The sequence below is a fragment of the Burkholderia sp. Tr-20355 genome (genome assembly GCF_017104685.1).
GTDB lineage: Bacteria > Pseudomonadota > Gammaproteobacteria > Burkholderiales > Burkholderiaceae > Burkholderia > Burkholderia seminalis.
In genome coordinates this window covers 1-43,438 of sequence record NZ_JAAGPK010000064.1, presented here as the reverse complement: position 1 = coordinate 43,438, position 43,438 = coordinate 1, and the positions used below count along the sequence as shown (strand labels likewise).

At 68.0% G+C, this 43,438-nt stretch carries 50 protein-coding genes and 2 tRNA genes; 30 read left to right on the top strand and 22 right to left on the bottom strand.

The window, feature by feature from the left end; translation table 11 throughout:
* The 6 genes from G3N62_RS18215 to G3N62_RS18190 form a co-directional block, all read left to right on the top strand.
* A partial coding sequence (locus G3N62_RS18215) for a hypothetical protein (RefSeq protein WP_206141272.1) occupies positions 1-235 on the top strand: 235 nt, incomplete at its 5' end.
* Between the two features lie 129 nt (positions 236-364).
* Complete coding sequence (gene moaA, locus G3N62_RS18210) at positions 365-1,477, top strand: GTP 3',8-cyclase MoaA (protein WP_034186487.1); 1,113 nt, start codon at positions 365-367, stop codon at positions 1,475-1,477.
* 29 nt (positions 1,478-1,506) lie between these two features.
* Complete coding sequence (gene mobA, locus G3N62_RS18205; protein WP_124670464.1) at positions 1,507-2,124, top strand: molybdenum cofactor guanylyltransferase MobA; 618 nt, start codon at positions 1,507-1,509, stop codon at positions 2,122-2,124.
* Between the two features lie 114 nt (positions 2,125-2,238).
* Positions 2,239-3,537 carry a gephyrin-like molybdotransferase Glp gene (gene glp / locus G3N62_RS18200; protein ID WP_124670465.1) on the top strand — a complete coding sequence of 433 codons (1,299 nt, stop codon included), beginning with the start codon at positions 2,239-2,241 and terminating at the stop codon, positions 3,535-3,537.
* 39 nt (positions 3,538-3,576) lie between these two features.
* Positions 3,577-3,852: a hypothetical protein gene (locus tag G3N62_RS18195; protein WP_006476519.1), complete on the top strand. Its 276-nt coding sequence runs from the start codon at positions 3,577-3,579 to the stop codon at positions 3,850-3,852.
* Positions 3,849-4,334, top strand: coding sequence for a GNAT family N-acetyltransferase (locus tag G3N62_RS18190; RefSeq protein ID WP_034186484.1), 486 nt, complete (start codon positions 3,849-3,851; stop codon positions 4,332-4,334). The genes G3N62_RS18195 and G3N62_RS18190 overlap by 4 nt, the downstream gene beginning before the upstream one ends.
* A 102-nt stretch (positions 4,335-4,436) precedes the next feature.
* On the opposite strand, the gene rmuC is transcribed toward G3N62_RS18190, so the two are convergent.
* The 5 genes from rmuC to pncB form a co-directional block, all read right to left on the bottom strand.
* Positions 4,437-5,915 (bottom strand): DNA recombination protein RmuC, encoded by a 1,479-nt coding sequence (rmuC, locus tag G3N62_RS18185; RefSeq protein ID WP_124670466.1) that lies wholly within the window; start codon positions 5,913-5,915, stop codon positions 4,437-4,439.
* Positions 5,912-6,901, bottom strand: a complete 990-nt coding sequence (locus tag G3N62_RS18180) for a D-glycerate dehydrogenase (protein ID WP_124670467.1) — start codon at positions 6,899-6,901, stop codon at positions 5,912-5,914. Before G3N62_RS18180 ends, rmuC begins: the two co-directional genes overlap by 4 nt.
* 81 nt (positions 6,902-6,982) lie before the next feature.
* Positions 6,983-8,413: a sodium:proton antiporter gene (locus tag G3N62_RS18175; RefSeq protein ID WP_124670468.1), complete on the bottom strand. Its 1,431-nt coding sequence runs from the start codon at positions 8,411-8,413 to the stop codon at positions 6,983-6,985.
* A gap of 43 nt (positions 8,414-8,456) precedes the next feature.
* Entirely contained in the window at positions 8,457-9,119 is a 663-nt protein-coding gene (locus tag G3N62_RS18170) for a lactate utilization protein C (protein ID WP_059560724.1), read from the bottom strand.
* An 88-nt stretch (positions 9,120-9,207) separates the two neighbouring features.
* Positions 9,208-10,407, bottom strand: coding sequence for a nicotinate phosphoribosyltransferase (gene pncB, locus G3N62_RS18165; RefSeq protein ID WP_034186480.1), 1,200 nt, complete (start codon positions 10,405-10,407; stop codon positions 9,208-9,210).
* A 287-nt stretch (positions 10,408-10,694) separates the two neighbouring features.
* Here pncB and fdxA point away from each other — a divergent pair, with 287 nt between their 5' ends.
* The 8 genes from fdxA to G3N62_RS18125 all read left to right on the top strand — a co-directional run bounded on the left by fdxA (position 10,695) and on the right by G3N62_RS18125 (position 15,042).
* Positions 10,695-11,018: a ferredoxin FdxA gene (fdxA, locus tag G3N62_RS18160; RefSeq protein WP_006753067.1), complete on the top strand. Its 324-nt coding sequence runs from the start codon at positions 10,695-10,697 to the stop codon at positions 11,016-11,018.
* A gap of 103 nt (positions 11,019-11,121) precedes the next feature.
* A tRNA-Asn gene (locus G3N62_RS18155) sits at positions 11,122-11,197 on the top strand.
* A gap of 71 nt (positions 11,198-11,268) precedes the next feature.
* Positions 11,269-11,344: transfer RNA gene (locus tag G3N62_RS18150), tRNA-Asn, on the top strand.
* Positions 11,345-11,471: 127 nt separating this feature from the next.
* The gene (locus tag G3N62_RS18145; protein WP_034186479.1) at positions 11,472-11,957 is read left to right on the top strand and encodes a CreA family protein; all 486 of its coding nucleotides are present in this window, start codon (positions 11,472-11,474) and stop codon (positions 11,955-11,957) included.
* Between the two features lie 63 nt (positions 11,958-12,020).
* On the top strand, positions 12,021-12,920 hold the full coding sequence (locus tag G3N62_RS18140; RefSeq protein WP_124670470.1) for an AraC family transcriptional regulator: 900 nt from the start codon (positions 12,021-12,023) through the stop codon (positions 12,918-12,920).
* An 87-nt stretch (positions 12,921-13,007) separates the two neighbouring features.
* Complete coding sequence (locus tag G3N62_RS18135; protein ID WP_034186477.1) at positions 13,008-13,760, top strand: AzlC family ABC transporter permease; 753 nt, start codon at positions 13,008-13,010, stop codon at positions 13,758-13,760.
* Positions 13,757-14,095, top strand: a complete 339-nt coding sequence (locus G3N62_RS18130) for an AzlD domain-containing protein (protein ID WP_034186476.1) — start codon at positions 13,757-13,759, stop codon at positions 14,093-14,095. Before G3N62_RS18135 ends, G3N62_RS18130 begins: the two co-directional genes overlap by 4 nt.
* 161 nt (positions 14,096-14,256) lie before the next feature.
* Positions 14,257-15,042 carry a DUF4088 family protein gene (locus G3N62_RS18125; protein WP_034186475.1) on the top strand — a complete coding sequence of 262 codons (786 nt, stop codon included), beginning with the start codon at positions 14,257-14,259 and terminating at the stop codon, positions 15,040-15,042.
* A gap of 128 nt (positions 15,043-15,170) precedes the next feature.
* Here the strand turns inward: G3N62_RS18125 and G3N62_RS18120 are convergent, their stop codons facing one another.
* Positions 15,171-15,572 (bottom strand): hypothetical protein, encoded by a 402-nt coding sequence (locus G3N62_RS18120; protein ID WP_034186474.1) that lies wholly within the window; start codon positions 15,570-15,572, stop codon positions 15,171-15,173.
* A gap of 269 nt (positions 15,573-15,841) precedes the next feature.
* Here G3N62_RS18120 and G3N62_RS18115 point away from each other — a divergent pair, with 269 nt between their 5' ends.
* The 3 genes from G3N62_RS18115 to fumC all read left to right on the top strand — a co-directional run bounded on the left by G3N62_RS18115 (position 15,842) and on the right by fumC (position 19,126).
* Positions 15,842-16,060: an RNA-binding S4 domain-containing protein gene (locus tag G3N62_RS18115; protein WP_034186473.1), complete on the top strand. Its 219-nt coding sequence runs from the start codon at positions 15,842-15,844 to the stop codon at positions 16,058-16,060.
* Positions 16,061-16,197: 137 nt separating this feature from the next.
* Positions 16,198-17,586 (top strand): multidrug efflux MATE transporter NorM, encoded by a 1,389-nt coding sequence (gene norM / locus G3N62_RS18110; protein WP_034186472.1) that lies wholly within the window; start codon positions 16,198-16,200, stop codon positions 17,584-17,586.
* A gap of 145 nt (positions 17,587-17,731) precedes the next feature.
* Positions 17,732-19,126: a class II fumarate hydratase gene (gene fumC, locus G3N62_RS18105; RefSeq protein ID WP_034186471.1), complete on the top strand. Its 1,395-nt coding sequence runs from the start codon at positions 17,732-17,734 to the stop codon at positions 19,124-19,126.
* Positions 19,127-19,172: 46 nt separating this feature from the next.
* Here the strand turns inward: fumC and G3N62_RS18100 are convergent, their stop codons facing one another.
* Positions 19,173-19,685 (bottom strand): acyl-CoA thioesterase, encoded by a 513-nt coding sequence (locus G3N62_RS18100; protein ID WP_027811985.1) that lies wholly within the window; start codon positions 19,683-19,685, stop codon positions 19,173-19,175.
* Between the two features lie 131 nt (positions 19,686-19,816).
* Complete coding sequence (locus tag G3N62_RS18095) at positions 19,817-19,957, bottom strand: hypothetical protein (protein ID WP_167361865.1); 141 nt, start codon at positions 19,955-19,957, stop codon at positions 19,817-19,819.
* 186 nt (positions 19,958-20,143) lie between these two features.
* Between G3N62_RS18095 and G3N62_RS18090 the strand changes: the two genes are divergently transcribed.
* Positions 20,144-20,851 carry a helix-turn-helix transcriptional regulator gene (locus G3N62_RS18090; protein ID WP_124609140.1) on the top strand — a complete coding sequence of 236 codons (708 nt, stop codon included), beginning with the start codon at positions 20,144-20,146 and terminating at the stop codon, positions 20,849-20,851.
* A 150-nt stretch (positions 20,852-21,001) separates the two neighbouring features.
* A complete protein-coding gene (locus G3N62_RS18085; protein ID WP_241013137.1) occupies positions 21,002-23,593 on the top strand; it encodes a DUF6600 domain-containing protein in 2,592 nt (863 codons plus the stop codon).
* 88 nt (positions 23,594-23,681) lie between these two features.
* On the opposite strand, the gene G3N62_RS18080 is transcribed toward G3N62_RS18085, so the two are convergent.
* A complete protein-coding gene (locus tag G3N62_RS18080) occupies positions 23,682-24,653 on the bottom strand; it encodes a thymidylate synthase (RefSeq protein WP_034186750.1) in 972 nt (323 codons plus the stop codon).
* Between the two features lie 41 nt (positions 24,654-24,694).
* The gene (locus G3N62_RS18075) at positions 24,695-26,092 is read right to left on the bottom strand and encodes a sigma-54 dependent transcriptional regulator (protein WP_034186469.1); all 1,398 of its coding nucleotides are present in this window, start codon (positions 26,090-26,092) and stop codon (positions 24,695-24,697) included.
* On the opposite strand from G3N62_RS18075, the gene G3N62_RS18070 reads away from it, so the two are divergent.
* Together G3N62_RS18070 and G3N62_RS18065 are read left to right on the top strand one after the other, a co-directional pair.
* Positions 26,072-26,473 carry a hypothetical protein gene (locus tag G3N62_RS18070; protein WP_080287732.1) on the top strand — a complete coding sequence of 134 codons (402 nt, stop codon included), beginning with the start codon at positions 26,072-26,074 and terminating at the stop codon, positions 26,471-26,473. The two genes, G3N62_RS18075 and G3N62_RS18070, sit on opposite strands and share 21 nt — an antisense overlap.
* Positions 26,474-26,595: 122 nt before the next feature.
* The gene (locus G3N62_RS18065) at positions 26,596-26,922 is read left to right on the top strand and encodes a hypothetical protein (protein WP_059560737.1); all 327 of its coding nucleotides are present in this window, start codon (positions 26,596-26,598) and stop codon (positions 26,920-26,922) included.
* Here G3N62_RS18065 and G3N62_RS18060 read toward each other — a convergent pair.
* Entirely contained in the window at positions 26,916-27,182 is a 267-nt protein-coding gene (locus G3N62_RS18060; RefSeq protein WP_124670471.1) for a hypothetical protein, read from the bottom strand. The genes G3N62_RS18065 and G3N62_RS18060 overlap by 7 nt on opposite strands.
* On the opposite strand from G3N62_RS18060, the gene G3N62_RS18055 reads away from it, so the two are divergent.
* Positions 27,181-27,681 carry a dihydrofolate reductase gene (locus G3N62_RS18055; RefSeq protein ID WP_034186467.1) on the top strand — a complete coding sequence of 167 codons (501 nt, stop codon included), beginning with the start codon at positions 27,181-27,183 and terminating at the stop codon, positions 27,679-27,681. The genes G3N62_RS18060 and G3N62_RS18055 overlap by 2 nt on opposite strands.
* A gap of 96 nt (positions 27,682-27,777) precedes the next feature.
* Here the strand turns inward: G3N62_RS18055 and pmbA are convergent, their stop codons facing one another.
* A complete protein-coding gene (gene pmbA, locus G3N62_RS18050; protein ID WP_049028856.1) occupies positions 27,778-29,148 on the bottom strand; it encodes a metalloprotease PmbA in 1,371 nt (456 codons plus the stop codon).
* Between the two features lie 127 nt (positions 29,149-29,275).
* Here pmbA and yjgA point away from each other — a divergent pair, with 127 nt between their 5' ends.
* Both yjgA and mog read left to right on the top strand, forming a co-directional pair.
* The gene (gene yjgA, locus G3N62_RS18045; RefSeq protein ID WP_272481919.1) at positions 29,276-29,878 is read left to right on the top strand and encodes a ribosome biogenesis factor YjgA; all 603 of its coding nucleotides are present in this window, start codon (positions 29,276-29,278) and stop codon (positions 29,876-29,878) included.
* A complete protein-coding gene (gene mog, locus G3N62_RS18040; protein ID WP_124670472.1) occupies positions 29,862-30,479 on the top strand; it encodes a molybdopterin adenylyltransferase in 618 nt (205 codons plus the stop codon). The genes yjgA and mog overlap by 17 nt, the downstream gene beginning before the upstream one ends.
* Positions 30,480-30,495: 16 nt before the next feature.
* On the opposite strand, the gene orn is transcribed toward mog, so the two are convergent.
* Positions 30,496-31,116, bottom strand: a complete 621-nt coding sequence (gene orn, locus G3N62_RS18035) for an oligoribonuclease (RefSeq protein WP_049030222.1) — start codon at positions 31,114-31,116, stop codon at positions 30,496-30,498.
* Positions 31,117-31,233: 117 nt separating this feature from the next.
* Here orn and G3N62_RS18030 point away from each other — a divergent pair, with 117 nt between their 5' ends.
* The 3 genes from G3N62_RS18030 to G3N62_RS18020 all read left to right on the top strand — a co-directional run bounded on the left by G3N62_RS18030 (position 31,234) and on the right by G3N62_RS18020 (position 33,811).
* Complete coding sequence (locus G3N62_RS18030; protein WP_034186463.1) at positions 31,234-32,493, top strand: M48 family metallopeptidase; 1,260 nt, start codon at positions 31,234-31,236, stop codon at positions 32,491-32,493.
* Positions 32,490-33,431 carry a ribosome small subunit-dependent GTPase A gene (gene rsgA, locus G3N62_RS18025; protein WP_034186462.1) on the top strand — a complete coding sequence of 314 codons (942 nt, stop codon included), beginning with the start codon at positions 32,490-32,492 and terminating at the stop codon, positions 33,429-33,431. The genes G3N62_RS18030 and rsgA overlap by 4 nt, the downstream gene beginning before the upstream one ends.
* A gap of 62 nt (positions 33,432-33,493) precedes the next feature.
* Positions 33,494-33,811: a hypothetical protein gene (locus G3N62_RS18020; RefSeq protein ID WP_034186461.1), complete on the top strand. Its 318-nt coding sequence runs from the start codon at positions 33,494-33,496 to the stop codon at positions 33,809-33,811.
* A 63-nt stretch (positions 33,812-33,874) separates the two neighbouring features.
* On the opposite strand, the gene G3N62_RS18015 is transcribed toward G3N62_RS18020, so the two are convergent.
* The 6 genes from G3N62_RS18015 to rpsP form a co-directional block, all read right to left on the bottom strand.
* A complete protein-coding gene (locus tag G3N62_RS18015; protein WP_034186460.1) occupies positions 33,875-34,813 on the bottom strand; it encodes a CobD/CbiB family protein in 939 nt (312 codons plus the stop codon).
* Positions 34,814-34,933: 120 nt separating this feature from the next.
* The gene (locus tag G3N62_RS18010; protein ID WP_124670473.1) at positions 34,934-35,620 is read right to left on the bottom strand and encodes a CoA pyrophosphatase; all 687 of its coding nucleotides are present in this window, start codon (positions 35,618-35,620) and stop codon (positions 34,934-34,936) included.
* Between the two features lie 87 nt (positions 35,621-35,707).
* Positions 35,708-36,100, bottom strand: a complete 393-nt coding sequence (gene rplS, locus G3N62_RS18005) for a 50S ribosomal protein L19 (protein ID WP_006753174.1) — start codon at positions 36,098-36,100, stop codon at positions 35,708-35,710.
* A gap of 133 nt (positions 36,101-36,233) precedes the next feature.
* Positions 36,234-37,028 carry a tRNA (guanosine(37)-N1)-methyltransferase TrmD gene (gene trmD, locus G3N62_RS18000; RefSeq protein ID WP_034186458.1) on the bottom strand — a complete coding sequence of 265 codons (795 nt, stop codon included), beginning with the start codon at positions 37,026-37,028 and terminating at the stop codon, positions 36,234-36,236.
* Position 37,029: 1 nt separating this feature from the next.
* Positions 37,030-37,707, bottom strand: coding sequence for a ribosome maturation factor RimM (rimM, locus tag G3N62_RS17995; RefSeq protein WP_034186457.1), 678 nt, complete (start codon positions 37,705-37,707; stop codon positions 37,030-37,032).
* A gap of 42 nt (positions 37,708-37,749) precedes the next feature.
* Entirely contained in the window at positions 37,750-38,004 is a 255-nt protein-coding gene (rpsP, locus tag G3N62_RS17990; protein WP_006476550.1) for a 30S ribosomal protein S16, read from the bottom strand.
* A 151-nt stretch (positions 38,005-38,155) separates the two neighbouring features.
* Here rpsP and G3N62_RS17985 point away from each other — a divergent pair, with 151 nt between their 5' ends.
* Both G3N62_RS17985 and G3N62_RS17980 read left to right on the top strand, forming a co-directional pair.
* Entirely contained in the window at positions 38,156-39,295 is a 1,140-nt protein-coding gene (locus G3N62_RS17985) for a PQQ-dependent sugar dehydrogenase (protein WP_049028417.1), read from the top strand.
* 109 nt (positions 39,296-39,404) lie between these two features.
* A complete protein-coding gene (locus G3N62_RS17980; RefSeq protein ID WP_034186748.1) occupies positions 39,405-39,872 on the top strand; it encodes a TM2 domain-containing protein in 468 nt (155 codons plus the stop codon).
* 64 nt (positions 39,873-39,936) lie between these two features.
* Here G3N62_RS17980 and G3N62_RS17975 read toward each other — a convergent pair whose 3' ends face one another.
* The gene (locus G3N62_RS17975; protein WP_124670474.1) at positions 39,937-41,103 is read right to left on the bottom strand and encodes a PA0069 family radical SAM protein; all 1,167 of its coding nucleotides are present in this window, start codon (positions 41,101-41,103) and stop codon (positions 39,937-39,939) included.
* Between the two features lie 102 nt (positions 41,104-41,205).
* Positions 41,206-41,694, bottom strand: coding sequence for an Lrp/AsnC ligand binding domain-containing protein (locus G3N62_RS17970; RefSeq protein WP_012492860.1), 489 nt, complete (start codon positions 41,692-41,694; stop codon positions 41,206-41,208).
* A gap of 145 nt (positions 41,695-41,839) precedes the next feature.
* Here G3N62_RS17970 and G3N62_RS17965 point away from each other — a divergent pair, with 145 nt between their 5' ends.
* The gene (locus G3N62_RS17965) at positions 41,840-43,126 is read left to right on the top strand and encodes a D-amino acid dehydrogenase (protein ID WP_049034348.1); all 1,287 of its coding nucleotides are present in this window, start codon (positions 41,840-41,842) and stop codon (positions 43,124-43,126) included.
* A gap of 91 nt (positions 43,127-43,217) precedes the next feature.
* On the opposite strand, the gene G3N62_RS17960 is transcribed toward G3N62_RS17965, so the two are convergent.
* A partial coding sequence (locus G3N62_RS17960) for an acyl-CoA dehydrogenase C-terminal domain-containing protein (RefSeq protein WP_206141271.1) occupies positions 43,218-43,438 on the bottom strand: 221 nt, incomplete at its 5' end.

Here is a 43,438-nt window from a genome sequence, read left to right as displayed (position 1 = left end):
ACCGGCGCCGGCAGCCGCTCCCGCGCAACCGGCAGCCGCGCCCGCTTCGGCGAGCCTGGATGCCGTGCTGGAGCAAGCCGGCCTCGTCTGGGTGAACACGGACGCCGGCAAGCTCGCTGCCGCGCAGGAAGCCGCGTCGCAGCTCCCGCGCCCGGCCCGCGTGCCGCGCGAACGCAAGGTGCTGCCGCCGGCCGATACGGCCCCGATGCAGCAGGTCGAAACGACGCATCACTAAGTCGCATCGCCCGACCAGGAAAAGCCCGCCTCCGGCGGGCTTTTTCATGTCCGCGCTGCGGGTTTCCGCCCACCGGACCCGCTGGCCGCTTGCGGCTAAAATGGAGGTCTGATTCGCACTTCTTTCAACATGTCCCGACGCATCATTCCCCTCGCCGACGTCAGCGGGATGCCGGACGTCTCCGGCGTCGCGCATGCCCCCGACGGCACGCTGGCCGACACGCTCGCCAGGCCGCTGCGCGACCTGCGCATTTCGGTGACGGACCGCTGCAACTTCCGTTGCGTGTACTGCATGCCGCGCGCGGTCTTCGACAAGGACTACCCGTTCCTGCCGCACAGCGCCCTGCTCACGCACGAGGAGATCGAGCGCGTGGCGCGACTCTTTGTCGCACACGGCGTCGAGAAGATCCGCATCACGGGCGGCGAGCCGCTGCTGCGCAAGAATCTCGAATTCCTGATCGAGCGCCTCGCGCGCCTGACGACGCACGCCGGCCGCCCGCTCGACCTGACGCTGACCACCAACGGCTCGCTGCTCGCGCGCAAGGCGCGTGCGCTGAAGGACGCCGGGCTCACACGCGTGACGGTCAGCCTCGACGCGCTCGACGACGCGCTGTTCAAGCGCATGAACGATGCCGAGTTCGCGAGTGCCGACGTGCTCGACGGCATCTTCGCCGCGCAGGCGGCCGGCCTCGCGCCGGTCAAGGTCAACATGGTGGTGAAGCGCGGCACCAACGACAGCGAGATCCTGCCGATGGCCGAGCGTTTCCGTGGCACCGGCGTGGTCCTGCGCTTCATCGAATACATGGACGTCGGCACGTCGAACGGCTGGAACATGACCGAGGTGCTGCCGTCGGCCGACGTCGTCGCGCGGATCGCCGAACATTTCCCGCTGGTGCCGCTCGACGCGCACACGGCGGCCGAAACCGCGCAACGCTGGGGTTATGCGGACGGCAGCGGCGAGATCGGCGTGATCTCGAGCGTCACCCAGGCCTTTTGCGGCGACTGCACGCGCGCGCGGCTGTCGACCGAAGGCAAGCTGTACCTGTGCCTGTTCGCGTCGACGGGTCACGACCTGCGCGCGCTCGTGCGCGGCGGCGCGACCGACGCCGAGATCGCGACCGCGATCGCCCGCATCTGGCAGGCCCGCACCGATCGCTATTCGCAGCTGCGTGGCAGCGCATCGGCCGAGGCCATGCCCGACGGCACCGGCAAGCGTGTCGAAATGTCGTATATCGGCGGCTGACGCACGCCGCCCCGTTCCGCTTTCGCGCGATGCCCGCTTCCGCCTCCCCCTCGATCGCCGGCCTGCTGCTCGCAGGCGGGCGCGCCACGCGCATGGACGGCGTCGACAAGGGCCTGCAGTTGCTCGACGGCACGCCGCTCGCGCTGCACGTGCTGCGCCGGCTGTCGCCGCAGGTCGACGAGACGCTGATCAGCGCGAATCGCCACGCCGATCGCTATGCCGAGCTCGGCGCGCCGTTCGGCGCACGCATCGTCGCGGACGACACAACCGACTTCCCCGGCCCGCTCGCGGGCCTGCTCGTCGGCATGCGGGTGGCGCGCGCGCCGCTCGTCGCGTGCTCGCCGTGCGATACGCCCTACCTGCCCGCCGACCTCGTCGCGCGGCTGCACGCGGCGCTCGACGCGCAACAGGCCGACATCGCGATGGCCGTGACCGTCGATGCGCAGCAGGCGCGCTCGCCGCAGCCGACGTTCGCGCTGCTGCGCACGTCGCTGGCCGACGATCTGGCCGCCCGGCTCGCGGCCGGCGACCGCAAGGTGCGTGCGTGGTACGCACGCCACAAGACGGTCGAAGTCGAGTTTCGCGACGAGCGTGCGTTTTACAATGCCAATTCCTGGCAGGATCTCGCCGCGCTGGCCCGTCGCTGACGGCGCGTCCGTGCCGCTCCCGCCCGGTGCCCGCCGCACGCGACACTCGCGCCCAGGCACCCTCCTCGCGCCACCGGCCACGAACCCGATACGCCTTGCGGCGCAGTCCGACTGATGATCACGCAATCCTCGCCCGCCTCCCGAGCCGCACCCGATTCCGATGCCCCGCTGTCGCTCGCCGACGCACAGGCACTCGCGTGCCGTTTCGCGGCGCCGGTCGACGCGTGCGACACGGTGATGCTGCGTGATGCGCTCGACCGCGTGCTCGCGGCTGACGTGAACGCACCGTTCGACATTCCCGCGTACGACAACTCGGCGATGGACGGCTACGCATTCGACGGCAGCGCCGGCGCGCCCGCGACGCCGCAGGGCGACATCGCGATGACGGTCGCCGGCACCGCGTTCGCGGGTCATCCGTTCGATGGCGCCGTGGCAGCCGGCTCGTGCGTGCGCATCATGACGGGCGCGCCGATGCCGGCCGGATGCGACACGGTGATTCCGCAGGAACGCGTGCGCGTCGACGGCGACGCGATCCGTTTCGGCGCGCACGAAGTCTCGCGCGGCGCGAACTGCCGCAAGGCCGGCGAGGATCTCGCGCGCGGCGCCTGTGCGCTCGCCGCGGGCCGCATTCTGCGCCCGTCGGATCTCGGCCTGCTCGCCTCGTTCGGCGTCACCGACGTCACGGTGCGCCGCCGCGTGCGCGTCGCCGTGTTCTCGACCGGTGACGAGCTGCGCGAACCCGGTGAACCGCTCGCCCGCGGTGCGCTGTACGACAGCAATCGCGGCATGCTGATCGCGATGCTGGAAAGGCTGCATGTCGACGCGCTCGATCTCGGGATCGTCCGCGACGACCCGGCCGCGCTCGAAGCCGCGTTGCGCGACGCCATCGACGCGCAGGCCGACGCGGTGATCACGTCGGGCGGCGTCTCGGTCGGGGAAGCCGACTTCACGCGTGACGTGATGGCAAAACTCGGCGACGTGACGTTCGCGAGCCTCGCGCTGCGGCCCGGCCGGCCGCTCGCCTGCGGCACGCTCGCGCGTGCGGCCGGCGGCACCGGTCACGCGCTCTTCTTCGGGCTGCCCGGCAATCCGGTCGCGTCGGCCGTGACGTTCTACGCGATCGTGCGCCCGGCGCTGCTGACGCTGGCCGGCGCGCGGACGCCGCCGCCGGCGACGTACCCGGCGCTCAGCACGCAGCCATTGAAGAAGCGCCCCGGCCGCACCGAATACCTGCGCGGCATCGCGACACGCGCCGCCGACGGCCGCTGGCACGTCACGCCGGCCGACTCGCAGAGTTCCGCCTCGTTGAGCGGCCTCGCGGCCGCCAACTGTTTCATCGTCCTGGGCCACGATACCGCGGCAGTCGACGCGGGCACCCCGGTCGACATCCTGCCGCTCGACGGCCTGATCTGAATTCCACTATCGGTATATTTCTACGGGGGCAATCCGCACATGAAGAAACAAATCTCGTCGATCGCCGCGGGGCAGACCGCAAAGGCGCTGATCCTTGTGTATCTGACGTTCAGCGTGCCGATCGTGCTGCTCGGCATTCTCGTCGCGTACATCCGCTACGGGATGGTCGAACTGAGCACGATCCTGAGCGCACTGCTGCTGAACGCCATTCTCGGCTTCGTGCTGCTGTGGATCGCCTGCCACGCGTACAACTGGGTCGCGTCGCGCTTCGGCGGCATCGAGATCGTGCTGTCCGATCCGCCGGAGGAAGCGTGAGCGGCACGCCGCTGATCCGCGCGGCCGAAACACGCGACGTCGGCGCGATCCTCGCGCTGATGCGCGAACTGGCCGCGTTCGAAAAGCTCACGGATCTGTTCGTCGCGACCGAGGCCGATCTCGCCGATGCGTTGTTCGGCGAACACCCCGCCGCCGAAGCGCGGGTGGCCGAGCACGACGGTGCGATCGTCGCGTATGCACTGTTCTTCCACAACTATTCGACGTTCCTCGGCCGTCGCGGCCTCTACCTCGAGGATCTGTACGTGCAGCCGTCGCAGCGCGGCACGGGCCTCGGCACCGCGATGCTGCGTCATCTCGCGGCCCTGGCCGTCGAGCGCCGTTGCGCTCGCTTCGAATGGTCGGTCCTCGACTGGAACCAGCCCGCGATCGATTTCTACGAGAAGATGGGCGCGACCGTGCTGCCCGAATGGCGCATCGTCCGCGTCACGGGCGACGCGCTGGGTACACTCGCCGGACAATGAGCGCGGGCCGGCCGCGCCGGTGGTCGCTTCGGAAACTGCTTCAACGGAAAACGGACGCCTCGGCGCCCGTTTTTTCGTCCCGCTTGCTGTGGGCGACTCACGTCATGCGTCGTCCGCATCGGCGCCGTCAGCACCTTCCGCACCGAGCAGCCCGGCCGCCGTATCGCCCGGCAGCGCCTCGACCTGCTTCAGCTTGCGGCTCATCACGCGCGTACGCTGCTCGGCCGCCTCGATCGAGCGCGTGACCGTTTCGAGCTGCGACTTCGTGCGCGCGAGCACGTCGCCGAACTTGCCGAATTCCGTCTTGACCGCGCCGAGCACCTGCCACACCTCGCTCGAGCGCTGCTCGATCGCGAGCGTGCGGAACCCCATCTGCAGGCTGTTGAGCAGCGCGGTGAGCGTCGTCGGCCCGGCAATCGTCACGCGATAGTCGCGCTGCAGCAGGTCGGTCAGTCCGGGGCGGCGCAGAATCTCCGCGTAAAGCCCTTCCGTCGGCAAAAACAGGAGCGCGAAATCGGTCGTGTGCGGCGGCGCGACGTATTTCTCGGCGATCGTGCGCGCTTCCAGCCGCACGCGCGTCTCGAGCGCACGGGCCGCCTCCTCGACGGCCACCACGTCGGCGCGCTCCTGCGCATCGATCAGCCGCTCGTAGTCTTCGCGCGGGAATTTCGCATCGATCGGCAGCCACACGGGCGGCGCATCGCGCGTACCGGCGTCGCGCCCCGGCAACCGGATCGCGAATTCGACGCGCTCGGTGCTCTTCGGCACCGTTGCGACGTTCTTCGCGTACTGGTCGGGCGTCAGCATCTGTTCGAGCAACGCCTCGAGCTGCACTTCGCCCCAGGTGCCGCGCGTCTTCACGTTGGTCAGCACCTTCTTCAGGTCGCCGACGCCGGCCGCGAGCGTCTGCATTTCGCCGAGCCCGCGATGGACCTGTTCGAGCCGGTCCGACACGAGCTTGAACGATTCGCCGAGCCGCTGTTCGAGCGTCGCATGCAGTTTCTCGTCGACGGTACGGCGCATCTCCTCGAGTTTCGCCGCGTTGTTGGTCTCGATTTCCTTCAGCCGTTGTTCGAGCGTCGCGCGCACCTCGCCGATCCGGCGGTCGTTCGCCTCGGTCAGTTGCGTGAGTTGCCGGTTCAACGTGTCGCCGAACAACCGGAGCGCGCCCGTCTGCTCTTCGCGCGCCTGCTGCGCCTGGCGCTGCACGCTCTCGCGCATCGCGTCGAATTGCAGCGCATTGCCGGCGACGAGCTTGCCGAGCTGCTGCGCGAAACCCTCGATCTGGTTGTTCTGTACGGTCGCCACGCTCGTCAGCTGCGCGGCGAGCGTCTGCTGAAGCTGCGCGAAACTGCCGGCCAGCTCGGTGCGCGAGCCGCGCGCACTCTCGACGATCTCCCCGCGCAATTCGCGTTCGAGCCGCTCGACCGCGCGCGCCTGCGCGTGCGCGGCGTCCTCGATCTGGTCGCCGAGTACGGCCGCGTCGTCGTGACGGCCGCCGCCGCGCACGAGCGCGACGATCGCCACCGCGAGCGCGACGGCCAGCACGACGACCGCCGCAAGCAACAACGTCATCGTCATGCGCGCGGCTTCCCGATCACGTCAGGGTTGATCGGATTCGGCGGCTGACCGGCGCGCGGCCCCTCGCCCAGTGCGGCGATCAGGTTGTCGGCGGCGAGGTTCGCCATCGCGCGGCGCGTCTGTTCGGTCGCGCTCGCGATATGCGGCGTCAGCACGACGTTCGGCACCTCGAGCAGCGCCGGATGCACGGTCGGCTCGCCCTCGTACACGTCGAGGCCGGCCGCGGCGATCGTCCCGTCACGCAGCGCGGCAGCCAGCGCCGCGTCGTCGACGATCCCGCCGCGCGCGATGTTGGTCAGCGTCGCGGTGGGCTTCATCTTCGCGAGCTCGGCCGCACCGATCGTGTGATGGTTCTCCTTCGTGTACGGCAGCACGAGCACGACGTGATCGGCGCGTGCGAGCAGCGCATCCTTCGACACGTACTCGGCGTTCAGTTCGGCCTCGATCTCGGGCGCGACCCGTGAACGGTTGTGATAGATCACCTGCATCCCGAAGCCGCGCGCACGGCGCGCGAGCGCCTGGCCGATGCGGCCCATCCCGATGACGCCGAGCGTCGAGCCGTAGATGTCGGAGCCGAGAAAACCGTCGTACGCCCACTTCCGCCAGTGACCGGCGCGCAACCAGTGCTCGGATTCGGCGATCCGGCGCGCGGCGGCCATCATCAGCGCCCAGCCGAAATCGGCGGTCGACTCGTTCAGTACGTCGGGCGTATTGGTGCCGAGCACGTTCGCCGCGTTGAACGCGGCCATGTCGAAGTTGTTGTAGCCGACCGCCATGTTCGCCACGACGCGCAGGCGCGGGGCTGCCGCGAGCGTCGCCGCGCCGAGCGGGTCGCCGGCCGTCAGCGCGCCGTCCTTGTCGGCCAGACGCGCGGCGAGCGCATCGGGCGCGAGCGCGTCGCCGTCGTTCCAGTCGACGTCGAAATACTGCTTGAGCCGTTCGATCACGTCCGGAAAGATCGGACGCGCGACCAGGATCTTCTGCATCGCCATCTCCGTATGCCGCGGGCCGGTTGCGGCGCGCGCCGCGCCGCCGGGACCACCCGCGCTGGGTTGAAAGTCGTCAGGTTACGCCGGGAAGAAAATCAGCGACGTCAGCAGGAACACCGGGACCAGAATCACGAGTGCCCAGCCGAGGTACGCGAAGAAGCTCGGCATCTTCACGCCGCGCGACTCCGCGATCGCCTTCACCATGAAGTTCGGCGCGTTGCCGATATAACTGTTCGCGCCCATGAACACCGCACCCGCGGAAATCGCCGCGAGCGTCGATGCGCCCGTCGTCATCAGCGCCTGCGCATCGCCGCCCGCGAGGTTGAAGAACACGAGATACGTCGGCGCGTTGTCGAGGAACGACGACAGGATGCCCGTCGCCCAGAAGTACATCGCGTCGATCGGCTTGCCGTCCGGCCCCGTGACGAGATGGACGATCTGTGCGAACGCGCCGTCCGAGCCCGCGCGCAGGATCACGATGACCGGCGCGATCGTCACGAAGATCCCGGCAAACAGCTTCGCGACCTCCTCGATCGGCGCCCAGTTGAATGCGTTGCCCTCGCGCGCGGAACGCGGGGTGAGCGCGAGCGACGCGAGCGTCACCAGCACGAGCGCGACGTCGCGCACGAGATTCTGCAGCGCGACGTGCGTGCCCCACACGTCGAACGCGATGCCCGGCTTCCACACGCCGCTCATCAGCACGAGCGCGATCACGGCCGCGAGCAGCACGAAGTTGATCTTGCCGTCGATCGACAGTGCGGCGCCGTCGGGCGTCGGGTCGAGTACGGCCGGCCGCTCCTCGCCGCCCTTCCGGTAGAAGTACGTATCGAGCGCGAAGAACAGCGTCAGCAGCACGACGCAGATGAACAGCATCGGCAGCGCGAGATGGGTCGTCGTCCAGAAGAAGCTCACGCCGTTCAGGAAGCCGAGGAACAGCGGCGGATCGCCGAGCGGCGACAGCGAGCCGCCCGCATTCGCGACGAGGAAGATGAAGAAGATCACGACGTGCACGACATGCTTGCGGTTGTCGTTCGCGCGCAGGAGCGGCCGGATCAGCAGCATCGCGGCGCCCGTCGTGCCCATCACGCTCGCGAGCAGCGTGCCGAGCGCGAGGATCGCGGTGTTCAGCTTCGGCGAGCCGTGCAGGTTGCCGTTCACGCAGATGCCGCCCGCGACCGTATAAAGCGCGGTGAGCAGCACGATGAACGGAATGTATTCCTCGAGCAGCGCATGCACGAGCGTGCCGAACGCGGTGCCCGCGCCGAACGCGACCGCGAACGGGACCAGGAACACGACCGCCCAGCCGGCCGCGATCTTGCCGAAGTGGTGATGCCAGAACACCGGCGCGACGAGCGGGAACAGTGCGATCGACAGCAGGATCCCGGCGAACGGGATGCCCCAGAGTGCGGACAGCGCGGCACCGTCGAGCGTGGCGGCCGATGCAAGCGCGGGCGCCGCGCCAAGCGCGATTCCCGACGCCATGCCTGCCCAGGCGGCATGTCGTTTCATGCAGAACTTCCTTGTTCGAGTGGTAGCGGATGCAGCGGGCGCGTCATGCGCCGCGTACGACGATCACATGCACGCGATACGGGCCGTGCGCGCCCAGGACGATGGTCTGCTCGATGTCGCCCGTGCGCGACGGGCCCGACACGAAGTTGACCGCGCGCGGCAATTCGCCGCGCTCCGCGCGAATCAGCGCGAACGCGTCCTCATGCCCGGCGACGATCCGCGAAGCCGGTACGAGCGCGATGTGCGTTTCCGGCAGCAGGCCGGCCGATGCATAGGTGTCGGGGCCGGACAGCAGCACCAGCGAACCCGTTTCGGCGGTCGCGCAAAAGCAGCCGGTAAGGCCGACGAGATCGCCGTCGCGCGGCTTGCGGCACTCGACCGACAGGCCGGCGCCGGCCCAGTCGAGATCGGCCAGCGTGCGCCACGCGACGGCCTGCGCCGGCAGCCCGTGAGCGGAAAGATAGCGGGCGGCGGCGGCAGGCGCGTCGGCCAGCGTCGCGACTTCGTCGACCGTGGTCGACAGGCGCGCGGCTTCGTCGACGAAGGCGGCGACGAGGTCGGCCGGCGCCGGCGGGCGCGGGCCCGGCGGATGACGCGCGAGATAGTCGGCGACGCCGTCGCGCTCCGCTGCGTCGGGTTCGGCCGCGCGCCCCTGCGCCGCGCGGATGCGCGCGAGGATCTGGCGACGGGCAGCGGAAGTGTCCATGAACGGTCCTCGTGACGTTGGCGTGCAATACCGTCCGATTATACCGGCCGACCCTGCCGCCACGCACCTTCGGCCGCACGGCCGGCGCTCACTTCGACGCGTCTTCCTCGACCGGCTGCGCGATGCCGAACACCTGGCGCAGGTACGCGAGATACGCCTTGTCGTCGCACATGCTCTTGCCCGGCGAGTCCGACAGCTTCGCGACCGGCTGGCCGTTGCAGCGCACCATCTTGATCACGATCTGCAGCGGCACGTAGCCGAGATCGTTGGTGAGGTTCGTGCCGACGCCGAACGCGAGCTTGCAGCGCCCGCGGAACCGTTCGTACAACTGCATGACCTTCGGGATGTCGAGCGCGTCGGAGAACACGAGCACCTTGGTGCGCGGGTCGCAGCGGTTCGCCTCGTAGTGGCGCAGCATGCGCTCGCCCCATTCGAACGGATCGCCCGAGTCGTGGCGCGCGCCGTCGAACAGCTTGCAGAAGTACATGTCGAAGTCGTTCAGGAACGCATCCATCCCGTAGACGTCCGACAGCGCGATCCCGAGGTCGCCGCGATATTCCTTCGCCCACATCTCGAAACCGTAGATCTGCGAATCGCGCAGCCGCGGGCCGAGCGCCTGGCATGCCTGCAGGTACTCGTGCGCCATCGTGCCGAGCGGCGTGATGTCGTGCTTCATCGCGTACAGCACGTTGCTCGTGCCCGCGAACTGCGGGCCGAGCCCGTCGCGCAGCGTGAGCGCGACTTCCTCGTGCCAGACCTTCGAGAAACGCCGGCGCGTGCCGTAGTCGGCGATCTTGCAGTCGGCGAACTCGGGTTCCGCGCCGAGCAGCTTGATCTTCTCGCGCAGCCGCTCGCGGCCCTCGCGATAGTCGGGCTCGCGCTGGGTGTTGCGGAAATAGACTTCGTTGACGATCGCGAGCACCGGGATCTCGAACAGGATCGTGTGCAGCCACGGCCCCTCGATCACGATGTCGATCTCGCCGTTGCCCTTCGGCGACGGCGTGATCGAGATGTATTTCTCGTTCAGGTGGAACAGCGCGAGGAAGTCGACGAAATCGCTCTTGATGAAGCGCATCCGCCGCAGGTAGTCGAGTTCGACGTCGGAAAAGCGCAGCGCGCACAGGCCGCGCACCTCGTCGCGGATCTCGTCGATGTACGGCACGAGGTCGACGCCGGGCGTGCGGCACCGGAAGCGGTACTCGACGTTTGCAGCCGGAAAGTGATGCAGGACGACCTGCATCATCGTGAACTTGTAGAGATCCGTGTCGAGCAGCGAAGTGATGATCATGGTGACGGCACCGCCAATATCGAGACAGGGCACCTGCGCACCGCGCGCCGCCCGGTCAGGCGGCCATGTTACCCGAATGCGGGACCGACCATCGGGAAACCGCCCGCGGCCCTGCTCCCGTCGCGCAGGCGCGCCGCGCACGCGCCTGCGTTGCGCACCCCATAAACTAATCACGAAACGATATAAGCCGGATAGCCGACCACGCGATGCGGGTTTGGCGCTTCAGTTACAATGCCGCTTTTGGCGCAAACGCCACCCCATATATACCGCCAAGCAGGAGCGTTTTAATGACTCACGTTGTGACCGAAGGCTGCATCAAGTGCAAATACACGGATTGCGTGGATGTGTGCCCGGTGGATTGCTTCCGTGAAGGTCCCAACTTTCTCGCCATCGATCCGGACGAGTGCATCGACTGCGCCGTGTGCGTCGCCGAGTGCCCGACCAATGCGATCTATGCCGAAGAAGACGTTCCGGGCGACCAGCAGCAGTTCACCGAGCTGAACGCCGAGCTGGCCAAGAACTGGCCGTCGATCACCAAGACCAAGCCGGCACCGGCCGACGCGGACGAGTGGAAGGACGTGCAGGAGAAGCTGCACCTGCTCGAGCGCTGATCGCGCGGCGGCCGCAGAAATTTTTTTGTAGATCGCGGCCCGAAGGTATTGACAGGTTAGCGACCACTCCATACAATCTCGTTTCTCTGCTGTTGTTGTTTGTTCCCCGATAGCTCAGTCGGTAGAGCGCCGGACTGTTAATCCGTAGGTCCCTGGTTCGAGCCCAGGTCGGGGAGCCAAAAACACGAAGGCCCGTTGAAAGTGGACGGGTTTTTTGTTGGAAACAACGCACGCAGATGTACCGATTTATTCCCCGATAGCTCAGTCGGTAGAGCGCCGGACTGTTAATCCGTAGGTCCCTGGTTCGAGCCCAGGTCGGGGAGCCAAACAATGAAAGGCCCGTCATTCGACGGGCCTTTTGTTTTTCCGGCCACCCTTCCGCGTTTCCGCCGTTCATCGCCCCGTCGCGCGCATGCTAGAGTCTCTGTCCCGCATTCGCATCCGGTTCCGTCGATGAAGCATCGTCTCCTGCGCTCCGCCCCGTTCGCCCTCCTGTTCTCCGCCTTCGCCGCGGCACCGCTCGCGCACGCGGAGGAAGTCGGCAGCGTCAACACCCATTTCCGCGTCACGGGCTCCGACCGCGTGGTCGTCGAAGCGTATGACGATCCGGTCGTGAACGGCGTGACCTGCTACGTATCGCGCGCCCGCACCGGCGGGATCAAGGGCACGCTCGGCGTGGCCGAGGATCCGAGCGAGGCGTCGATCGCCTGCCGGCAGGTCGGGCCGATCAGCTTCAAGGAGCCGCTCAAGCAGCAGACCGACGTGTTCAGCGAACGCATGTCGTTCATCTTCAAGACGCTGCACGTCGTGCGCGTGGTCGACCAGAAGCGCAACACGATCGTCTACCTGACCTACAGCGACCGGATCGTCAGCGGCAGCCCGAAGAATGCCGTCACCGCGGTGCCGATGCCGGCCGGCACGACGATTCCGGTCAAGTAACGCGCACACCGGCCGGGCGCGCGAGCGATACACTGTCGTGTCCGACCGCTCCCGCGCCCGATCATGTCCGCCACCCGCCTTCCCGACGCCGCACGCTACTGGCGCACGCCGCTGCTGCCGGACGCGGATCTCCTCACGGCGACCTATCGCGACCACGCGTTCGCGCCGCACTGGCACGACGCGTACACGATCCCCGTGATTCTCGAGGGCGCGGAACGCTTCACCTATCGCGGCAACGGCTATGTCGCCGAAACGGGCACCGTGCCCGTGATCAATCCCGGTGAAGTGCATACGGGTTCGCGCGCAACCGACGAAGGCTGGTGCTATCGCGTCAGCTACCTGCCGGTCGAATTCGTCCGCGGACTCGCGAGCGCGATCGCCGGCCGCCCGCAGGATGCGCCGTGGTTTGCCTCCGACGTGATTCGCGACGCCGATCTCGCCGCAAGGCTCACCCTCGCGCACCGGATGATGGAAGCCGGCAGCGAGCGCGCGCTGTCGTCGCATGCGCACGGGCAGCCGGCCGGCGATCCGGCAGCCGACGCACCGCGCATCTACGATCCGCTCGCCGCCGAAACGGCGATGCTCGACGCACTGTCGACGCTGATCGTGCGCCATGCCGACGCGCGGCCGCGACCGGCGCCGCTCGCGGCCGACGAACCGCGCGTCGACGCGATGCGCGAGCGGCTCGCGGCCAATCTCATGTGCACGGTGACGCTCGATGACGTCGCGCAGGCAGCCGGCCTGTCGCCGTTCCACGCGGCACGCCTGTTCACGCGCACCACCGGCATGCCGCCGCATGCGTGGCGCAACCAGTTGCGGCTGCAGCGCGCGCTGGCGCCGCTGCGCGCGGGCGTGCCCGTCGCCGACGTCGCGGCGGCCAGCGGCTTCGTCGACCAGAGCCACTTCACGCGACACTTCAAACGGATGTTCGGGGTTCCGCCCGGGCGCTGGCAGGCGAGCTGACGCGGCCGCCCACGCATTCGCGAGCGCAAGAACATACAAGCCGGCCCGCCACCGGCCCGCTATCCTCCCGTTCATGGAGGAGCCCCTTTGAACCCGACACCCGCCTCGCCCCCTCGCCGCCCGCTCAACGAATGGCTCGACGGCGCGCGCGACACGATTCCGATGATGATCGGCGCAGCACCGTTCGGCGTGATTTTCGGCACGCTCGTCGGCGGCGGCCCGCTCGCCGCATGGCACGGCGCACTGATGTCGCTCGCCGTGTTCGCGGGCTCCGCGCAATTCATCGCGCTCGGCCTGATCGCGGGCAGCGCGAGCTTCGTCGTCGTGCTCGCGACCACGCTGATCGTGAACCTGCGCCACCTGCTGTACAGCGCGACGCTCGCGCCCTACGTCGCACACCTGCCGCTGCGCTGGCGTGCCACGCTCGGCGCGTTGATGACCGACGAGGTGTTCGCGGTCGCCCATGCGCACTACCGGCACTTCGCGCCCGGCACGGTTGGCCCCCACTACTTTTTCGGCTCCGGGCTTGCGATGTACCTGAACTGGCAGGTCTGGACGCTCGCGGGCATCGGCTTCGGCGCGGCGTTCCCGGGCCTGCAGTCGCTCGGACTCGATTTCGCGATGGCGGCGACCTTCATCGCGATCGTGGTCCCGCAGCTCGGCACGTTGCGCTATTTCGCGGCGGCCGCGACGGCCGGCACGCTCGCCTGCTTCTGGCAGGGCTGGCCGTACAAGCTCGGGCTGCTCGGCGCGGTCGCCGCCGGCGTCGCGATCGGCGTCACGCTCACGTTGCTGCACGAACGCAGGCGCACCGGCTCGCGCACGGAGGCGACATCGTGAGCTACGCGCTGCTGATCCTCGGGATGGCCGTCATCACCTACGCGATCCGCTCGACGCTGTTCCTGTTCGGCGAGCGGCTGACCTTCCCGCCGCTCGTGCGGACCGCGCTCGGCTTCGTGCCCGTGACCGTGCTGACGGCGATCATCGTGCCGATGACCGTCTCGCCGCACGGCGGCCCGGCCGAGCTGACCTGGCGCAATCCGCAGCTCGTCGGCGCGCTCGCCGCCGTGCTCGTGTCGGCGGCAACCCGCCGCCCGCTCGTGACGATCGCCGCGGGGCTCGCGGCGTTCTTCTTCTGGCAAGGGGTCGTGATCCCGCACTGGCTGCCCGCCTGAGCGGACGCTCTACCGCGCACGCTCAAGTTTCCGCCCGGCGCGCCGATATAGAGGATGAAGACCCGCCACCGGCCTCGGCGCGCACCGGTCAGTCGACGCTGCGCCCGCCCCGGTGCGCCGTGCCGGCCGTCGGCTTGCGCGGGCCGCCATCGAGACGATTCATGGGCCAGATCACCCTTTCCCTCAAGGACGACACGCTCGAGTCCCTGCGCAAGGACTACGACGCGTTCGTCCGCGTGTCGCTGAAACTCGACCCGCAGTTCGCGACACCGTCGTTCGAGGATTTCCTGCGCGCCAAGCTGCTCGACAACATGGTGCCGCTGACCGAACACGCGGTGCAGCGGATGCTGCAGGGCGGCCAGTACGCATGGGCCAAGCGCACGCTCGACAAGGAGTTTCCGGACGTCGTCGCGATCCTGATGCGACAGGCCGGCGAATTCGGCTTCGGCTTCGCGTCGCGCTCCGAATGGACCCCCGACGAACTCGCGAAAGCGTGCCGCGACTGGGCGAAGGCGATCGTCGCCGAAGCGCAGGGCGACCCGTCGCTGATCGACCCGCTCGCGTCGCAGATCAAGGGCGCGGCGCAGGACATCCAGGCGCTCGAGGAGCTGATGCAGACGCCTGCGTGGCGGCTCGCCGAATCGTTGCGCCAGCGCATCTACGAGGCCAAGCTCGCGTGCGAGATGAGCGTCGGCAGCACCGCGCGCGACAAGCTCGGCGAACTGCGCGGGCTGCTGCGGCTGGGCCTTGCGCACGGCTCGTTCCAGAAGCAGGAAGCGCAGCAGATCATGGAGTACCTGCGGCTGCTGAAGCCGGAGATCTTCGTCGAGGAACCGTACGACGTCTTCGCACGGCTCGCCGCGTGGCTGCGCAGCGTGTTCACGCCGGCCGCCGTGCGACCGTCGCAGGGACAACCGGGACAAGGGCAAGGACAGCGCCGGCCATGACCGCGCACCCATCCCGCTGACAGCATGAACCCATGAAAACGGCCCGGCTCGCATGAGGCGAACCGGGCCGTCGGACCGCTGCCGGCGCGACGCCCGGGGGGCGAGCGTCGCGCGGCGCCGGGCGTCGCTTACTGCGTGGCGCCCTGGGCCGATGCACCGCCTTGCGCGCCGACCGACGCGCCGCCTTCGGTCGCTTCGCCGGCTTTCGCCTTGGCGGCGCCGACATGGCCCTTGGCCGACTTCGCGGCATGCTTCGTGTGCTTCTTGGCCGAATGGACGGCCGACGACGCGGTATCCTTCGCGCCGTCGGCTGCCGCGCCGACCGCATCGGTTGCGCCGCCGACCGCGTTGCCCGACGCGTTCGCGCCGGCGCTGCCCTGTACGCCTGCGCCGACACCTGCGGCCGGCGTCTGTGCCTGCACGCCGGCACCGGCTGCACCCTGCGCCGCCGTCCCCGTCTGGGCAAATGCGGCCGAAGTAGCGAACGCCGTCAGCGCGGCACCGATCAGCATCGTACGAATCTTGGACATGGCAATTCTCCTCGAGAAGTTGTGAGCCCGGACCGCTGCGATGCGGTCCGTCGCGTCCCCGCCGCAACACGCAGCAGGTACGACAAAAGACCCGCGGCGCGCCCGGCCGGTTCTCGAATCTCTCAGACTGTTACCCACCGTTTCATTTGCTGACGAATCGCTCACAGTCCTTAACAACTGCGGGCCGTGGCGGCCCGCGCTCGCGCGTCGGCCCGCGGTGCCGTATGATGCGGAGCGTTTCCTCCCGCGCCTTGCGCACCTCCTTCGTCATGCCCAACCTGGATTTCACGCTGACCGGCGAATACGTCGAGCTGCACAACCTTCTCAAGATCACCGGCCTCGCGGACAGCGGCGGGAGCGCGAAAGTGATCGTCGCGTCCGGCGCGGTCAAAGTCGACGGCGCGGTCGAGCTGCGCAAGACCTGCAAGATCCGCGCGGGCCAGGTCGTGCTGCTCGGCGACACGCGCATCGCGGTGCGCGAGGCCTAGCACCCGCGGCGTTCCCCCTGTCCGCGACATGGCCATCGGCGCACGCGTTCGACACCGTACGAATAAAGCCGTAACCTAGCCGTCTCTCAAAATAAATACATACAGCGCGGGCCCGCACCCGCGCGAGCGCCCATTCCATGTCGCATTCCGGTCTTACGCGGACGGCCGCCGCGCCGCCGTCGCTATCCAGTCACGCCGCCGATACCGCGCGCCTCGCCGCGCCACTCGCGATCGCGCAACTTTCCCAGATGGCGATGAGCGTCACCGACACGGTGCTGCTCGGTTCGCTCGGCCCCGATTCGCTCGCGGCGGGCGGGCTCGGCGCGAACTTCTTCTTCGTCATCGTCACGATCCTGCAGGGCGTGCTGTCGTCGGTCAGCGTGAGCGTCGCGCACGCGCGCGGCGCGCAGGCCGAGGACCGCGTGCCGCACATCTACTGGACGGGCTTCGCGCTGTCGGTGCTGCTCGCGATCCCGGCGATCGTCGCGCTGTCGCTGTCCGAACCGATCCTGCTGATGTTCCACGAGCCGCCGCTGCTCGCGCATCACGTCGGCGAATACACGGGCATCCTGCGCTACGCGGCGCTCGGCAGCCTGATCGGCGTCGGGCTGATGCGGGCATTCCTGCCGGCGATCGGCGCCGCGCGGCGGCTGCTGTGGGTGTCGATCGGCGGCGTCGGCGTCAACGGCGTGCTGAACTACGGGCTGATCCACGGCGCGTTCGGGCTGCCGCGCCTCGGTTTTCTCGGCTCGGCCGTCGCGACGACGATCACGATCTGGCTCACCGCGCTCGCCCTGATCTGGCTGCTGCACGGCCGGCGGCGCTTCCGCCATTTCGTGACCGCGTCGCGCCCGAAGCTGCCCACGATGGGCGAACTGATCGGCATCGGCTGGCCCGTCGCGATCACGTACGGGGTCGAATCGACGCTGTTCCTCGCCACCGGCCTCACGGTCGGCGTGCTGGGCGCGACGTCGCTTGCCGCGCACCAGATCGCGCTGAACGTCGCGTCGGTGTCGTTCATGGTGCCGCTCGCGATCGGCCAGGCCGCCAACGTGCGCGTCGGCTACTGGGTCGGCGCGGGTTCGCCCGTCGCCGCGCGGCACGCGGGCTTCGTCGCACTCGCGCTCGGCGTCGCGTTCATGTCGCTGTCGGGCGTCGTGATGATCGTCGCGCCGCATACGATCGTCGGCCTGTACCTGAATCTCGACGACCCGGCCAACGCGGCCACGGTGTCGCTCGCCGCCTCGCTGCTCGGCATCGCCGCGGTGTTCCAGATCGTCGACGGCATGCAGACCGTCGCGTCGGGCGCGCTGCGCGGCCTGAAGGACACGCGCATCCCGATGCTCGCGGCGACCTTCGGCTACTGGGGCATCGGCTTCCCGACCGGCTACTGGTTCGCGTTCCACGCGGGCCTCGGCGCACGCGGCCTGTGGTGGGGGCTCGCCGCCGGCCTCGCGAGCGTCGCCGCGCTGATGGCATGGCGCTTTCATTTGAAAACCGCGTCGCTCGTCGCGACGCGGCACTGAGCGCGACACGACGCGAAATCGCGACCGGCGCTATGCTTGTCGGCTGAACACCTCGAGACGCCGCGCGAGCGGCGCGACTGCCTCACGATACGCCTGATGCCGCGCGACGACGCGCGGCCTTTCCCCTTTCCAGGAGGAGTGCATCATGAACGAAGCAGTTCGGATGGAACGCGACACGTTCGGCGAAATCGCCGTGCCGGCCGACCGACTTTGGGGCGCGCAAACCGAGCGCTCGCTGCAGAATTTCCGGATCTCGACCGAGAAACAGTCGCCCGAGCTGATCCACGCGCTGGCGATCGTCAAGCGCGCCGCGGCGGCCGTGAACCAGTCGCTCGGCGTGCTCGCCGACGACAAGGCGCGCGCGATCATCGACGCGGCCGACGAGATCATCGCCGGCAAGCATCCGCGCGAATTCCCGCTCGCGGTGTGGCAGACGGGCTCCGGCACGCAGACCAACATGAACCTCAACGAGGTGATCGCGAATCGCGCGAGCGAGCTGCTGGGCGGCGAGCGCGGCGAAGCGCGCAAGGTCCATCCGAACGACGACGTGAATCGCGGCCAGTCGTCGAACGACGTGTTCCCGACCGCGATGCACATCGCGGCCGCGTACGCGATCGTCAATCATCTGCTGCCGGCGCTGCGCACGCTGCGCGCGACGCTCGACGCGAAGTCGAAGGCGTTCGCCGACATCGTGAAGATCGGCCGCACCCACCTGCAGGACGCGACGCCGCTCACGCTCGGCCAGGAGTTTTCCGGCTACGTCGCGCAGCTCGACCAGGGCATCCGTCACGTCGAATCGGCGCTGCCGCACCTGTACGAGCTCGCGCTCGGCGGCACCGCGGTCGGCACCGGGCTGAACGCGCATCCGGAGTTCGCGGTGCGCGTCGCCGACGAGATCGGCCGGCTCGCGAAGCTGCCGTTCGTGACGGCGCCGAGCAAGTTCGAGGTGATGGCGGCCGCCGATGCGCTGGTCTTCGCGCACGGCGCGCTGAAAACGGTCGCGGCGGGCCTGATGAAGATCGCGAACGACGTGCGCTGGCTCGCGAGCGGGCCGCGCTGCGGGCTCGGCGAACTGTCGATTCCGGAAAACGAGCCGGGCAGCTCGATCATGCCGGGCAAGGTGAACCCGACGCAGTCGGAAGCCGTGACGATGCTGTGCTGCCAGGTGTTCGGCAATGACGTCGCGGTCAACGTCGGTGGCGCAAGCGGCAATTTCGAGCTGAACGTGTTCCGGCCGATGATCGCGCACAACGTGCTGCAGTCGGTGCGGCTGCTCGCCGACGGCGCGCAGAGCTTCAACGACCACTGCGCGGTGGGCATCGAACCGAACCGCGCGCGGATCGACCTGCTGCTGAACGAGTCGCTGATGCTCGTGACGGCGCTCAATCCGCACATCGGCTACGACAAGTCCGCGCAGATCGCGAAGAAGGCGCACAAGGAAGGCACGACGCTGAAGGCGGCCGCGCTGGCGCTCGGCTACCTGACCGAGGCGGAATTCGATGCGTGGGTGCGCCCCGAGCAGATGATCGGGACGCGCTAGGGGCAGGACGACGGGCGCGGCGCGTCGAGCGCGGCGCCCGCTGCGGTCAGACCGTGCCCTTCGCGACTTCTTCCGGTTTCATCTCGACGATCTTGTCGAGCGCGGCCCGTACGTCGGCCGCATATTTCGCGAGTACCTTCTGCTCGTCGGTCTCGGGCACGAACGGCGGCACCGGCACCGGGTTGCCGTTCTCGTCGACCGCGACGAACACGACGAGGCAGTCGGTCGTCTGGCGCAGCACGCCGCCCTTCGGGTCCCCCGCGTGCACGGACACATGGATGTGCATGCTGGTGCGGCCCGTCGCCACGACGCGCGCCTTCAGCTCGACCAGGTTGCCGACCAGGATCGGACGCTGGAATCGGATGTTGCCGACACTGACCGTCACGCAATAGCGGCTCGACCAGACGGCCGCGCACGCATACGCGACCTCGTCGATCCACTTCATCAACGCGCCGCCGTGCACCTTGCCGCCGAAGTTCACGGACGAAGGCTCGGCGAGGAAGCGGAATACGGTTTCGGTACGGTCGAGGGCGGCCGGCACGGGGGACGGTTGGGGCATCGTTCTGGCTCCAGGCGGCAGGGGCGCTGTAATCGGGCCATTATACGTTGCAGTGCGGCAATGCGTCGCGGCCAGCCCCGCATGGCGCGGCCGCGGCGGCGCCACCCGCCCCGCGCGCGCAGCGCCGCCGGTCAGCGGCGCACCGTGACACCCTGGTCGATCGTCCCGTACATCTCGATACTGCCGCCCTGCCCGCCGGCGGCGCCCGCGCCGCCCTGCGCACAGGCCGCGCAGACGAGCGCGGCGGCCAACATGCAGAAAATCGTCTTCATCGTTGCATCGTGTCACATGCGGCGGCCCGCTGCCGCCGCGTCCGGCCCATTCTACGCGCGCCGCAACGGGCCGCAGCCAGGCTGCCGCGGGACGGCGCCGCCGCATCCGACATTTCATCCGGATACGAAACATCGAATGCGCACACCCACTACACTGCCCCTCATCCCGCTTGACGAGAGACGACGATGACCGATCAAGACGACCACCACTTTCCGGGCCTGAGCCGCATCGGCGCACTGATCGCCGACCCCGGCCGCGCCGCGATGCTGTGGGTGCTGATGGACGGCAGCGCGCGGCCGGCCGGTGAATTGACGATGATCGCGGGGCTGTCGCCGTCCGCGGCAAGCGCGCACCTCGCGCGGCTGACCGAAGGCGGCCTGCTCGCGCTCGACGTGCGCGGCCGGCACCGCTACTACCGCATCGCGTCGGCCGACATCGCGGCGTCGCTCGAGGCGCTCGCGAACGTCGCCCGCGCGGCTGCGCCGCACCGCCCGGTACCGGCGCCGTCGCGCACGGTACCGGCCGAACTGCGCTACGCGCGCACCTGCTACGACCACATGGCCGGCGAACTTGCGGTGCGCATTTTCGACGGGCTCACCGCCCGCGGCTGGCTGCTCGCGGACGGCGACGCGATCGAAGCCACCGAGCTCGGCACGCAGGCCCTCGCGCAATGGGGCATCGACGTCGCGCAGCAGCGCACGCGCCGGCGCCGCTTCGCATGCGGCTGCCTCGACTGGAGCGAGCGGCGCTCGCATCTGGGCGGCGCGCTCGGCGCGGCGCTGCTCGAAAGCTTCTGTGCGCACGGCTGGATCGAACGTTCCGCACGGCCGCGGGTGCTGCGCGTCACCGTGCCCGGCCAGCAGGTTTTCGACGCGTGGCTTACGTCCGCTTGACGCCCGCATTGCGGCTGCACGACAGCGGCACGCGACAGACAGGTTTTGTTACACCGCGTGCCATCCGACTTACAAAACACCGAGCATTGAAACAGGCCGAGCGGATATTGTGAACTCAACGGCACGAATCGACGCGCCGCGATAACGACGATGACGCTCACCATGGCCCCCCTGTTCACGCTCAAGCGAACCGCCCGCTATACGCTGCTCGCGTTCGCCGCGCTTGCGGCCCTGCCGCCCGCCTTCGCGCAATCGGCCGGCGCGCCGCCGTATTCGGCCGCGGCACGGCAACCGGGCGGCGACCCGCCCGGCCGCGTCGCGCGGCTCAACTACCTGTCGGGTGCCGTGACGACCGAACCGGCCGGCACCGATACGTGGTCGTATGCGGCCGTGAACCGGCCGCTGACGACCGGCGACCAGCTCTGGAACGACGCCGGCGCACGCTCGGAACTGCATATCGGCTCGACCGCGGTGCGGCTCGGCGATTCGACGAGCCTGTCGATCCTGAATCTCGACGACACGACGACGCAGTTGAAGGTCGGCCTCGGCACCGTATCGACGCATGTGCGCGATCTGCCCCGCGGCGGATCGTACGAAATCGACACGCCGAACCTCGCGCTCGGCATCACGGGCCCCGGCAACTATCGCGTCGATGTCGCGCCGAACGGCGCGAGCACGACCGTCACGATGCGCAGCGGCAGCGCGACCGTCTACGGCAGCAACGGGCAGTACCCGCTGTCGCCCGGGCAGCAGGTCGTGTTCACCGGCACCGACCTGCAGGTCGCACAGCAATCGGCGGCGCCGAGCCCCGACCCGCTCGACCAGTGGGCCGCCAGCCGCGACGCGGCCGAGGAGCGCTCGGTGTCGGCCCGCTATGTGTCCCGCGACATTCCCGGCTATCAGGATCTCGACGCGAACGGCACGTGGCGCGAAACCCCGAATTACGGCTCGGTCTGGGTGCCGAACGACACGCCGGCCGACTGGGCGCCGTATCACGACGGCCACTGGATCTGGCAGGCGCCGTGGGGCTGGACGTGGGTCGACGACGCACCGTGGGGCTTCGCGCCGTACCACTACGGCCGCTGGGCGTACGTGGACGACAGCTGGGCCTGGGTGCCCGGCCCGATGGTCGTCAGCCAGCCGCCGGTCTACGCGCCGGCGCTCGTCGCGTTCGTGGGCGGGGGCGGCGGTCCCGACTGGAGCGTCGCGCTCACGGTCGGCGGCGTCGCCGCGGCCGGCTGCGCATGGTTCGCGCTCGGCCCGGGCGAGCCGTGGCACCCGCGCTGGGGCGGCTGGAGCCCGCACTACTACGACCGCGTGAATCGCAATATCGTGGTGAACAACGTCAACGTGAACAAGACCGTGAACGTGACGAACATCACCAATATCACCAACATCAACAAGACGTACGTGAACTTCCGTGCGCCGCACGCGATCACGGCCGTGCCGGCCGCCGCGTTCGTGCATGGCCAGCCGGTCGCGCACTTCTCGCAACACGTCGATCCGCGGCAATGGCGCAATGCGCACGTCACGCCGGGCACACCCGGCATCGCGCCGGTGCGCCAGAGCTTTACCGGCGGGCTGCGCAATGCCGGCTACCGTCCGCCGGCGGCGATCGCGCAGCACCCCTACGTCGCGACGCGCAACCCCGCGGTGCCCGCCGCCTATCGAGACCAGGCAGCCGCGCATCTCGCGCAGCAAGGCGGGCGCGTGCCGGGCGCCGGCGCGCCGGTCGTGAAGACGAGCGTGCCGGCCGATTACAGGGCCCGCCCGGTCCGCGTGTCGGGTAATCCGAGCGGCGGTGCGTGGGCGATGCACAACGTGCAGCTCGTGAATCCGCACGGCCCCGTCGTGCAGCCTTCACGCACGCCGCGCGAAGGCCAGCCGCCTGCCGTGCAAACCGGACGGCCGGGTACGCCCGGTGCGCCATTGCCGGGCGTGCCGAATGCCGGACGGCCAGCGAACGGCGAAATCCCCAATGGGCCGCATTTCGCCAACGGCGGCATGCCGCAGGCGCCCGGCAACGCGACGCCGCATCAGGCCTTCGGGCCCGGCAACGGCGTCCCGCACCCGCCGATCGCAAGCAACACGCCGTCGGGCATCGGCAACACGCACGCACCCGAGGCGCCGTCGCCGGCGTGGATGCAGCCGCACACGCCGATGGAACGCCAGCGCCCCGCCCCGCCGAGCGCCCTTCACGCGGCAGGCCAGAATGCACTGCCGCCCGTGCGCAGTGCGGCGGTGCCGCATCCGGAGGGCATACCGACACCGCAGGGCACGCAGCCCGGCGGCCGGAACGACGCGCCGCGCGCGTTGCCGCAACCGAGGGTCGACAACACGGCGCAGATTCCGCAGCCGCGTCCGCGCCCCGATTTCCCGACACCGGCCCAGCACGGGCAAGCGCAACCGGAACGGGCCGCCCCCACGCCGCAACCCCGCCCCGAATTCGCGCAACCGGCGCCGCACCGCGAAGTCGCACCGCCGCGCGTGAACGAGTACCGTCCGCCGGCGCCAGCCGTACACGACATGCCGCGCCCGCAACCGCAGGCGCCGCGCATGGAGCCGCGCCCCCAGCCCGCACCTCGAATGGAGCCGCGACCGCAGCCGGCACCCCGCATGGAACCGCGCCCGTCGATGCCCGCTCCCCGCATGGAACCGCGGCCGCAACCGGCACCGCACGTCGAGGCGCCGCGCCCGAGCAGCCCGCCGCCAGGCGCGCACGACGAGCGGCATCGCCAGTAAGTGCCGCAAACGTGAAACAAAAAAGCCCGACCGGTCTCAGCCGGTCGGGCCTTCTTTCTGCAGGGCGCGGATCGATGAAACCGCGCGCTCAGACCGCCATCGGCGCAGTCAGCGGCTCATGGTGGCGGTAACCGACCAGCGAGAAATCGGACGGCTCGACCTGCTCGAGCCATTCGGGCGCATAAACGCCCGTCTTCGCGTAGTCGGGCACGCGCTCGGCAATCTCGAGCCGCGGGCTTTCGTAAGGCTCGCGCGTGAGCTGTCGCTGCAGCATGTCGAGCTGGTTCTCGTAGATGTGCGCGTCACCGATGAAATACGTGAACCAGCGCGGCGTGTAGCCCGTCAGGCGGCCGACGAGCGACAGCAGCGCGGCCCCTTCCGTCAGGTTGAACGGCGTGCCGAGGCCGACGTCGTTGCTGCGGATGTACAGGCACAGCGAGATCTCGCGCTTCGTCGCGTTCGGCAGGAACTGGTACAGCAGGTGGCACGCGGGCAGCGCGATCTGGTCGAGCACGGCCGGATTCCACGCGTGAAACAGAATGCGGCGGTCGGCCGGATTCTCCATGATCGTGTCCAGGCACTGGCGCAGCTGGTCGATCGCCTTGTACAGCAGCACCTTCGGCGCGCCGTCTTCGTCGAAACGCGTGACGATCCGGAAGCCGCGGCGCGTCGCGTCGGCGATCTGCGCGTCGGCGCCCGCGTCGAGCACCTTGTAGCCCGGCCACTGGCGCCATTGCACGCCGTACACGTCGCCGAGATCGTCGACGCCCTGACGGTACGGATTCGCGAGCCACTGCGCGTTCTCGTTCGCGTTCGCGTCCCACACCTTGCAGCCGAGCGCGCGGAAATCGGCCGCGCTGCGCGACGCGCGCAGGAAGCCGACCAGTTCGCCGATCGCCGACTTGAACGCGAGCTTCTTGGTCGTCACGGCCGGAAAGCCTTGCTGCAGGTCGAAGCGGAGCATCGCGCCCGGCATGCTGATGGTGCGGATCCCCGTGCGGTTCTCCTGCCAGGTGCCGGTATCGAGAATGGTACGAACGAGGTCGAGATACTGTTTCATGCGGGTTCCTTCGGCCGCGAGGGCGGCCGTACCCGCCAATTTTAGCAAGCGTGGTGAGGAAGCTCCGGCAACGGCGCCGAAAATCCTGCCAGCGTGTCGCCGCGATCGCGCATGCCGTGCGCGCACATCAGCCGGTAGAGCGTGACGCGCGACACGCCGAGTTCACGCGCGGCATCCGCGAAACGGCCGCGGTGGCGCAGCAGCGCCTGCTCGATCGCCTGCCGTTCGGCCGCTTCCCGCGCCTCCAGCAGCGACACGGGCGCGAGCGTCGCGAAGTCGTTCAACTCGAGATCGGCCGCGGTGATCATCCGGCCCTCCGACATCACGATCGCGCGGCGCACGCGATTGATCAGCTCGCGCACGTTGCCCGGCCACGAATAGCCGTACAGCGACGCGACCGCGTCCGGAGAGAAACCGCGCAGGCGGCGATGCGCATCGCCCTTGAAACGCTCGAGCATGTGGCGCGCGAGCACCTCGATGTCCTTGCCGCGCGCGCGCAGCGGCGGCTCCTCGATCTTCAGCACGCACAGGCGATGGAACAGGTCCTCGCGGAACCGCCCTTCGCGCAACGCGGCGTCCATGTCCACGTGCGTCGCGCAGATCACGCGCACATCGACGGGCACCGACACGTGCGCACCGAGCCGCTCGATCTTGCCTTCCTGCAGGAAGCGCAACAGGCTTGCCTGGCTTTCCAGCGGCAGATCGCCGATCTCGTCGAGAAACAGCGTGCCGCCGTTGGCGGCCTCGACGCGGCCGATCTTGCGCTGGTTCGCCCCGGTGAATGCGCCGCGCTCATAGCCGAACAGTTCGGCCTGCAGCAGCGTCGACGGAATCGCGCCGCAATTGATCGCGATGAACGGTGCCTGCGCGCGCGACGAACGCTCGTGAATCGCGACCGCCGTCAGTTCCTTGCCGGTACCCGATTCGCCGGAGATGAACACCGGCGCATCGGTCGCCGCGACGCGGCGAATCGTCCTGAAGAGCCCGAGCATCGCATCGCAGGTGCCGACCATCTCGCCTTCGCTGCGCCCGGCGCCGACCGGCGGCGCAACGGGATCGGTCAGCGCGACCATGCCGTGCGCATGACCGACGGTCTCGACGATTCGCGACGTCTCGTACGGCATCGTCACATAGTCGAAGCAGTAGTCGCGAATGAGGTGGCGCAGCGTGGCATCCTGCAACTGGCCGCGACGCGTCGCGGCGATCCAGCCGATGTGTTGGATGCTCAGGCAGGATTCGAGTTCGCGCAGGTCCGAGGGCTTGAAGCCCGGCGAAAAGTCGAGCAGGCCGGCGGTTGCCACGCCATGCTGCACGACACGCCGGACGTCGCGTACGGTCTCCGCGAGATCGACGCGCCAGCCGCACTCGTCGAAATGGCCGCGCAACGCGTCGTTCGGTTCGCGCGAATAGTAGATCACGTGCCGCTGATCGGCTCCCATATCCTCACCCCGTTCATCAACCGTCTAACGATTGCCGCGCACGTCAGAGTTCGTGCGAAAAGGATCGAATCGGGTCAGCCAGAGGCGGCTCGATTCGCCATGCCGATGCTCGGCAACGACAAAGCCTCGCATGATGGCGCTTATCTCGCGTCCAGTTATTTTTGGTCAAGACAGCTTAGTTATAGGCACCAAATACGACAAACGGATTTCGGCGCCGACGGCGATACGGCCCAATCGCACAGGAGGTCGATGCAGGTCAATCATCTGCACATAGCGCATGCGCAGCAAGGTGTTCGTTCATCAACACACGGGCCGATTTTCATCCTTGAAGCGAATCGATTGAATCCGCAGTATTCCCGAGCCCCCTCGTTTCAGGCCTGAAACATTTTCAGGCGTTTTCGGCCACAATTCGCAACGCTTGAGCGCGAATCGCCGTAGCGACAACGGTCCCGGCACGGTGGCATGCATTTCGCTGAACCCGTAAACGATCGGAGACAGCGGCCATGCGCAAACATCTTTTACTTTCTTTCGTACCGATGGCGCTCGCGCTCTCGGCCGCCGGCCCGCCTGCGCCGGCCCGCGCGGATGACATCGCAAAACCGGATCGCGCCATGCTGCCGGCCGAAAATGCGCCGAGCCTGCGGCACGGCGGCGGCTTCGGCATCGTGACCGTGTCCGCACCGCAACCGCTGCCGACCGGCAAGGCAACCGTCACGCTGTGGGACGAGATCCCGCCACCGCCCCCACTGCCGATGCCGCTTCCGGTATCGCAACCCGGTGACGTGCAGCACGCGATGGAAGGCAACGTTCAAGGCAACAAGCGTCAGTGAGCCTGCGTCGCCCCACTCAATGAGGATTCCGTATTGATTTGACGATTCGAGCCGGCCGACACCGATCCGCGCCGGTATCGCCGTTCCCGCGACACGACAAAGGTTTTGTGCTCCGTCCCCCGGCGGGCACTCTTTTTATTCGGTCCGTCGCCGCGACGCCATGCATCGAGCGTCGCGGCGCGCAGCACGCGAAAGGCGATGCGTGCCGCCGTTCCGGTAGAATCGGCGCCATTCCGGTTTTCCTCTTCCCCGACCTTCATGACGACGTTGACCCTGATCGTCGCGCGTGCCCGCAACGGCATCATCGGCCGCGACAACCAGTTGCCCTGGAAACTTCCCGAGGATCTCGCGTTCTTCAAGCGCACGACGATGGGCGCGCCGATCGTGATGGGCCGCAAGACCCACGAATCGATCGGCCGGCCGCTGCCGGGCCGCCGCAACATCGTCGTCACGCGCGATGCGGCGCGCCGTTTCGACGGTTGCGACACGGTCACGTCGCTCGCCGATGCGCTGGCGCTCGCCGCGCGCGACGGCGTACCCGAGGCATTCCTGATCGGCGGCGCGCAACTCTACGCGGAAGGGCTCACGCTCGCCGACAAGCTGGTCGTCACCGAGATCGACGCCGACTTCGACGGCGACGCGTCGTTCCCCGCGCCCGATCCCGCACATTGGCAGGAAGTGTCGCGCGATGCGCACCAGGCTGCCGCGCCGAACACGTTCGGTTATGCGTTCGTGGTCTACGAACGCAAGCGCGGCTGACGCGGTACGCGGCCGCACGCGATGAAAAAAGCCCGACCGGCTTGCCGCCGGTCGGGCTTTTTCGCTGGAGGGCGGGCGGCTGACGCCGCGCCTGGCTTACTGCCCCGCGATCGTCATCTGCTCGATCAGCACCGAGCCCGTTTCCTTCGTACCGCGCACGATCGAATCGGCACCGATCGCGACGATGTGCCGGAACATTTCCTGCAGCGTGCTCGCGACGGTGATTTCCTCGACCGGATACTGGATCACGCCGTTTTCCACCCAGAAACCCGCCGCGCCGCGCGAATAGTCGCCCGTCACGTAGTTCACGCCCTGCCCCATCAGCTCGGTCAGCAGCAGGCCCGTGCCGAGCTTCTTCAACATGGCTTCGAAGTCGTCGCCCGCCTGCGTGTTCGAGCTGCGCAGCGCGAGGTTGTGCGACCCGCCCGCGTTACCGGTGGTCTGCGTGCCGAGCTTGCGTGCCGAATAGGTCGACAGGAAGTAGCCCTCGACGACACCGTCCTTCACGACGCTGCGCGCGCGCGTGCGCACGCCTTCCTCGTCGAACGGCGCGCTGCCCATCGCGCGCGGCACGTGCGGATCCTCGACGACCTGAATGTGCGGCGCGAACACCGGCTTGCCGAGGCTGTCGACGAGGAACGACGTCTTGCGGTACAGCGCGCCGCCGCTCACGGCCTGCACGAACGCGCCGAGCAGGCCGGCCGCGAGCGGCGCCTCGAACAGCACGGGCACCTTGCGGGTGTCCAGGCGGCGCGCGCCCATCCGCGCGAGCGCACGCTCGGCCGCGTAGCGGCCGACCGCCTCGGGCGCCGCGAGATCGATCGCGCTGCGCTTCGACGAATACCAGTCGTCGCGCTGCATGTGACGGCCGCTGCCCGCGATCGGCGCGCAGGCGATGTAGTGGCGCGAGTACGGGTAGCCGGACAGGAAGCCGCGCGACGTCGCGAGCACGAACTGCGAATGCTGCGCCGACACGCTCGCGCCTTCCGAATTGCGGATCTGCGGGCTGACCGCGAAGGCGGCGTCTTCCGCGCGGCGGGCCAGCTCGACGGCGTCGTCGGCCGTCAGCGCCCACGGGTGGTAGAGATCGAGATCGCGCGGGTCGGTTTCGAGCAGTTCGGCCTCGGCGAGGCCGGCTGCCTCGTCCTCGGCCGTGAAGCGCGCGATGTTGTACGCGGCGGCGACGGTATCCTTGATCGCGGCCGGCGAGAAATCGGACGTGCTCGCGTTGCCGCGCTTCTTGCCGATGAACACCGTCACGCCGACCATCTTGTCGCGGTTGTGCTCGATCGTTTCGACTTCGCCGCGGCGCACCGATACCGACAGGCCGTCGCCTTCGGAGATTTCGGTCGCGGCGTCCGACGCGCCGAGCGCCTTCGCATGGCGAAGGATGTCCGACGCGATTTCCTTGAGCTGGTCCTGCGTGTGCGGGAAATAGCGCGCTTGTACGTCGAGATTGGCTGCCATCGTCTTGGTATCCGGTGGCGGGCGGGCGCCCGCATGGTCAAAATGTTGCGTATCCCGCGATCATAGCAAGGTCCGGGGCCGGACACAGACAAGCTTGGGGTGTCCGCGCCGCGATACAATGCCGCCCATGACACGCAAAACCCGAATCCAGCCGATCGAGCATGCCGTCGAAGACGACGACAACGGCTACGATCGCCCCAGCAAATCCCAGTTGAAGCGCGAGATGCACGAGTTGCAGGTGCTCGGCCAGGCGCTCGTCGACCTGCCGAAAGACGCACTGAAGCGCATGCCGATGCCCGAAAACCTCGCGGACGCCGTTCGCGAGGCACGCCGGATCACCGATCACGAAGGCAAGCGCCGCCAGCTCCAGTACGTCGGCCGCGTGATGCGCTCGCTGACCGACGACGAAACGGCCGCACTGCGCACCGCACTCGACGCGCAACGCGGCGTGAACAAGGCCGCGACGGCCCGCCTGCACTGGATCGAACGCACGCGCGACCAGTTGCTCGCCAGCGACGACGCGCTGACCGAATTCCTGCGCCAGCACCCGGAAGCCGATATCCAGGAAGGCCGCACGCTGATCCGCAACGCGCGCAAGGAAGCGCAGCAAGGCAAGCCGCCGCGCTATTTCCGCGAGCTGTTCCAGTGGATCAAGACCGCGAGCGGCTCGCCCGACGCGGGTGACGATGCGCCGGACGACACCGAAGACGACCATGACGACGAAGCGTAACCACCCGGACGAACTCGTCGTCGGCCTCGTGTCGATCAGCGACCGCGCGAGCACGGGCGTCTACGAGGACAAAGGCATTCCGGCGCTGCAGGAATGGCTCGGCGCCGCGCTCACGTCGCCGTGGCGCGCCGAAACGCGCCTGATCCAGGACGATGCGCCGACGATTTCCGCCACGCTCGCCGAGCTCGTCGACGTCGCGGGGTGCGACCTCGTGCTGACGACCGGCGGCACGGGCCCCGCGCGCCGTGACGTGACGCCCGAGGCCACGCTGGCCGTGGCGACGAAGGAAATGCCGGGATTCGGCGAACAGATGCGGCAGATCAGCCTGAATTTCGTGCCGACCGCGATCCTGTCGCGGCAGGTCGCGGTGATCCGCGAGACGGCCGACCATGCGGCGCTGATCATCAACCTGCCGGGCCAGCCGAAGTCGATCCGGGAAACGCTCGAAGGGCTGCGCGATGCCGACGGCAAGTCGACCGTGCCCGGCATCTTCGCCGCGGTGCCCTACTGCATCGACCTGATCGGCGGCCCGTACATCGAAACCGACGCCGCGGTGGTCGCGGCGTTCCGGCCGAAAAGCGCGCGGCGGGCGCCGCGCTGACCGCGTGCCGGCCCGCTCAGGCGGCCGGCGCGGATTCGCCTGCCGGCGCCGATGCGGCCGGAATCAGGAAATGCTCGCGGTAGTACTTCAGCTCGTCGATCGACTCGTGGATGTCCGCGAGCGCCGTATGCATCGCACGCTTCTGGAAACCCTTGTAGATCGCGGGCTGCCAGCGGCGGCACAGCTCCTTGAGCGTGCTGACGTCGAGATTGCGGTAGTGGAAGAACCGCTCGAATTCCGGCATCCAGCGCGCCATGAAACGGCGGTCCTGGCAGATCGAGTTGCCGCACATCGGCGACTTGCCGGGCGACACGTACTGCGCAAGGAACGCCTGCAACTGCGCGGCGGCTTCCGCCTCGGTCACGGTCGACGCGCGCACGCGGTCGATCAGGCCCGAGCGCCCGTGCGTCGACTTGTTCCAGTCGTCCATCTTCGCGAGCGTCTCGTCGCTCTGGTGGATCGCGAACACGGGGCCTTCGACCGCGATGTCGAGCGTGGAATTGGTCACGACGACCGCGATCTCGATGATGCGGTCGTTATCCGGGTCGAGGCCCGTCATCTCCATGTCGAGCCAGACGAGGTTCAACTCGTTGCGCACGAGCGCGGGCTGGCTGGCGGAAGCGGCGGTATCGGTCATGAGTCATCCTGGAAAATGGCGGACGGCGCGCGGCGCCGCCCGGGCGGCCGGCATCGCATCAGCGGGGCCGGTCCGCAAGAACATATAATTCTCGCATAGAACCCTTTGGCGCCTTCGATGTCACCCTTTTCATTCACCCTGCTGTTCGCGATCGCCGTACTCGCGATGGTCGTCACCAAGCTGTGGCTCGCGTCGCGGCAGATCCGCTTCGTCGCGGCGCACCGCAACGGCGTGCCCGCGCAGTTCAGCGCGACCATCCCGCTGACCGCCCACCAGCGCGCGGCCGACTATACGGTCGAGCGCACCCGGCTGACGATGCTCGAGATCGTCGTCAGCGCGGCCGTGCTGGTCGGCCTCACGCTGCTCGGCGGCGTCGGCGCGCTCGATACGCTGCTGACCGGCTGGCTCGGCCGCGGCTACGGGCAGCAGGTCGCGCTCGTCGCCGCGGTGCTCGTGATCACGAGCGTGATCGACGTCCCGTTCGAGTACTACCGGCAGTTCGGGGTCGAGCAACGGTTCGGCTTCAACCGCATGACGAAACGGCTGTTCTTCACCGACATGCTGAAAAACGCGCTGCTCGGCGCCGCGCTCGGCCTGCCGCTGCTGTTCGTCGTGCTGTGGCTGATGAACCAGGCCGGCAGCCTGTGGTGGCTGTGGACCTGGATCGTCTGGGTCGCGTTCCAGATGCTCGTGCTGCTGATCTACCCGACTTTCATCGCGCCGATCTTCAACAAGTTCGAGCCGCTGAAGGACGACGCACTGCGCACGCGCATCGAGTCGCTGATGAAGCGCTGCGGTTTTGCGGCGAAGGGGCTGTTCGTGATGGACGGCAGCCGCCGCTCCGCGCACGGCAATGCGTACTTCACGGGCTTCGGCGCATCGAAGCGGATCGTGTTCTTCGATACGCTGCTCGCGCGCCTGTCCGGCCAGGAAATCGAGGCCGTGCTCGCGCACGAGCTCGGCCATTTCAAGCGCCGCCACGTGATGAAGCGGATGCTCGTGTCGTTCGTGCTGAGCCTCGTGCTGCTCGCGCTGCTCGGCTGGCTCGCGCAACGCACGTGGTTCTACACCGGGCTCGGCGTCACGCCGTCGCTCGACACCAGCAACGCGGGCGCCGCCCTCGTGCTGTTCTTCCTCGCGATTCCGGTATTCCTGTTCTTCGCGACGCCGTTCAGCAGCCTTACGTCGCGCAAGCACGAATTCGAGGCCGACGCGTTCGCGGCCAGCCAGACCGACGCGCAGGATCTCGTCAGCGCGCTCGTGAAGCTCTACGAGGACAACGCGTCGACGCTGACGCCCGACCCCGTCTACACGGCCTTCTACTACTCGCATCCGCCTGCGTCGCAGCGGATCGACCGCCTGCTGCAACACGCATGAGCCGCCCGACGTCCCGCAAGCCGGCCCCGCGCGCGTCGAACGCGCAACGGGTCGAAGGCCGCGTGATCGCCGCGCACGGGCGCCACTACATCGTCGCACCCGACGACGGCGGCCCGATGCTGCAGTGCTTCCCGCGCGGCAAGAAGAGCGACATCGCGGTCGGCGACCGCGTCGTGTACGAACTCGCATCGGCCGACCAGGGCGTGATCGTCGAGATCGGCGAACGGCGCAATCTGCTGTACCGCTCCGACCAGTTCAAGTCGAAGCTGTTCGCGGCCAACCTCGACCAGTTGCTGATCGTGCTCGCGACCGAGCCCTATTTCAGCGAGGACCTGCTCGGCCGCGCGTTGATCGCGGCCGAGGCGAACGAGCTGAAGCCGCTGGTCGTGCTGAACAAGATCGACGTCGAGGCCGCGCTGCCGGTCGCACGCGAGCGCCTCGCGCCGTACCGCGCGCTCGGCTACGACGTGCTCGAGCTGTCGGTGAAGGGCTCGCCCGACGACGCGCGCGCGCAGTTGATGCCGCACCTCGCCGGGCACTCGACGATCCTGCTCGGCCAGTCCGGGATGGGCAAGTCGACGCTCGTGAACCTGCTCGTCCCCGATGCCGAAGCCGCGACGCGCGAGATCTCGGCCGCGCTCAACAGCGGCCGCCACACGACGACGTTCACGCGCCTCTACCCGCTGGAAGGCGGCGGTGCACTGATCGATTCGCCGGGTTTCCAGGAATTCGGCCTCTACCACCTGACGGAAGGCCGCCTCGAGCGCGCGTTTCCGGAGTTCCGGCCGCTGCTCGCGGATTGCCGTTTCTATAATTGTCATCATCTGCACGAGCCCGGCTGCGCGATTCTCGAAGCCGTCGCCGACGGCCGTATCGCGCCGTCGCGGCATGCGCTGTACGCCCAGCTCGTGCACGAGGCGAGCCAGATCGTCCGCTGAGCGCGAGAGGCGCGCGGGGTCGGCGGGCACGCCCGGGCCGGCCTTCATCGACAGGAGCCGCGATGCGTTTCAAGGCACCCGATCTCGCGACCGCGCAACATTGGGCCAACGTGCTTCAGGTGGCCGGCGTCGGTTGCGAGCTGCATAACTGCTACGCGACTGGCGCGCTCGGCGGCCTGCCGGCCGATGCGTGCACGCCCGAGCTGTGGCTCGACGACGAACGCGACGGCGCCCTCGCGCGCCGGCTCCTCGATGCCGCCTCGCACGGCCCGTCGGCCGGCGCCGCGCCCTGGTTTTGCCGGCAGTGCGGCGAAGCGCTCGAGGCCCAGTTCACCGCGTGCTGGCAATGCGGCGCCGTGCGCGATCCGCGCGACGACTGACCCACAGCGACAAGGCCGGCATCGAGCCGGCCTTGTTCTTTCATCGGATCCCGCCGTGCGTCGTCACGACACCCAGACGGCGAGCGTCAGCATCAGCAGCAGGATCATCCACAGGATCACCGCACGCCAGACGAGGCCGACCGCCGATTGCAGCGTCCGCGGCGTGCAATCGTCTCCGACCGTCAACGGACCGCTGTCGCCGACCGCCAGCGCATCGAGGCTCGACGGCTCCGCGAGCGGCCCCGCGAGACGCGCGCCGAGCGCCCCGCTGCCGGCGGCGAGCAGCACGCCGTCGTTCGGGTCGGGCCACTGGCGCGTGTGATTGCGCCACGCGTAGATCGCATCCTCGAAATTGCCGACGATCGCGAAGCCGAGCGCGGTCAATCGCGCGGGAATCCAGTCGATCACGAAAAACGCGCGCTGCGCGAACGTCGAGAACGCGGCCGTGCGGTCGTCGCCCGGCGTCGACCAGCTGCGCGCGAGGTATTCGGAAATCCGGTACAGCACGGCGCCGGCCGGGCCGATCGGCAGCACATACCAGAAGAACACGCCGAACACGTGGCGATGCGACGCGACAACTGCATGAATCAGCGTATGGCGGACGATTTCGCCGACCGGCATGTCGACCGTGTCGATGCCCGTCCACTCACGGAGGATTTCGCGCGCACGCGGCACGTCGTCGTTGTTGAGCGCGAGGTGGATGTCGGTGAAGTAGTGGCTGAACTGGCGGAAGCCGAGCGTGAAATACACGACGACGACGTTCCACAGGAACGCGAGCACGAAGCTCACCTTGTACAGCAGGAAATAGATCAGCGCGACGATCAGCACCCACGGCAGCACGACCGCGAGCCAGGCGAGGATGCCGTGCTTCTGCTTGCCGGCGTCGAGGCCATGCGCAACGGTTTCCGCATGAAACTGGAACAGCGCAAACACCGGATTGCTCGGTGATAACGCGCGGACCTGTTCGATGATGAGGGCGAGGAGAACCGAAAAGAAAGTCATGCGTGGCGCCGTCTTCGGAGTTATGTCATTTTTTGCATAACGATAGCACAGCGCCAGCCCCGCATGGCTGCCGGCGCGGTCGCCCGGCGGCCGGCCGCGCGCGCCGGCCGGTGCATGCGCCTAACCGGCGGCCAAGAAGCGGTAGAGATTGCGAAACATGCCGGCAGTTGCGCCCCAGATGAAGTAATGCCCGCCCGCTTCGCCATTCGGATAGGGCATCGCAAAAAAACGACGCTCGCCGCCTTCCCAGCGGAACACGCGGACCTGATGGTTCGCGGGATTCATCACGAACGCGAGCGGCACTTCGAAAATCTCGGCGACTTCGAACGTATCGGCCTGCACCGTGAACGGCGGATGCACGAGGCCGACCACCGGCGTCACGCAGAAGCCCGTGCCGGTCAGGTAGTCGGGTAGCGCACCGAGGATCTCGACCCGTTCGGCGGCCAGCCCGATCTCTTCCTTCGCCTCGCGCAACGCGGTGGCCGTTGCATCGCGATCGAACGTCTCGCGACGGCCGCCGGGGAAGCTGATCTGCCCGGCGTGGTCGTTCAGGTGGTCGGCACGCTGGGTCAACAGCACGGTCAGGCCCGACTCGCGGACGACGAGCGGCATGAGGACGGCCGCGCTGCGCGGATCGACGCCCTCCTGCAGCCTCGCCTCGCCGGGCTCGACGCTCCAGTCGAGCGTACGCGCGAAACGTTCGCGCAAGCCGGACGGCGTCATCAGCGGGGGATCGATGACAGGCAGGCCGGCACCGGTGCCTTCGACCGGCAGGACTTCGGGATCGATGATGGGGCGGCGATTCAATGGGGCTCTCGGGTTCGTGTCGTATCGAGCATATTGTCGCGCCAGAATGAAAAAAGCACCCGGGTGGGTGCTTTTTCCTTACAGCTCTTACTCTTGGGAAGCTGCTGCGGCGCGATCCTTCGACACCAGCTTTTCCTTGATACGAGCCGACTTGCCCGAACGCTCGCGCAGGTAGTACAGCTTCGCACGACGCACATCGCCGCGACGCTTCACGACGATGCTTGCCAGCAGCGGCGAGTACGTCTGGAACGTACGCTCGACGCCTTCGCCCGACGAGATCTTGCGGACGATGAAGTTCGAGTTCAGACCACGGTTGCGAATCGCGATCACGACGCCTTCGTAAGCCTGAACGCGCTTGCGGTTACCTTCAACCACGTTCACGTTCACGATCACCGTGTCGCCCGGGGCGAATTCGGGGATCGTCTTGCCGGCGAGCGCGCGCTCGATCTCTTCCTGCTCAAGTTTTGCGATCAGATTCATTACTGACTCCTTATGCCATCGTGTCGGCGTTGGTACCCGCCTGCTTCCAGGCCTGGCCCCGATAGAGGATGGATTCACATCAGGCACCGCACACGCATGCACGGCACCGCCAATTCCCGCTCGCGCAGCCGCCTCAGGAGGCGTCCTTCGCTTCGCGTGCGAGGTTCGCAAGCCACGCCTCGTCGGCCCGGCTCAGCAACTTCTCGCGGCGCGCCCGGACGATCAGGTCCGGCCGCTTCCGCCACGTATTCCGCAATGCTTCCTGCCGCCGCCACCGCTCGATCTCGGCATGATGCCCGCCGAGCAGCACGTCCGGCACGCGCACGCCATGGTATTCCTCGGGGCGCGTGTAGTGCGGGCAATCGAGCAAGCCGTCGGCGAAACTGTCCTGCACGGCCGACAACGAATCGTTCAGCACGCCGGGCAGCAGCCGCACGACGGCATCCATCATCGCCATCGCCGGCAGTTCGCCGCCCGACAGGACGAAATCGCCGAGGCTGATTTCCTCGTCGACGCACCGGTCGAGCAGACGCTGGTCGATCGCTTCGTAGCGGCCGCACAGCACGACGACACCGGGCTCCTGCGCCATCCGCACGGCACGCTCATGCGTGAGCGGCGCGCCCTGCGGCGACATCATCACGACACGCGTGCTCGCGATGCCCTGCTCCGCCTGCGCCGCTTTCGCGGCGTCAATGGCGGCTTCGAGCGGCTTCGCCAGCATCACCATGCCCGGACCGCCGCCGTACGGACGATCATCGACCGTGCGGTAGTTGTCCGTCGTGAAATCACGCGGGTTCCAGGTGCGCAGCCCGAAGCGCCCCTGCTTGACGGCCCGGCTGGTGATTCCCCAGTCGGTCAGTGCACGGAACATCTCGGGAAAGAGCGTGACGACGTCGAACTGCACCGCGCTCTCGGTTACCTGGTTCATTTCAGTAATCGGCTTCCCAGTCGACGACGATCCGACGCGCCGCCTGATCCACCGTTTTGACGTATACGCCGACAAACGGGATCAACCGTTCGTCGGTGGTCGGCTGACCGTCTTTGCCGGTCGCCGGATACTCGACACGCATGATCGAATGCACGCCGTTGTCGATCATCCCGCTCACCTTCCCGAGCGCCACCGATTGCTCGTTGACGACATCGAGACCGATCAGGTCGACCCAATAGAATTCGTCCGCGGCCAGTGCCGGGAAATCTTCCCGGCGCACGAACACGCGAAAGCCGCGCATCGCGAGTGCGGCATCGCGGTCGCTGACGCCCGCGGGTTGCGCAACGACGGTGTCGCTGTGCGTCTTCGACTGCATGATGCGGACCGAAAGCCGCTCCGCACCGCGCTCCAGCCACCAGCGACGCGCGTTGAGCAATGCATCGCCGCCGCGACCGGCGTCGGCATGCGTCGCCACCTTGACCCAGCCCTTCAGGCCGTAGGCGTCGACTACCGCCCCGACCTCGACTGCGTCGTCGGGCCAGGCTTGCGTCGCTTCGAGACCACCTTGCTCGGCAGCCTCACCGGCGCTCGCGACAGCGTCGCGCTCGACCGGCTTGCGGACGAACGCGCCGAATGACGCACGCCCGCGCCTTGCATTACCGGAATCGTGACCCGCCATCAATGCACCTCACAGCCGGCACGACCGGCACACCGTGCCATGTTAGGCAGCCGGTTGCGCCTTTTGCGCTTCCTTCACGAGACGCTGGACGGTCGGCGACAGTTGCGCGCCAACGCCTTGCCAGTACGTCAGGCGATCCTGAGCGATACGCAGCGATTCGCCCTTCGTGGCGACCGGGTTGTAGAAGCCGACGCGCTCGATGAAGCGGCCGTCACGACGGTTGCGCGAATCGGTAGCGACGATGTTGTAGAACGGGCGCTTCTTCGAGCCGCCACGAGCCAGACGGATGATAACCATATGATGTCCTTCGGAAAACCGGGTTCGAAACTACTGAAACACGCGATTATAGCCGGAAACCAGAGGTACAACAAACACTTACGCGCAAAATTCCGCGGGCGGCCTGTCGGGCGGGCATACAATCGTCGTGTCCAGGACGTTTCCCGCCGTCATGCCGCCCCTTCCCGCTGCCTCGACGCGCCGCGCGCAGAACCGTTTCACGGCGCTGCTCGCCGGCCTTGCCAGCCTCGCGTCCGCACCGGCGTTTGCCGCGCCGTTGCCGGTGAGTGAACTCGTCGTCCCGCCCGGCTTCCACGTGGAAATCCTGACCGACACGGTACCGGCCGCGCGCGAAATGGCCTGGTCGCCCCGCGGCATCCTGTATGTCGGCACACGCGAAGGCCGCGTGCACGCGTTCGCGATGCCCGAGGGCCGGATCACCGCGCACTACGTGATCGCCTCCGGGCTCGACATGCCCGTCGGCGTCGCCTACCGCGATGGCGCCCTCTATATATCCGCCGTATCGCGGATCCTGCGCGTCGATCATGTCGACGATCGGCTCGCCCGACCGCCCGCCCCCGTCGTCGTGACCGATGCGCTACCGACGGAACATCATCACGGCTGGAAATTCATCGCGTTCGGCCCCGACGGCAAGCTGTACGTGCCGACCGGCGCACCGTGCAATGCCTGCCTTGCCGATCGCAGCCGCTACGCGATCATCGCGCGCATGAAGGCGGACGGCAGCGAACGCGAGGTGGTCGCGCGCGGTGTACGCAATACGGTCGGCTTCGCATGGCATCCCGATTCGGGCGAGCTGTGGTTTACCGACAACGGGCGCGACCTGATGGGCGACGACGTACCCGATGACAAGCTGAATCGCGCCCCGCGCGCCGGACTCGACTTCGGCTTTCCTTATTGCCATGGCGGCGATACGCCCGACCCCGAATTCGGCAGCGCCGGCGTGTGCCGCCGCTACGCGCCGCCCGTCCTGAAACTCGGCGCGCATGTCGCCGCGCTCGGCATGCGCTTCTATACCGGGCCGATGTTTCCGGCGTCGTATCGCAATAACGTGTTCATCGCCGAACACGGGTCGTGGAACCGCAGCACGAAGGTCGGCTACCGCGTGATGCGCGTGATCGTGTCGGCGGACGGCAGCCACGCGCAGCAGATGCCGTTCGTCACGGGCTGGCTGCGCCCCGACGGCACGGTATGGGGACGCCCGGCCGACGTGCTGCCGCTGCCGGACGGCTCGCTGCTCGTCAGCGACGATTACGCCGGCGCCATCTACCGCGTGACCTATGCGGCACCTTGACGCAGGCAAGGGGTGACCGGGCCCGACCGGGCATCGTAGAATGCGTGCCGGGCCGCGCGCCCGCGCCGGCCCGCCGGCCGCCCATGCCAACGACCATCCGCCGCCATCCATGTCCAGCAGCACCGCACCGTCCCGCCGCTTCCGCTCCAAGACGCTCACTGCCGCCCTCGCGTTCCTGTTCGGTTCGCTCGGCGCGCACCGCTTCTATCTGTATGGCTTGCGCGACGTGTACGGCTGGGCGCACCTGCTTGCGACGATCGTCGGCATCCCGGGCTTCCTTTTGCTTGCGGCGACCCAACGCACTGCCGGCCTCGGCTGGTGGCTCGCGATACCCGGCGCGATCTCGCTGCTGGCGGCATTCCTCGCCGCACTCGTCTACGGGCTGCGCCCTGACGAAAAATGGGATGCGCAATTCAACGCGGACACCGGCAAGCACAGCAAGTCGGGCTGGACCGTGATCTTCGTCGTGATCTTCTCGCTGCTGATCGGCGCGTTCCTGCTGATGACCGCACTCGCGCTGTCGTTCCAGACGTATTTCGAATCGCAGGTCGAAGCCGCGAAGCAGATTTCGCAGTAAGCACGACGGACGCGGCGCCGAGGGCCCTCGCCCGGTGCCGGCACGCGGCGGCCTTGCTCGCGTATCAGAACAGATTCAACTGCATGTCGTCGCGTGGCTTCGCACCGGCCGAACGTCCGGCAACACGCGGCGCCGGCGCGACCGCGGCCGGCGCACCGCGGAACTGCGACAGATCGAGAATGCCGTTCGTGCGCTCGTTCAACCCGAGCCGCTTGACGGCCTGGCGAAAGCGCTGCCGCAACAGGTCCGCCCAGATCCCCTCGCCCTTCATCCGCTTCGAGAAATCCGCGTCGTAGTCCTTGCCGCCGCGCATGTCGCGCACGCGGTTCATCACGCGTTCCGCGCGGTCGGGGAAATGCGCGGCGAGCCAGTTCTTGAACAGCGGCGCGACCTCCCACGGCAGCCGCAGGATGATGTAGCTTGCGTGCGTCGCGCCGGCTTCCGCGCACGCTTCGAGCACGCGCTCCATGTCGGGCTCGGTCACGAACGGAATCACCGGCGCAATGCTCACGCCGACCGGCACGCCCGCGTCGCGCAGCGCGCGGATCGTGCGCAGCCGTCGCGCCGGCGTGGCCGCGCGGGGCTCGAGCGTACGAGCGAGATCGGCATCGAGTGTCGTGATCGTGACCGCCGCCATCACCTGCCCGCGCTCGGCCATCGGTGCGAGCAGGTCGAGATCGCGCTCGATCAGCGACGATTTCGTGATCGCCGCGAACGGCAACCCGCGATCGTGCATCACCTGGATCACGCTGCGCGTGATGCGCAGGTCGCGCTCGACCGGCTGGTACGCGTCGGTGTTGACGCCGAGCGCGATCGGCTCCGGCACGTAGCGCTTGCGCGAAATCTCGCGCTCGAGCAGCTCGGCCGCGTTGACCTTCGCGTAGATGCGGCTTTCGAAATCGAGCCCCGGCGACAGGCCGAGATAGCTGTGCGTCGGCCGCGCGAAGCAGTAGATGCAACCGTGCTCGCAGCCGCGATACGGGTTGAGCGATACGCTGAACGGAATATCGGGCGACTGGTTGTGCGTCAGGATGCTTTTCGCACGCTCCTCGAACACCTGCGTGCGCAGCGGCGCGGGGAAGTCGGCATCGTCCGACTCGTGCGTCCAGCCGTCGTCGACCGCTTCGCGCTGCGCGATTTCATACCGCCCCTGCAGGTTGTCGACCGCACCGCGCCCCTTGCGGGGCACGGGCGGCGCTACCGGAAATTCGTTGTCGGACCGATCGTCCATATGCCCACCCCTTCGCCTGCGCCCAATACTGTACATTTATACAGTATTGGGCGCAGCATGCCAAGGGCGGGATAAGGGGCTCGACAACAGGCTGCCGACGCGTCACTCGCCGACGGCAATCGTCAGCGTTTCCTTGATTTCCTCCATCACGACATAGCTCTTCGACTGCACCGCGCCGGGCAGTTGCAGCAGGATGTCGCCGAGCAGCTTCCGGTAGTCGGCCATCTCGCCGATCCGCGCCTTGATCAGGTAGTCGAAATCACCGGAAACCAGATGGCATTCGAGCACCTCGTCGATCTTCATCACTTCCCGGCGGAATTGCTCGAACATGTTGCCGCCCTTGTGGCCAAGCGTGATCTCGACGAACACCAGCAGCGCGGCCCCCAGCTGACCCGGGTCGACCCGCGCGTGATAGCCGGTGATCACGCCGTCGCGCTCCATGCGACGCACGCGCTCGATGCACGGCGTGACGGTCAGTCCGACCTGTTCCGCGAGGTCTTTCATCGCCATCCGGCCGTCGTCCTGGAGCAGTTTCAGGATGCGCCGGTCGAGCTTGTCGAGCGAGCGTACGGGCTGACGTTGCGTTCTCATTTGTTTATGCTGAAAACCTGAAAAATACGATAACAAAACCTACACATTCGACAATACCATAGCGCAAAAAACTAGATCAGCTAGAGGTTACACGGAGCCGCACACGCGCCCGGCCTCGATCTGGTCCCTTCCATCTGGAGCAGCTATGCGAGTCGTCATTCTGGGCAGTGGTGTAGTGGGCGTGGCAAGCGCGTATTACCTTGCACGCGCCGGCCATGAAGTCACCGTGATCGACCGGGAAGCCGGCCCGGCGCTCGAGACGAGCTTCGCGAACGCAGGCCAGATCTCGCCCGGTTATGCCGCACCGTGGGCCGCGCCCGGCGTGCCGCTGAAAGCCGTCAAGTGGATGTTCGAAAAGCATGCGCCGCTCGCGATCCGCCTCGACGGCACGCGCTTCCAGCTCCAGTGGATGTACCAGATGCTGCGCAACTGCACGGCCGAGCGCTATGCGGTCAACAAGGGCCGCATGGTCCGCCTCGCCGAATACAGCCGCGACTGCCTGCAGGCGCTGCGCGCCGATACGGGCATCGAGTACGAAGGCCGCACGGGCGGCACGCTGCAACTGTTCCGCACGCAGCAGCAACTCGACGGCGCGGCGAAGGACATCGCGGTGCTGCGGGAAGCGAACGTGCCGTTCGAACTGCTGTCGCCGGCCGAACTGAAGAATGCCGAACCGGCGCTTGCCGCCGTCTCGCACAAGCTGACGGGCGGCCTGCGCCTGCCGGGCGACGAAACGGGCGATTGCCAGCTGTTCACGACGCGCCTGGCCGCGCTCGCCGAATCGCTCGGCGTCAAGTTCCGCTACAACACGCCGATCGATGCGCTCGCGATCGCGGGCGGCAAGATCGCCGGCGTGCAGTGCGGCAGCGAGACGGTGCGCGCGGACGCGTACGTCGTTGCGCTCGGCTCGTACTCGACGAACTTCATCTCGAACCTGATGAAGATCCCGGTCTATCCGCTGAAGGGCTATTCGATCACCGCGCCGATCGTCAACGAAGCGGCCGCTCCGGTGTCGACCGTGCTCGACGAGACCTACAAGATCGCGATCACGCGTTTCGACCAGCGCATCCGTGTCGGCGGCATGGCGGAAATCGTCGGCTTCGACAAGAAGCTGCGCGCCGCGCGCCGCGAAACGCTCGAGATGTGCGTCAACGACCTGTTCCCGGGCGGCGGCGACACGTCGAAGGCCACGTTCTGGACGGGCCTGCGCCCGATGACGCCGGACGGCACGCCGATCGTCGGCCGCACGCCGGTGTCGAACCTGTTCCTGAACACCGGCCACGGCACGCTCGGCTGGACGATGTCGTGCGGCTCGGGCCAACTGCTCGCCGACCTGATCTCGGGCAAGATGCCCGCGATCCAGGCCGACGACCTGTCGGTGCATCGCTACCTGAAGGACGTGGCCGGCCAGACGCGCCCGGCCTACGCCTGAGCCGCGACGGCCCGCAACACGGGCCGGCCGGCGGCAAAAGGAAAGGCGCCCTCGGGCGCCTTTTTCGTTGCGTCGACGGCGTTGCTCGCGGTCAGAACTGGTCTTCCGTCAACGCGAGCACGCTCTCGTTGCCCTTCGCGCCGACGATCGACGCCTCGAGCGCACCCGCCTGCACGAGAATGTGTTCCGCATAACATTGCGCGATCGCGATCTTCGCATCGAAGAACGCCGGGTCGCTCGCGCGGTTCGCCTGCGCCGCCACCAGCGCGCGCGCCATCTGCCACCCGCACAGCACCACGCCCGCCAGCTTCA

What these genes read in the sequence shown, in the direction of transcription:
- G3N62_RS18055 (WP_034186467.1), top strand. Translation starts at nt 27,181, where the DNA reads ATGACGACGTTGACCCTGATCGTCGCGCGTGCCCGCAACGGCATCATC.
- G3N62_RS17970 (WP_012492860.1), bottom strand. Translation starts at nt 41,694, where the DNA reads ATGAGAACGCAACGTCAGCCCGTACGCTCGCTCGACAAGCTCGACCGG.
- G3N62_RS18015 (WP_034186460.1), bottom strand. Translation starts at nt 34,813, where the DNA reads ATGACTTTCTTTTCGGTTCTCCTCGCCCTCATCATCGAACAGGTCCGC.
- G3N62_RS17965 (WP_049034348.1), top strand. Translation starts at nt 41,840, where the DNA reads ATGCGAGTCGTCATTCTGGGCAGTGGTGTAGTGGGCGTGGCAAGCGCG.
- G3N62_RS17975 (WP_124670474.1), bottom strand. Translation starts at nt 41,103, where the DNA reads ATGGACGATCGGTCCGACAACGAATTTCCGGTAGCGCCGCCCGTGCCC.
- fdxA (WP_006753067.1), top strand. Translation starts at nt 10,695, where the DNA reads ATGACTCACGTTGTGACCGAAGGCTGCATCAAGTGCAAATACACGGAT.
- rpsP (WP_006476550.1), bottom strand. Translation starts at nt 38,004, where the DNA reads ATGGTTATCATCCGTCTGGCTCGTGGCGGCTCGAAGAAGCGCCCGTTC.
- G3N62_RS17985 (WP_049028417.1), top strand. Translation starts at nt 38,156, where the DNA reads ATGCCGCCCCTTCCCGCTGCCTCGACGCGCCGCGCGCAGAACCGTTTC.
- G3N62_RS18060 (WP_124670471.1), bottom strand. Translation starts at nt 27,182, where the DNA reads ATGAAGGTCGGGGAAGAGGAAAACCGGAATGGCGCCGATTCTACCGGA.
- G3N62_RS18080 (WP_034186750.1), bottom strand. Translation starts at nt 24,653, where the DNA reads ATGAAACAGTATCTCGACCTCGTTCGTACCATTCTCGATACCGGCACC.
- fumC (WP_034186471.1), top strand. Translation starts at nt 17,732, where the DNA reads ATGAACGAAGCAGTTCGGATGGAACGCGACACGTTCGGCGAAATCGCC.
- mog (WP_124670472.1), top strand. Translation starts at nt 29,862, where the DNA reads ATGACGACGAAGCGTAACCACCCGGACGAACTCGTCGTCGGCCTCGTG.
- rmuC (WP_124670466.1), bottom strand. Translation starts at nt 5,915, where the DNA reads ATGACGATGACGTTGTTGCTTGCGGCGGTCGTCGTGCTGGCCGTCGCG.
- G3N62_RS18065 (WP_059560737.1), top strand. Translation starts at nt 26,596, where the DNA reads ATGCGCAAACATCTTTTACTTTCTTTCGTACCGATGGCGCTCGCGCTC.
- G3N62_RS18195 (WP_006476519.1), top strand. Translation starts at nt 3,577, where the DNA reads ATGAAGAAACAAATCTCGTCGATCGCCGCGGGGCAGACCGCAAAGGCG.
- orn (WP_049030222.1), bottom strand. Translation starts at nt 31,116, where the DNA reads ATGACCGATACCGCCGCTTCCGCCAGCCAGCCCGCGCTCGTGCGCAAC.
- G3N62_RS18075 (WP_034186469.1), bottom strand. Translation starts at nt 26,092, where the DNA reads ATGGGAGCCGATCAGCGGCACGTGATCTACTATTCGCGCGAACCGAAC.
- G3N62_RS18100 (WP_027811985.1), bottom strand. Translation starts at nt 19,685, where the DNA reads ATGCCCCAACCGTCCCCCGTGCCGGCCGCCCTCGACCGTACCGAAACC.
- glp (WP_124670465.1), top strand. Translation starts at nt 2,239, where the DNA reads ATGATCACGCAATCCTCGCCCGCCTCCCGAGCCGCACCCGATTCCGAT.
- G3N62_RS18170 (WP_059560724.1), bottom strand. Translation starts at nt 9,119, where the DNA reads ATGGACACTTCCGCTGCCCGTCGCCAGATCCTCGCGCGCATCCGCGCG.
- rplS (WP_006753174.1), bottom strand. Translation starts at nt 36,100, where the DNA reads ATGAATCTGATCGCAAAACTTGAGCAGGAAGAGATCGAGCGCGCGCTC.
- trmD (WP_034186458.1), bottom strand. Translation starts at nt 37,028, where the DNA reads ATGAACCAGGTAACCGAGAGCGCGGTGCAGTTCGACGTCGTCACGCTC.
- G3N62_RS18180 (WP_124670467.1), bottom strand. Translation starts at nt 6,901, where the DNA reads ATGCAGAAGATCCTGGTCGCGCGTCCGATCTTTCCGGACGTGATCGAA.
- G3N62_RS17980 (WP_034186748.1), top strand. Translation starts at nt 39,405, where the DNA reads ATGTCCAGCAGCACCGCACCGTCCCGCCGCTTCCGCTCCAAGACGCTC.
- G3N62_RS18115 (WP_034186473.1), top strand. Translation starts at nt 15,842, where the DNA reads ATGCCCAACCTGGATTTCACGCTGACCGGCGAATACGTCGAGCTGCAC.
- mobA (WP_124670464.1), top strand. Translation starts at nt 1,507, where the DNA reads ATGCCCGCTTCCGCCTCCCCCTCGATCGCCGGCCTGCTGCTCGCAGGC.
- G3N62_RS18020 (WP_034186461.1), top strand. Translation starts at nt 33,494, where the DNA reads ATGCGTTTCAAGGCACCCGATCTCGCGACCGCGCAACATTGGGCCAAC.
- norM (WP_034186472.1), top strand. Translation starts at nt 16,198, where the DNA reads ATGTCGCATTCCGGTCTTACGCGGACGGCCGCCGCGCCGCCGTCGCTA.
- rsgA (WP_034186462.1), top strand. Translation starts at nt 32,490, where the DNA reads ATGAGCCGCCCGACGTCCCGCAAGCCGGCCCCGCGCGCGTCGAACGCG.
- moaA (WP_034186487.1), top strand. Translation starts at nt 365, where the DNA reads ATGTCCCGACGCATCATTCCCCTCGCCGACGTCAGCGGGATGCCGGAC.
- G3N62_RS18175 (WP_124670468.1), bottom strand. Translation starts at nt 8,413, where the DNA reads ATGAAACGACATGCCGCCTGGGCAGGCATGGCGTCGGGAATCGCGCTT.
- pncB (WP_034186480.1), bottom strand. Translation starts at nt 10,407, where the DNA reads ATGATCATCACTTCGCTGCTCGACACGGATCTCTACAAGTTCACGATG.
- yjgA (WP_272481919.1), top strand. Translation starts at nt 29,276, where the DNA reads ATGACACGCAAAACCCGAATCCAGCCGATCGAGCATGCCGTCGAAGAC.
- G3N62_RS18125 (WP_034186475.1), top strand. Translation starts at nt 14,257, where the DNA reads ATGGGCCAGATCACCCTTTCCCTCAAGGACGACACGCTCGAGTCCCTG.
- G3N62_RS18085 (WP_241013137.1), top strand. Translation starts at nt 21,002, where the DNA reads ATGACGCTCACCATGGCCCCCCTGTTCACGCTCAAGCGAACCGCCCGC.
- rimM (WP_034186457.1), bottom strand. Translation starts at nt 37,707, where the DNA reads ATGGCGGGTCACGATTCCGGTAATGCAAGGCGCGGGCGTGCGTCATTC.
- G3N62_RS18090 (WP_124609140.1), top strand. Translation starts at nt 20,144, where the DNA reads ATGACCGATCAAGACGACCACCACTTTCCGGGCCTGAGCCGCATCGGC.
- G3N62_RS18095 (WP_167361865.1), bottom strand. Translation starts at nt 19,957, where the DNA reads ATGAAGACGATTTTCTGCATGTTGGCCGCCGCGCTCGTCTGCGCGGCC.
- G3N62_RS18120 (WP_034186474.1), bottom strand. Translation starts at nt 15,572, where the DNA reads ATGTCCAAGATTCGTACGATGCTGATCGGTGCCGCGCTGACGGCGTTC.
- G3N62_RS18030 (WP_034186463.1), top strand. Translation starts at nt 31,234, where the DNA reads ATGTCACCCTTTTCATTCACCCTGCTGTTCGCGATCGCCGTACTCGCG.
- pmbA (WP_049028856.1), bottom strand. Translation starts at nt 29,148, where the DNA reads ATGGCAGCCAATCTCGACGTACAAGCGCGCTATTTCCCGCACACGCAG.
- G3N62_RS18145 (WP_034186479.1), top strand. Translation starts at nt 11,472, where the DNA reads ATGAAGCATCGTCTCCTGCGCTCCGCCCCGTTCGCCCTCCTGTTCTCC.
- G3N62_RS18140 (WP_124670470.1), top strand. Translation starts at nt 12,021, where the DNA reads ATGTCCGCCACCCGCCTTCCCGACGCCGCACGCTACTGGCGCACGCCG.